The organism is Amycolatopsis roodepoortensis, from assembly GCF_014873915.1.
In the GTDB taxonomy this organism is placed as follows: domain Bacteria; phylum Actinomycetota; class Actinomycetes; order Mycobacteriales; family Pseudonocardiaceae; genus Amycolatopsis; species Amycolatopsis roodepoortensis.
In genome coordinates this window covers 670,173-726,076 of the sequence record NZ_JADBEJ010000004.1, presented here as the reverse complement: position 1 = coordinate 726,076, position 55,904 = coordinate 670,173, and the positions used below count along the sequence as shown (strand labels likewise).

Here is a 55,904-nt window from a genome sequence, read left to right as displayed (position 1 = left end):
CGCTCTACGACGCGGTGTACGACTGCCGTCTCGTATCCCGGTCGGCGGACGACGACGGGGACGGCCAGGCCGCCGCCGCGCTGTCCCGGGTCGTGGGAAAACACTGTGAGTCCGGCGACATCGTCGTCCGCGACTGCTGGCTCCCGGACACCCTTGCTCCCGGCGACCTGCTCGCCGTGGCGGCCACCGGGGCGTACTGCTACTCGATGGCCAGCGGGTACAACCGGCAGCCGCGGCCCGCGGTGGTGGCCGTGCGCAACGGCAGCGCCCGCGTGCTGCTGCGGCGGGAGACGACGGACGACATGCTGCGCCTGGAGGTCTAGCAAGTGTCTACTGTGGACGAACGCGTGATCAGGGTCGCCCTGCTGGGCTGCGGGACGGTCGGCGGCGAGGTCGTCCGGCTGCTCACCGAGCAGGCGGAGGAACTCGCGGCCAGGGCGGGCGCCAAGGTGGAGCTGGCCGGCATCGCGGTACGGCGCCCCGACAAGCACCCCGAGCTGCCGCCGGAACTGGTCACCTCCGACGTGACGAAGCTCGTCACCTCCCCGGACGTCGACGTCGTCGTCGAGCTGGTCGGCGGTATCGAGCCGGTGCGGGAGTGGCTGCTCGACGCGCTCAAGGCCGGGAAATCCGTTGTCACGGCGAACAAAGCGCTGCTCGCCGAGCATTCCGCGGAGCTGTTCGAGGCCGCCGACGCGGCGGGTGTCGACCTGTACTTCGAGGCGGCCGTGGCCGGGGCGATCCCGTTGCTGCGCCCGCTGCGCGAATCGCTGGCCGGCGACCGCATCACCCGCGTGATGGGCATCGTCAACGGCACCACCAACTACATCCTCTCGGCGATGGACTCCACCGGCGCCGGTTACGCGGAAACGCTGGAAGAGGCCAGCAGGCTCGGTTACGCGGAGGCGGACCCGACGGCCGACGTCGACGGCTACGACGCGGCGTCCAAGGCCGCGATCCTCGCCTCGCTCGCGTTCCACACCCGGGTGACCGCGTCCGACGTGCACCGCGAGGGCATCGCCGACGTCACCGCGTCGGACCTCGCCGCGGCGAACGTGCTGGGCCGCACGGTGAAACTGCTCGCCATCTGCGAACGCGTCACCGCCGACGACGGCACCGAATCCGTTTCGGCGCGCGTGCATCCGGTGATGATCCCGCGCGGCCACCAGCTCGCCGGGGTCGGCGGCGCGTACAACGCCGTCTACGTCGAGGCCGACGCCGCCGGTGAGCTCATGTTCTACGGTCAGGGCGCCGGTGGCGCGCCGACCGCGAGTGCCGTGCTCGGCGACCTCGTCGCGGTGGCTCGGAACCGGGTCGTCGGCGGACGTGGCCCGCGCGAATCCGCGCACGCCGCGCTCCCGGTCAGGCCGATGGGCCAGACGCCGACGCGGTACCACGTCAGTCTCGACGTGGCCGATCGAGCGGGTGTCCTCGCCCAGGTGGCCCAGGCGTTCGCCGGGCACGGCGTCAGCATCGCCGCGGTGCGGCAGCGTGACGCGAACGACACGGCCAGCCTGGTCGTGGTCACCCACCTGGCGCCGGACGCGGCATTGCGGTCCACTGTGGACGACATTGCCCAGCTCGATGTGGTGAACCAGGTCGTCAGTGTGATGCGGGTGGAAGGCGAAGACCAGTGATTTCCCAACCGTGGCCGGGGATCATCCAGGCTTATCCGGACCGGATCCCGGTCCCCTCCGGCGCGAAGGTGATCACGCTCGGCGAAGGCAACACGCCGCTGCTGCCCGCCCCGCACCTCTCGGAACTGACCGGCTGCGAGGTCCACCTCAAGGTCGAAGGCGCGAACCCGACCGGGTCGTTCAAGGACCGCGGGATGACCGTGGCCATCACGCACGCGCTCGCCAGCGGGCTGCAGGCCGTCATCTGCGCCTCCACCGGCAACACGTCGGCGTCGGCCGCGGCCTACGCCGCCCGCGCCGGGCTCACCTGCGCGGTGCTCGTCCCGCAGGGCAAGATCGCGATGGGCAAACTCGCCCAGGCCGTCCTGCACGGCGCGCGGATCCTGCAGGTGGATGGCAACTTCGACGACTGCCTCGAACTGGCGCAGAAGACCGCCATCGACTACCCGGTGACCCTGGTCAACTCGGTCAACCCGGTGCGCATCGCCGGCCAGAAGTCGGCCGCGTTCGAGATCTGCGACGTCCTCGGCCGGGCGCCGGACATCCACTGCCTGCCGGTCGGAAACGCGGGCAACATCACCGCCTACTGGGCCGGATATTCCGAGTACGCGGGCGACGGTGTGGTGAAGAACACCCCGCGGATGTTCGGCTTCCAGGCGGCCGGTGCCGCGCCGCTCGTGCACGGCGAGCCGGTGGCCGATCCGGACACCATCGCGACCGCGATCCGCATCGGCAGCCCCGCGTCCTGGGACGGTGCGATGAAGGCGAAGAACGCCTCCGCCGGGCTGTTCGACGCGATCACCGACGAGAAGATCCTCGAGGCGTACCGGCTGCTCGCCCGCAAGGAGGGCGTGTTCGTCGAGCCCGCTTCGGCGACCAGCGTCGCGGGCCTGCTCGCCACGGCCGCGGACGGGCGCCTGCCGAAAGGCTCGACCGTGGTGTGCACCGTCACAGGGCACGGTCTGAAGGACCCGGCCACGGCCTTGGAGGGCAACGTCGAGGTCGAGCCGCTCGCCGTCGACCCGACCGCCGTCGCCGCCGCGCTGGACCTGCGATGACGCTGATCGAGGTCAAGGTCCCGGCGTCGTCGGCCAACCTCGGCCCGGGATTCGACTCGCTCGGCCTGGCGCTCGCGCTGTACGACCGGGTCGAACTCCGGATCACCGACGCCGGGCTGAAGATCGAGGTGATCGACGCCGGCGCGGGCGGCGTCGACGACGTCCCGGTCGACGAGTCGCACCTGGTCGTGCGGGCTTTCCGGCGGGCATGCGAGCACCTCGGCGTCCGGCCGCCAGGCCTGCATCTGCGCTGTTTCAACGCCATCCCGCACGCCCGCGGCCTCGGATCGTCGGCGTCCGCCGTCGTGACCGGGGTCGCGGCGGCGTACGCGCTGGCTGAGAAGGCCCTGGACGACGACGCGCTGCAGCTGGCAGCCGAGTTCGAAGGGCACGCCGACAACGCCGCGGCGAGCCTGCTGGGCGGCTTCGTGGTCGCCTGGACCGAGGGCGAGCGGTTCCGTGCCGAACGGCTCCAGCCGCATCACGACATCCGGCCCGTGGTCGCCGTCCCGGCGCTGCGGTCCTCGACCGACGCCACGCGCGGGCTGCTCCCCGCCCAGGTCCCGCACGCCGACGCGGCGTTCACGGCGGGCCGCGCGGCGCTCGTGGTCCACGCGCTCACCTCGCGCCCGGACCTGTTGCTCTCCGCGACCGAAGATCGGCTCCATCAGCACTACCGGGCGCCCGCGTACCCCGCGAGCAGCGAACTGGTGCGCGCGCTGAGGGCCGAAGGAGTGGCCGCGGCCATCTCCGGAGCCGGTCCGACCGTGCTCGCGCTGACCACCGGCGGAATACTCCCGGCGGGCGTCGACGTTACGTCTTTCGACGTCACCGAGCTGCCGATCGATCCGGGCGGCGTTCAGGTTGCGGCTCAGTAAAGCCTCGGTCACATGCCGGAGCCCCATCCCGCCACGCGGGGGGGGTGGTTGTTGCACCGGGCCGTGGTGCGGTCTACCCTCGGGGGCGTTCGATCACCGTGCGTTTCCGCACCCGGTGCCGGTCCAGGTGACCAGTGTCATCCTTGGCCCGCATCCTTCGTTGATCCGCCAGTTCCGTGCACCGCCTGGCAAGCGGGGAGTAGCGGATGGACGCAGGCGGGTTCCCGGTTCCGGCGGTGCCGAATTCCGCTTCCTCCGTTTGGAGGACGCAAATCCCTGTGCTGGAGGCCTTCTAGCTGTGTTCGACACGGCCGAGGAGCTGATCGCCCGTATCGGGGGCCAATTACGCCGTTTCGCAATCGGACGCGAGCGGCGGTCCGCTGATCCACCTGGAGGCGTGGATCGGTCAGGAAGGACATTTGTGAGCAACACCGATCTTTTGAGCGACGTCGAAGGTGGCGCCGCCGAGTCGAACGGCGCCGTCGCTCCCAAGCGCACGGTCGGCGGATTGACCGGCAAGACCGTCGCCGAGCTGCGCTCGATCGCTGGGGACCTCGGCATCGGCGAGACCACGGGTATGCGCAAGGGCGATCTGATCGCGGCCATCCGCGAGCGCCAGGGCAAGACCAAGCGCAAGACCCCCGCCGCGGCGAGCGAAACGCTTCCGCTCGAGGGGATCGACGCTCCGCGTAAGGCCCCCAAGGCCGAAGCGCCCAAGCAGGAGGCCCCGAAGCAGGAGGCCCCGAAGGCCGAAACGGCTCCGGCCGAGGCTCCTCGCGCCGAGAAGGCCGAGAAGGCCGAGAAGACCGAAAAGGCTGAGAGGTCTTCGGAGAACGGCTCCGCGCCCGCCGCCGAGCGGCCCGCGCAGCAGGAGAACGGGGCCCAGCAGGACGGCCAGCCGCAGCAGGAAGAGGGCGGCCGCAACCGTCGTCGCCGCGGCTCCAACCGTGCCGCGGGCTCGCCCGAGCAGGGCGGTCAGCAGCGTGAGCGCGGTGAACAGCGCGAGCGCGGCGAGCGTGGTGACCAGCGTGACCGTGGTGACCGCGGCGAGGGCGGCAACCGTCAGGGCAACCGCGACGGCCGTGGCCAGGACAACCGCCAGCGCAACCAGCAGGGCGGCGGCCAGGACAACAGCCAGCGGCAGGGCCAGGGCCCGCAGGGTGACGACGACGAGGAAGGCGGCCGTCGCGGCCGTCGCTTCCGCGACCGTCGCCGCCGTGGTTCCGGCGGTGGCCGCGAACAGGGCGGTTCGCCCGACACCGAGATCCGCGAGGACGACGTCCTGCTGCCCGTCGCGGGCATCCTGGACGTGCTCGACAACTACGCGTTCGTGCGCACCTCGGGCTACCTCGCCGGGCCGAACGACGTGTACGTCTCGCTTTCGCTGGTCCGCAAGTACGGCCTGCGCCGCGGTGACGCCATCACCGGTGTCGTGCGCCAGCCGCGTGACGGCGAGCAGCAGCGGCAGAAGTTCAACCCGCTGGTGCGCGTCGACTCGATCAACGGCCTGGAGCCGGACGAGTCGAAGCGTCGTCCGGAGTTCACCAAGCTGACGCCGCTGTACCCGAACGAGCGACTGCGCCTCGAGACCGAGCCGCACAAGCTCACCACCCGCGTCATCGACCTGGTGATGCCGGTCGGCAAGGGGCAGCGTGCCCTGATCGTGTCGCCGCCGAAGGCCGGCAAGACGACGATCATGCAGGACATCGCGAACGCGATCTCGACGAACAACCCCGAGTGCCACCTGATGGTCGTGCTCGTGGACGAGCGTCCGGAAGAGGTCACCGACATGCAGCGGTCGGTGAAGGGTGAGGTCATCGCCTCCACCTTCGACCGCCCGCCGTCCGACCACACCTCGGTCGCGGAGCTGGCCATCGAGCGGGCGAAGCGCCTGGTCGAGATGGGCCACGACGTCGTCGTGCTGCTCGACTCGATCACCCGTCTGGGCCGCGCGTACAACCTCGCGGCCCCGGCGTCCGGCCGGATCCTCTCCGGTGGTGTCGACTCGACGGCGCTGTTCCCGCCGAAGCGGTTCCTCGGCGCGGCGCGCAACATCGAGAACGGCGGTTCGCTGACGATCTTCGCCACGACGATGGTCGAAACCGGGTCCACCGGTGACACGGTCATCTTCGAAGAGTTCAAGGGCACCGCGAACGCGGACCTCAAGCTCGACCGGAAGATCGCCGAGCGGCGCGTGTTCCCCGCGGTGGACATCAACCCGTCCGGTACCCGCAAGGAAGACCTGCTGCTTTCGCCGGACGAGCTCGCGGTCACCCACAAGCTGCACCGGGTGCTGCACGCGCTGGACTCGCAGCAGGCCATCGACCTGCTGATCTCGCGTCTGCGCAAGACGAAGACCAACATCGAGTTCCTCATGCAGGTCTCGAAGACGGCCCTCGGCTCGAACGACGACGACTGAGTCTCGCTCTGTACGTGAAGGCCCCCTTCACTGCGCTAGGCGCAGTGAAGGGGGCCTTCACGTACTTCGGGCGGGCCTCGTGAGTGCCCCGCCTGTGCCGGGCCGGGTCGTCGTGTACGGGGTCACCGGTTCGGGCAAGTCGACGCTGGCGCGAAAGTTGGCCGAGCGGACCGGGCTGCCGTGCCATTCGGTCGACGACGATCTCGCCTGGCAGCCGGGTTGGGTGCCGGTTCCCGACGACGAGCAACGACGCCGGATCGGCGCGCTGGTCGCGGGGGAGCGCTGGATCATCGACGGGATGTTCGCCAAATGGCGTGACATCGCGTTGCCTCGCGCCGAACTGATCGTGGCGCTGGACTATCCGCGCTGGGTTTCGCTGAGCCGGCTGGTGCGCCGGACCGTGGTGCGCTGCGTCACCCGTCGCCGGATCTGCAACGGCAACGTCGAGACGCTGCGGGGCATACTCTCCGGCGACTCGATCATCGTGTGGCACTTCCGCTCTTGCGCAGCTGGATAGCGCGTGAAGGCCCCCTTCCCTCGGCTCAGCGAAGGGAAGGGGGCCTTCACGCGACCCGAGGGCTCAGCGGTGCGGAACCGCCGCGGGAGTCCAGCCGCGGTAGTTGTTGAAGTAGTGCACGCTCGACGCGTGGCCGATCTTGCCGCCGATGCTGGTGGCGTAGATCCCGCCGGAGCCGTCGGCGATGCCGACGTGGCCCCACTGGCTGATGTTCCAGTACACGAAGGAGCCCTTCGGCGGCGTCCCGGTCGTGTGCTTCGGGCTCGCGCCGTTCCAGTGCGCGTTGGCCGAGGCCCAGACGCCGGTGGTCCCGTACGCGTTCTCGACCGCCTTCTCGCAGAGGCCCTGGTACGCGGTGGAACCCATGCGGTTCTTGAACCACTGGACCGCTCCGGCGGGCGTGCCGTCGCCGGCGCCCTGGATGGCCAGGTCGCCGTCGGACACGGTGGTGAACGTCCCCGCGGTCGGGTTGATGTCGGCGGCGGTGATGGTGGCGCCCGCTTCGGGGGCGGCCGGGGCGGCTCCCGCGACCGGAGCCATGGCGAAGGCCGCGATGGCCAGCGCGGCGACGGAGGCCGGCTTCGCCACCTTGGCGAGGATGGTGCGCATGATCAGTACCTCCTGTTGAGGAATCACCAACAGAAGGAGCATCGCGTGATCAAGTACAAATTTCGTACAACCAGGTGTCGATAGTTGATAACTCAACGTAATGGAATACGCCGGGGGAGGGGTGCGTTGACGCCACTGCCAGCACATCTGGCAAAATCATCCGCTGAAGTCCGGCACCGGTTCACCCCGCACGGGGACCCGGGGCCAACGAGAGAGGACACCATGAAGAGCGGTATTCACCCCGAGTACGTCGTCACGCACGTGAACTGTGACTGTGGCAACGAATTCACCACGCGCAGCACCAAGACCTCCGGCAACCTCCACGTCGAGATCTGCTCGAACTGCCACCCGTTCTACACCGGCAAGCAGAAGCTCATGGACACCGGCGGCCGCGTCGCGCGCTTCGAGGCTCGCTACGGCAAGCGCAAGAAGGCCGAAGACGCCAAGTAGCTTGAACGACGGCGCCTACCCGCATGTCCGGGTAGGCGCCGTTTTCTTTGGTGTTACAGCCTTGGTTTCGTCCGGTCGTTGAGAGGTGGAGTGGTGGATTCGAGTTCGCTGAAGGGTCTGCTCGAAGAGCACGCCCAGCTGGAAGAGCAGCTGGCCGACCCGTCCGTGCACGCCGACCAGGCGCGCGCTCGCAAGCTCGGCCGCCGGTACGCGGAGCTGAGCCCCGTCGTCAAGACGGTCCGCGAGCTCGACACCGCCCGTGACGACTTCGAAACGGCGAAGGAGCTGGCGGCGGAAGACTCGGCCTTCGCGGCCGAAGCCGAAGAGATCTCCGCCAAGATCCCGGTGCTCGAAGCCAAGCTCACCGAACTGCTCCTGCCGCGCGACCCGTACGACGGTTCCGACGTGGTCATGGAGATCAAGTCGGGTGAAGGCGGCGAGGAGTCGGCGCTGTTCGCCGGCGACCTGCTGCGCATGTACCTGCGCTACGCCGAGCGTCACGGCTGGAAGGCCGAGGTGCTCGACTCGGTCGACTCGGACCTCGGCGGCTTCAAGGACGTCACCGTGTCCATCAAGAGCCGGTCCGCCGAGGCCGACGGCGTCTGGGCGCGGCTGAAGTTCGAGGGCGGGGTGCACCGCGTGCAGCGCGTGCCCGCCACCGAATCTCAGGGCCGCATCCACACCTCCGCCTCCGGCGTGCTCATCTACCCCGAACCCGAGGACGTCGAGGTCGAGATCGACCCGAACGACCTGCGGATCGACGTCTACCGCTCGTCCGGCCCCGGCGGCCAGAGCGTCAACACGACCGACTCGGCGGTGCGGATCACGCATATCCCGACCGGCGTGGTCGTCTCGTGCCAGAACGAGAAGTCGCAGATCCAGAACCGTGCCCGCGCCCTGCAGGTGCTGCAGGCCCGCCTCCAGGCGATCGCCGAGGAGGAGGCCGCCGCGAAGGCGTCGGATGCTCGCCGCTCGCAGGTCCGCACCGTCGACCGCTCCGAGCGGGTCCGCACCTACAACTTCGCCGAGAACCGCATCGCCGACCACCGGGTGAACTACAAGGCGTACAACCTGGACCAGGTCCTCGACGGCGACCTCGACGGCGTGCTGGACGCGCTCATCACCGCGGACCGCGAAGAGCGGCTGGCCGCCCACGCGGGCTGATCCGCGCGACCGCGACGCTGTCCTCTGGGGAACGTCAGCCGGGCTCGGTGTGGAACGGATCGTCCTCCAGTCCGGTGTGGACGGCTCGGACGGACATGTTCACCTGGGACAGCTGGGCGTTCACCTCGTTCGTGACCCGGCTGAGTGCCTCGTCGCCGCTTTCCCCTGCCAGAGCGGGAAGAGCCGACAACAACACGGCTTCGCAAGGGCCCGCGTCCGTGCTGATCCGGACCAGCGACGCCGAAAGGTCGGCCGCGGGACGGCCGCACAGGTCCACGGCCAGCCGCAGGTCACCGGTGGGGACATAGAGATGTACCCGCGAAATGACATCGGTTTCCGCGCGCGGGGAGAAATCGTGCCGGGGGACATGCGCGGGTTCACGCGGGTCGGTGCCGCCGACGGACGCCATCAGCGAATAGAGCGTGAATCCGTCCGCCTGGGTGTCGTAAGCGTCGTAGCTTCCGTATTGGCCGGTCTCCGGCGTGCCGTGGATTTCGAATAATTGCGCATTCAGGCCGAAGTGGAAAAGCGCGGGTACCGCGGCCCGGTGCAGCGTTTCGGCGGGTTCCTCGCCATCGGCCGGAGGTGTGCGATAGCCGACCGAGACCAGGTATCCCTTCCAGCCGCCTTCGGGGTCGGCGCGGCAGATCTCCAGCTCGGTGGCGTCGAACTCGCCGATGAGACGTTCGCCCAGCGTGGCGGCCGCGGCGAAGTCCTCGGTTTCGATGTTCGCGGATATCCGCGTGACGACTGCCGTTTCCCGGAGATCCATGACTATTTCGTGAGCCCTTCGGCGCGTACAAGTGGCTTTCAGCCTACGCGGGACGGGTGCCGCATGGAACGACGCCCGTACGATAATGTTCCATGATCGGCTGAGTCCTGTTCTTGATCAATCTTGGGTCCGAGTAGACCGGAATGTGCCGGGCTCGATGTCGTACCACGTCACCGGCTCGAGACGGAGAGAACACGCCTTCAAGCAAGCCGAGTGCTGTGCCCATACTGTCTTCGCCAAAGCACAATGGCCAGGTGGTGGCGGCCGTAAGCCGGGCGGTCTTCTTGACCGCCGGGGCGACCAGCGCCTCCAGATCCCGTGCGGCGACGGCACTGAACACACGATCCCGGACTGAAGGACCTTGAGCACATGGTGCGCTAGATCCGCGACTGCTCAGGTCACCGCCCGAAGCCGGGTGCCGGCTGACGATTCACCGGATCGGTACTCGGTAGCCGGCCATCGAACCGTCACGCGTAGCATTCGTGGTGCCTCCTGCCGCTTGGCAGATGGTGTTTCGGATCCACCAGTCGGGCCGCCCCATCCTTTGAGTGAATCAGGACAGAATCGTCATGCCGATTTCCTCTGTGGACCACCAGTCTGAACGCGGTACTTCCGTCCCCGCCGACTCGACGGATGGCCCATCCGCGCCTGACGCCCCCGAGACCGGGGTCTCAGAGCGCGCCCGGCGCGTGTACATGGTGATCCTTGTCGTCCTGGTCGTCGGGATCGCCTTCGGTGTCCGGCTGTCGCTGTTCCGCTATCAGACTTCGGACTACATCGTCTACTACCGCAGGTGGTACGACTTCATCGTCGATCACGGTGGCTTCGCCGCTCTGCGTTACGAATTCGCCGACCTGAACGCGCCATATCGCTACTTCATGGTCGTGCTCACCTACCTGCCGATCTCGCCGCTCGCCGGAATCAAGGCGTTCTCGGTGGCCTTCGAGTTGGTGACCGCGTTCTTCGCCTACCGGATCGTCGCACTCCGGTTCGGCAGGACCTGGCCGTCGCTGTTCGCCGCGATCACGGTGTTCTTGCTGCCCACGGTCATCTTGAACGGCTCGATGTGGGCTCAGGGTGACGCGATCTACACGGCGTTCTCCATCGGAGCGCTCTACTACGTCCTGACCCGCCGGCCATGGTTGGCTTGCCTCTTCTTCGGCCTCGCGTTGTCCTTCAAGCTGCAGGCGATCTTCCTCTTCCCGCTTCTGCTGGTTCTCGTCTTGGTCGGAAGAATCCCGTGGCGCTGTTTGCTCGCGATCCCCGCCGTCTACGTGCTGCTGGACGTGCCGGCCTTCCTCGCCGGTGCGGCTCCGGAGAAGCTGCTCACCGTCTACCTCAGTGCCACCGACGTCTGGACGCAGCTCACCATGGGAGCACCGTCGATCTGGCAGTTCTTCCGGGGCGAACAAGGTCTCGACGCCATGCGCACTCCCGGTGTCCTCTTCGCCGGTGTCCTCGTCTTGATCGGCTGCCTTCTCGTCCTCATCAGCCGCGCCGAACTCACCGACACCAGGATCCTGTTGCTCGGTGCCGTGTCGACGATCCTCGTCCCGTTCGTGTTGCCGTCGATGCACGACCGGTACTTCTACCTCGCCGACATCCTCACCGTGCTGCTCGCGTTCCACCTTCCCCGGCGGCTTTGGTTCTTGCCGCTGGGGATCCAGTTCACCTCATTGTTCAGCTACGTTCCCTTCCTCTTCTGGGCCAAGGGAGGCGCTGAAGGCATCGACTTCCGCATTCTCGCCGCGCTCCAGTTGGTACTCCTCATCGCGCTCCTCCGCGAGACAACGCGGCAGCTGTGGAGTCGACCCAGGGCGCACCTGGGCACGCCGCTTCCGGAAAAGCCCTAGCCCGGCGGTGGTTCAGGCCGGCGGACCGGGCTGGACCACCGCGGCGGGCTCGGTCGCCCCGTGCCGGAAGACGACCTTCTTGTACAGGACGTAGTTCCACACCATGCCGACCGCGATCGCGCCCAGTTTCGGGATGAGCACGTTGATCCCGGGGAAGAGCTTGGTGACCGCGAAGATCACCGCGGCGTGGACGACCCACAGGCCGAAGGCCGTCACGGCGAAGAAGAGAACGGCCTGACGGCGGATGTCGCCGTCCTTCGCGCGGAAGGTGAAGTTCCGGTTGAGCGTGAAGCTCAGCAGCATGCCCGCCGTGGTCGAGATGAAGTTCGCGACGAACATCGGGACGCCGAGCGTCGCCAGCAGGGCATAGCCGAGCGCGTCGACCGCGGTGTTGAGCACCCCGACGACACCGAAACGCACCTGGGTGGCGCTGATCGGCTTCACCGGGCGACTTGCCCGGCGTCGACAGGGGAACCGGAGCGGACCGACGCGATGCCGTAGAGCGGGCGGTTCTGCACCTGTGAATAGGTCCGGCCGATGTAGCTGCCGAGCACCCCGAGCATGATGATCTGGATACCGCCGAGGAAGAACATCGCGGCGGTGATGAACGCCCAGCCCGGAACGGCGGTCGTCGGCGCGAAGAGCTTGACGCCGAGCACGTACAGGATGCCGAGGAAGCTGAGTAGCGAGATCAGGTAGCCGAGCCGGGTGATCATCCGCAGCGGCGCGACGGAGAAACCGAGGATGCCGTCCGCGGCGAAGCGGAGCATCTTGCGCAGGGGATAACCGGTCACCCCCGCGTGCCGTTTGTCGCGGTCGAACAGGACGGCCGTCTGCTTGAAGCCGATGTAGCTGATCAGCCCGCGCAGGAACCGGTCCTGTTCGCGGTACTTGCGCAGTTCGTCGACGACCTTGCGGTCGATCAGCCGGAAGTCGCCGGTGTTGCGGGGAATCTCGACGGAGGCCATCTTCCGGAGGAACCAGTAGAAGGCGCCGGCGGTGAGCTTCTTGAACATCGAATCCTGGCGCGAGCGACGCTGCGCATAGACGACGTCGAAGCCTTCGTCCCATTTCGCGATCAATTCCAGCGCCACCCGCGGCGGGTCCTGCATGTCGCTGTCCATGATGATCGCGGCGTCCGCGTCCACCAGGTCGAGCCCGGCGGTGACCGCCATCTGGTGGCCGAAGTTGCGGGACAGCTCGATCACGGTGACCCGGGCGTCGCGCCGGCTCAGCGCGGTGAGCAGGTCCATCGACCGATCGCGGCTGCCGTCGTCGACGTAGATGAAACTGAAGTCGTACTTGTCGGCGAGCGGCGCCATCGTCTCGTCCACCGTGCGGTGGAGGAGTTCGATGTTCTCTTCCTCGTTGTAAATGGGAAAGATGAACGCGATCCGGCGTCTGTCGTGGTCCGCGGGCATTGGAAACCCCCGTTGCGATTTCTGGAGAAGGCGGTGAATGGGTTCACGGCCAAGGTGGGTTGATTCTAGGAGGTGGGGCGGAGGTGACTCTTCCGGGTGGTCAGCCGGACCAATGACCGGCGACGAAACGGAGGAAGATCGCGCCGCAGATCAGCGAGTTGAGGTACATCGTCGCGTACACCACGCCGCGCAGGTTCGGGCGCCGTTCGGCCAGCAGCACCAGCGCGAGGTACATGACCAGGCACGGGAGCAGGTACCGGTGCACCGAGACGACGTTGCTGTTGAGCGTCAGCATCACGAAGGAGGCGAGCCCGAACAGCGCGAGCGGCAGGCCTTTCGACCGCAGCGCGACGAAGAAGTAGACCGAGGCCGCCAGGAGCAGGAGCAGGCCGAGCATGGGCAGCGCGTGACTCAGCAGCGTCCACGCGTCCATCGGCTTCACGCCGATCAGCGCGCGGAAGGTGATCTTGAGTTCCGTGAACGTCGTCTCGACGATGTTCGGGTTGAACTTGTGGTACGACCAGGTGCTCGCGCTCTTGAGCGCGGTGAAGCTCGACATCGCGCTGCCGGTCTCGATCTTCATGTAGAGCATGTGTGCGGCGAGGCCGACGTACGCGGCGGGGAACCAGAGGATGGGCCAGGACAGCAGGCCGCGCGGCTTCCAGTCCGCGGATCGCCAGAACTCCAGGAAACACAGGCCGACGAACACCGCGGCGGTGATCCGCGACGCGGTGAGCGGGATCAGGCAGAGGCCCATCCACAGCCATTGACGTCGTAACGCGAACAGATACGCCCAGAAGCCGAGCGCGCAGAACACCGCCTCGCTGTAGAACGAGTGCAGGAAGAAGGCGGCGGGCGCGGTCAGGAACGCGGCGACGACCAGCCAGTGCGAGCGAGGGGAGTTGAGGAAGAACCGGGCGATCTTGAGCAGGGCCACGCCCGCCAGCCAGGTCGCGATCAGGTTGACGATGAACCCGGCCGTGAGCAGGCCGAGGGTTCCGAAGCTGAGGGTCTTGACCAGCCACACGCAGATCGGGAAGACCGGATAGAACGCTCGTACCGGTACGTAACTGCCCGTGTAGGCGTGTTCGGCGATTTCGCCGTAGTTGCCGGCGTCCCAGCGGTAGGTGTGGGAGAGCAGGCTCCATGTCGAACCGATGCCGGTCTTGGGAATGCCCTCGCTCGACGGAGTGGACGGGCCGAACAGCCACGCCACCGCGGTCAGCGCGACGTTCCAGGCCAGGACGACCAGGAGGACCTTGCCGTAGTCGCCGGCGAGCCAGCCGAGGATCCGCTCGCGACCGGTTCTTCGCTCGCTCGATGCCGCGGGCACCCTGGTGGGGCCCGCCGTGATCATGTCGGTCATGACTGAATTACTACAGGGATGGCACGACCTGGCCTTACCGGGGTGCCGATGCCGGTGAGCGGGACACGATCGGTCACCCGCCCGCGATTGTCCGGATATCGCGGATTCAGGAGACCGCGGTCGCCGGTTCCTTGGTTTCGGGCTGCTTTTCGGGTTCCGATTCGCCGTTTCGGCGCGGAAGGAACGAAAGCGCGGCGAAAGCGCCGGCGAGGAGGGTCGGGAAGATCGTCAGCTGCTGGTGCTTGATGTTCTCGATCCCTTCCGCGAGGCCGGCGACCAGGAACTGGCCCATCGCGAACAACAGGAACGTGAGCACCACGAGACCCACGTCGCGCCGCCCGACGCGCTTGCGGAAGGCGCGGAGCCCCGCCCAGCCGATGAGCAGCCAGATCGGCAGCAAGGCGAACAAGCCCAGCGGCGCGATCCAGCCGGTGATCCCGGACAGGACGGGGACCCGGTACTCCTTGGCCAGCGGCGGCTGCCCGGCGTGCTCGCCGAAGCTGCCGAGGTTCGGCACGCGGGCCGTCAGCGTCTCCTGCGCGGAGCGGTGCAGCATCTGGACCACGCGGACCGGGTGTTCGAGGTAGTACTGGGCGATGTTGCGGCGGCTGATCTTGTCCCGGTACTTCGGGTAGTCGGGGGACGACCACGCCCCGTTGGCGCTCCACCAGCCCGTGCCGACGTACGCCGCGAACTCCGGCGGGAGACCCAGCGCGGCGAGGTCGCCGGCGGTGTCGTGTTTCCCGTCCACGATCCCGTTGAACACGACGTGGTACGTGTTGATCTCGCGGTATTCCGCGTTCGCCGGGTCGCCCGTGCTCTGCATCAGCGCGGTGCCCGTGCCGACGACGGCCAGCACGGCCAGCGGCAGGGCCCACCGGGCGAGGCCGCGGCTGCCCTCCGGCCGGACGAACAGCATCGCGAGCGCGAACAGCGGGATCAGCAGCAGCGTCTGCGACTTCGCGTTGATCCCGATCATCGCGCCGAGCACGGTGACGGCGGCGCCGGCGTAGCGCCACGGCCCGGTGCGGTGCATGAGCAGGAGCCCGCCGGCGAGCAGGAGCATCCCGAGGAAGGCGGCGCCCTCGCTCAGCACCGAGGCGAAGTAACCGAAGAAGGCCGAGTCCGCCACGACCAGCAGCAGCGCGACCGTGGCGATGACGCTGTTCCGGACCGAAAGGCGCAGGCCCGCCACGACCGCGGCGATCCCGCCCGCGACCAGCAGGCAGCCCAGTACGCCCAGCACCAGCAGGTTCAGGATCGCCGACGAGCCGAGCCACTGCCCGATCTCGCTGGCGATCTTGTCGATCCAGGTCTGGCTGGAGATGTACGCGCTGTCGCAGGCCGGGGCGGGGCCGTACGAGAAGCGGACGAAGTATTCGGAGGGCCGGTCGAGCTCGCGGGCGCCGAGCCGGCACAGGATGCGCCAGCCGTCGCCGTTGTCCGCCATGCCGATGGGGCGCGGGACGAGGAAACGGACGAGCAGCACGCCCAGCGCGGCTGAAAACACGCCGAAGGGCAGCCCGATCTCCCGATACCTCATCCGGGCCACCATAGAATATCGGTCGAAGTGATCGACTCGGCACCCTCTGTGTGCTAGGCGGCGCCTGGTGGACCTCTAGATCCTCACGGCGAGGAACTTCTGGATCACGCTGAGCCATTCGTCGCGGGCCTCGGCGCCGATACCGTGCCCGGCCTCGATCTCGACCAGTTCGGCGCCGGGGATCCCGGCCGCGAGTTCGCGGGAGTGGACGGGCGGGGCGAGGCCGTCCAGCGTCGTGGCGACGACGAGGGTGGGGACCGAGATCCCGGCCAGTTCGGCGCGGGTGTCGACGCTCGCGACCAGGCCCACGTGTTCGGGGCTGCCCTCGGGGATGAATCCGGCGAGCCCGTCGATGGCGGCTTCGAGCTCCGAGGGCGTCATCGCGTTCAGGTGCTTCTCGCCGGTGGCGGCGAAAGTGAGGAACTTCGCCAGCAGCTTCCGGTCTCCGCCCAGCAGTTCGCGCCAGATGTCGACGGCCAGCAGCAGCCGGTTGTCCGGTTTCGTGAACCCGGCGGTCAGGATGAGCCCGGTGACCCGGCCGGGGTGCCGCGTCGCGGCGCGGACGGCGACTCCGGTGCCGAGCGAGTAGCCGAGGATCGCGAAGCGTTCGAGGCCGGCGTCGACGGCGATGGAGACCAGTTCGTCCGCGACGGCGTCGAGGTCCAGCGGTTCGGTGCTGCGCGGCGTGGCCCCGGAGCCGGGGTAGTCGGGGCCGACGACGGTGTGGGTGCGGGCGAGGTCGTCGATGATGCTCCCGAAGTTGCCCTCGACGCTGCCGCCACCGCCGTGGGCGAGCAGCAGGCCGGGACCGGAACCGCGGACGACGTGCGCGAAATGATTCGTCATGCCGGCGACGTTAGGTACTGACATCGATGTGAAGGTCAAACTCGGATGACGGGGGTCACATGCTGATCGGCGAGCTGTCCCGGCGGACCGGCGTGAGCCAGCGGCTGCTGCGCTACTACGAGGAGCAGGGGCTGTTGGTCTCGCGGCGCGACTCCAACTGCTACCGCAGCTTCGGCGAGGACGCGGTCACCACGGTGCGGCAGATCCGCGCCCTCCTCGCGGCCGGGCTGAGCACGCAGGTCATCGCCAAAATGCTTCCGTGTGCCACGGGTGAACTGCCCGAGCTGGACATGTGCCCGACCGTGGTGGCGGAGATCCGGCGCGAACTGGCCGAAATGGACGACCGCATCGACACCCTCCGGCAGCGGCGCGGGACACTGGCCGGATATCTCACCGCCGACGCGTAGGAGAATTGTGGAAGCCCTGGCCAGATTCGGGTTCGAACTGGGTGTGCTCAAGCGGATCCGGCGTGCCGGGTGGTGGCAGGCGGGGGTCCGCGATCCCGAATCGGTCGCCGAGCACACCATGCGGGTGGCGCAGCTGGCCGGTCTGCTCGCGGCCGAGGGTGGCGCCGACCCGGCGAAGGCGGCGTATCTCGCGCTCTGGCACGACACGCAGGAGACGCGGACCGGCGACCTTCCGCACACGATCAAGGGTTTCGTCGAGAAGCCGGACCCGCGCGCGATCACCGCCGCGCAGACGTCGTCGCTTCCCGATGCGGCACGTGACTCGGTGCGCGACGCCGTCGACGAGTACGAGTCCGCCGAAAGCCCGGAGGCGCTCTACGCGCGCGACGCGGACAAGCTCGAGATGTTGCTTCAGGCCGTCGAGTACCGCGATGTCGGTGTACGGAACGTGGACGAGTGGATCGCTTCGGCGACGAAGAGCCTTCAGACCGACCTGGCGCGGCGTGTGGCCGAAGCGGCGCTGACGTTGTCGTCGCTCTCGTGGCGGGTGAGGTGAAAGGAATCGATACCCTGGGCCCGCGTGTATCGACCCCGGCACGCGTGCCTCGTGTGTCAGGCTTGACTCTGTGAAGGAACACCAGTGAACCGGCAGCCGTTGCGCCTCGCCATCATGGAAGCGACCCGCATCCTCACCGAGGCCGGTGTGGCGTCACCGCGTTCGGACGCGGAACTGATCGCCTCCCATGTCCTCGGCGTCGAACGCGGCCGCCTGCCGATGGTGCCGCTGGTGGACCCGCCCGTCATCGACGCGATCGGCCAGCTCGTGAACCAGCGGGCCAAGCGGATCCCGCTGCAGTACCTCACCGGCTGGGCCGCGCTCGGCGACATCACGGTCAACGTCGGCGCCGGGGTGTTCGTCCCGCGGCCGGAGACCGAACTGCTCCTGGAATGGGGCCTCAAATTGCTGCACGGGCGCGAGTACCCCGTCGTGGTCGACCTGTGCACGGGATCGGGCGCGCTCGCGCTGGCCGTGCAGCACGCGCGGCCGGACGCCGTCGTCTACGCGGTCGACATCGACGCGCAGGCGCTCGCGTGGGCCCGGCACAACGCGGACGTCCACGCCGACGCGGGGGACACGCCCATCCGCCTGTACTCCGGCGATGTCGCGGACAGCACGATGTTCGCCGAACTCGACGGGCTCGTCGACCTGGTCCTGTGCAACCCGCCCTACGTTCCCGAAGGCACGCCTGTGCCGACGGAGGTCGCCGAGCACGACCCGCCGCGCGCGGTGTTCGCGGAGGAGAGCGGGCTGGCGGTGATCCGGCACGCGATCGCCGCGGCCGCGCGCCTGCTGCGGCCCACCGGCGGTATGGCGATCGAGCACGACGACACGCACGGCTCCGCGGTCCCGGCGCTCGTGCGGGCGCGACGGGTGCTGACCGACGTCCAGGGACACCTCGACCTCGCCGGACGGCCACGTTTCGTCACCGCCCTGCGCGTCTCCTGACCCCTTCCTTCCGAAATGCGGGGATAGTTAGCGAGACTCACGACTTCCGGCGGTGCCCATGGCAAAGCCCACCTCCTAACGTCGATCACGGCCGCCTCCTCGGCGGTCCGACTGGGAGGTGTACCCCGATGCGATCGTCTCTCCGACGAACCCCGCTCAGAACACTCGCCGTCCTCGCCACCGTCGCGCTGCTGCCGGGTCTGGTCGCCCAGCCCGCGTCCGCCGCGGTGCCGGTGCACGGCTGGCCCGCCCCGATCGACGGGTCGACCTGGGAGAACCAGGACCACATGACGTGGGACGACTACCGCAAACCGCCCGGCACGAACTGGGCCGACCCCGCGCTGAAGCCGACGAAACGGACGTTCAAGGGCGCCGTGGTGCTCGCGGACTACCCCGATCAGGAGTTCGCGGTCACGCAACCGGCGCATTCGACGGTGTTCGGCAACCCCGGCCCCGCCGCCAGCAACATCCCGCGGGCTGACGTCGCGAAGTTCTACCAGGACTTCCTGAACAAACCGCAGGCGATCAACCGCGGCCACACCATCAACGAATACTGGATGGAGGACTCCGGCGGCCGGATGGGCGTCGACCTGACCGCGTTCGGGCCGTACCGCCTGCCCGGCAAGTCCTTCGAATACGGCATGGAGTTCCAGCCCGACGCCTGTCCGCCGGACGCGAACTGCAAACGCGACCTGCGCGCCGACGCGGGCGCGGCCTGGCGGGCGGACGTGGGTGACGTCGCCAAGCAGTTCGACTTCGTCTTCTATCTTTCCGCGGGCCAGGACGAGAGCGCGACCTGGCAGGAATTCGGCGTGATGAAATTCGGCGAACCGGGGAACGTGCCAGACGAATTCGGTCCCGGCGTCGCCGGAATGCCGAACGCCGCGTCCACCCGGTACGTTCCGTGGACGTCGTGGAAATCGGCGGCGAGTATCTGGCCGAACGCGGTCCCCGGTTCCTCGACCCAGGCCGAAAGCTCGGGCCAGGCGGTTTACGCGCACGAATTGAGCCATATCCTCGGCATCGGCGACAATTACAACAACCCGTTCGGCACTCCGCCGTCCAGGACCTACACCGGTCCGTGGGAGATGATGTCGCGCGGCAGCTTCAACGGGCCCGGCGGACCGCACACGCGCTGGCAGATCCCGGCGACGCAGGGCGGCTCGATGGGGTCGCACCACATGCTGCGCACCAAGATGAAGCTCGACATCATCGACCAGGAGGACGTTCTCAAACTCGACCGGAACTCCCTCGCCACGACCGGTCCGGTTTCGGCGAGGATCACGGCGCGTTCGGTCCTTCCCGGACGGGGCGCCTACAGCGGCATGAACATCGCGCTGACCGGCGGGGACCTTTCGCCGAAATGCGACCGGTCCAAGGATCCGTTCTGCGACGGCGGCGGATACCACAATTACACCGTCGAGGTCGTCGACCGGATGGGCAGCGATTCCTTCGCCCCCGATTCCGGTGTCATCATCGCGAAGACGAAGAACCAGGACAACGCGCCGTTCGAATGGATCGTCGACGCGAATCCGGCCGACATCGGCATGACCGACTACAAGAAGCCGGACGGCACTCCGGTGCCGATCACGATCGGCGACTACCGCCAGCTCAACGACGCGGCGTTCAAGGCGGGCACCGGTTCCGCGAGCAAGTACGAGTACACCGACGAGGCGAACAGGCTGAAGTTCCTCGTCTCGGACGTCGAGCGCGACCGCAAGGGCGTGCTGTCCTACGTCGTCACGGTGGCTTCGCTCGACGGAGTGGGCTCGCGGGCCAGGGGCGTTTCGCTGTGGCCGTCGGCCCCGGCGTTCGCCAAGCAGGGCCTGGCGAGCTGCTCGTTCCCGGTGCTCAACACCGGCGACGCGAAGGGCGCCGTGGCGCCCTTCGACACCGACACCTACCGCCTGAGCGCGTCCACCAACGCGAAGGGCTGGGAGGTGCGGCTGCCGAACGAGCTGTCCACCGTCCCGTTCGGCAAGCGGTCCTCGGCGACGGCGCACGCCAAACGCGCCGCGGGCGGTGACCACGTCGCGCATATCAAGCTGACCGCGACGTCGATCGCGGATCCGGCGAAGACGGCGACGGCGTTCTGTACCGCTTTCGCCTTCTGATCCAGCCCACCTCGTGAGTGGCAAGGACGGTTAGAACCGTCCTTGCCACTCACGAGGAAAGGGACAGGGCTACCCTCAGGGGCCATGAGCGCGGTTTACGACTGCAGCAAGCATGAATCCCGGGCCGACGGGCTCGCCGCGGCGGCGAGCGCCGTGCGCTCGAGCCGTCTCGTCGTCCTCCCGACCGACACGGTCTACGGCATCGGCGCGGACGCCTTCGACAGCGGCGCCGTCCAGTCCCTGCTCCGCGCGAAGAACCGCGGCCCGGACATGCCGGTCGGCGTCCTGGTCGGTTCCTGGTCCACTGTGGACGGACTCGTGCTCGGCACGCCGCCGCAGGCCCGCGCGCTCATGGAGGCGTTCTGGCCCGGCGACCTCTCCATCGTCCTGCCACACGCGCCGAGCCTGCAGTGGGATCTGGGCCAGTCACGCGGAACGGTGATGCTGCGGATGCCGCTGCACCCGGTCGCGCTGGAACTGCTGCGTGACGTCGGCCCGATGGCGGTCTCCAGCGCCAACGTCTCCGGGCAGCCGCCCGCCTCCACCGCGCAGGAGGCCGTCGACCAGCTCGGCGACAGCGTCGCGGTGTACCTCGACGGCGGATCCACCGGCGAACCCGTCCCGTCCACGATGGTCGACCTCACCGGCGACGACCCGGTCATCCTGCGGGAGGGCGCGGTCAGCCGGGCCGCCGTCGCGGAGGTGCTGGGCGTGCCCGCGGAGTCGCTCGCCTAGCCGTCACGCGTGATCGGACGGACGACACGCGTGATCAGGCGGACGACACACGTGATTGGACGGACGACACACGAAGCGGGTCCTGGTGACAGCAGGACCGTTGGCCGCCGTATCCCCCTGACGCGGTAGCGTGTTCGAGTGACTTGGACCTCGGTGGCGTAACGCATCATGCCTCCTACGCAAGGCCTCCCGATCCGGGAATACCTCCTCGTCGCCCTCACCGCGGCGGCCGTGACCTTCCTGCTCACCGGCGTCGTGCGCCGGGTCGCGATCCGGATCGGCGCGATCGCCAACCCGCGGGCCCGCGACGTCCACGTCACCCCGATCCCGCGGATGGGCGGGATCGGCATCTTCCTCGGTGTCGCCGCCGCGATGGGGCTCGCGCACCAGCTGCCCGCGCTGAGCCGCGGTTTCGACTTCTCCTTCGACTCGCTGGGCGTCCTGCTCGCCGCGGGCGTGATCTCCCTGATCGGCGCCCTCGACGACCGGTTCGAGCTGGACGCCTGGACGAAACTGGCCGGCCAGGTCATGTGCGCCGGGATCCTGGTGATCTTCGGTGTGCAGTGGGTGTCGTTCTGGGTGCCGTGGGGCGGCGGTGGCGAGTCCTTCGGCCAGGTGCTGGTGCTGGACAAGAACCAGGGCGCGCTGCTGACCGTCGTGCTGGTGGTCGTCATGGTCAACGCGATGAACTTCGTCGACGGCCTCGACGGGCTCGCCGGCGGTCTCGGTTTCATCGCCGCCGCGGCGACGTGCTCCTTCTCCCTCGGCCTGCTCGATTCCTCCGGTGGCGACGTCGGCGCGTACCCGCCCGCCCTCATCGCCGCCACGCTCGCCGGGGCCTGTCTCGGCTTCCTGCCGTACAACTTCCAGCCCGCGAAGATCTTCATGGGCGACTCGGGTTCGATGATGATCGGCCTCATGCTGGCGGGCGCGACGACGTCCGCGTCGGGCCGCGTGCCGTACCCGCAGTTCAGCGGCAAGGACGCGCTCGCGCTGCTTTCGCCGCTCGTCGTGGTCGCCGCGGTGCTGTTCGTGCCGTTGCTCGACCTGATCATGGCGGTCGTCCGCCGCACCCGCCGCGGTGAGAGCCCGTTCGCCGCGGACAAGATGCACCTGCACCACCGCCTGCTGGAGATCGGCCATTCCCAGCGTCGCGCGGTACTGCTCATCTACTTGTGGGCGGGCCTGCTCGCGTTCGGCGCCGTTTCGGTCACGCTGTTCGACAGCGCCGCGGTCTTCTGGATCGTCGGATTCGGTTTCCTGCTGGCGACCCTGGTGTCGATCGTGCCGCGGCTGCGGTCGCGGAACCGGACCGCCTGAACCGCCCGCGACGGCACGGGCCTACACTGGCGGGCTGAGACGACCAGGGAGTTTTCTGTGAGCGAGACCGAGAAGACCGTCGAGGTGGAGGAGAACCCTCACGCCAAGGTGGTCCTGCAGGCGGCCAACGCGATGACGAAGGCTTCCTTGATCGCGACACCGCCGGTCGTGCTGGCCTGCATCGTGCTCTTCACCATCCTCAATGGACTCCCGGGCCTGTACGGCTCGGTGATCGGCGGCGTCCTCGCCATCCTCTCGTCCCTCGCGACCCTGGGCATGATGCGCTTCAGCGCGGGCATGGACCCGATGTTCGTGATGGTGATCGCTCTCGGTGGTTACGTCCTCAAGATCCTCGTGCTTTTCGGGGCGCTGACCCTGCTGCGCGGATGGTCCGACCTGCACCCGATGTCGCTGGGGATCACGATGATCGCGGCCATTCTCGTGTCCGCCGCGGCCGAGTTCGCCGCCTTCCGCAAGACCAAGATCCCGACGATCATCCCCGCTTCCCGCTGACCCCGGGACCGAGGTCCTGACCTGGGGCGGGACCTAGGTCCTCGGCCGATCGGGGGCAATGTAGTACGCCTGTACGGCCTGTCGGAACCTGCTGATATGGTCCGCGTATGGGCGGCGGCCTCGGCTGCCGGCTCCTGATGACGAACCCCGAACAGCAGTGTGGCGGCGGCGTTGAATCGTCCCTCATTACCCGCTGGTAGGCGTCTGTCTCCCGGGAGCACTGCATCGAGAATCCTCGTGTGCGGAACGTGAAACCGTGTTCAGCACATCGTGGGGTGGCCGCCTCCGACGGCCCGATACGTGTCGGGTACGTTAAGTCCAGATCGTGACGATTCCCCCGGCGGAGTGAACGCCGGCCGGGAGAACCGGAAGGAGCCCAGTGGGCGCGCTGGTACTAGCCGAGGGTGCGGAGTTCACGCCGCCTGGCGTCAAAGACTTCAACCTACCGCCGTTGTTCGGCTCCGGCTATTGGTTGAGCTTCACCAAGCCGATGTTGCTGGTGGTCATCTCCCTGATCATCATCGTCACCTACTTCATGGTGACGTCGCGCCGGTTGAAGGTCGTCCCGAGTAAGGGACAGTTCATGGCCGAGTCGATTTACAACTTCGGCCGCAACAACATCGCGCGTGAGCAGATCGGCTCGGCCGACTTCAAGCCGTTCATCCCGCTGGTACTGGGACTGTTCAGCTTCGTGCTGGTGAACAACCTCTTCGGGATCATCCCGTTCTTCCAGTTCCCGACCATGGCGCGAATCGGCTTCCCGGTCGCCCTGGCGTTCCTCGTCGTTTACCCGGTGTACCACTACGTCGGGTTCAAACGCCACGGCTTCAAGGGTTACCTGAAGAAGGAACTGGCGCCGGCGGGTATTCCCGGATTCGTTCTGCCGCTGTACTCCACCATCGAGTTCGCGCAGAAGTTCTTCATCGCGCCGGCCACGCTGGCCATCCGAGTCTTCGCGGCGATGTTCGCCGGGCACCTCATCATCATGGTCTTCACGCTCGGCGGGAGTTTCCTGCTGACCGAGGGCGAAGGCATCGTGAAGGTCGCGTCGCCGGTGGCGTTCCTCTTCGCCATCGCGATGACGTTCCTGGAGGCCTTCATCCAGATCCTGCAGGCGTACATCTTCGCGCTGCTGTCCGCAGGGTACATCGGCGCCGCGCTGGCGTCGGAGCACTGAGAAACACCAAAAGCCCCCGATCCGCGTGAGTCGCGCGGACCGAGTTTGAAGGGAAACGCACGTGAGCAACATCGTTCTTGCGCAGGCTGCCGAGGCCGCTTCCAACATCAACCCGGGTCTCGCCGCCATCGGCTACGGCCTCGGCGCGATCGGCCCCGGTATCGGTGTGGGTCTGATCTTCGCCGCGGTCATCAACGGCACCGCCCGTCAGCCGGAGGCCCAGGGCAAGCTGCAGGGCATCGCCTTCTCGACCTTCGTGCTGACCGAGGTGCTCGCGCTGATCGGTATCGTCATCTACTTCCTCGCCTCCGGCGCCTGAGTTCTTTCAACTCATCTCGCTTTAAGGAGACGTTGTGCTGAAGACCGAATTGGTGTTGGCGGCCGAAACGCCCAACCCGATCATGCCGCACATTCCCGAGCTCATCCTCGGGTTCGTCGCCTTCCTTCTGCTGCTGTTCGTTCTGAAGAAGTACGTCGTTCCGCGTTTCGAGGCGACCTACGAGGAGCGGACCAAGCTGATCGAGGGTGGCATCGAGCGGGCCGAAAAGGCACAGGCCGAAGCCGAAGAAAACCTTGCGCAGTACAAGGCGCAGCTGGCGGAAGCCCGTTCCGAGGCCGCGAAGATCCGCGACGACGCCCGGCTCGAAGCCGAGCAGATCAAGGCGGAGCTTCGGGCCGAGGCGGAGTCCGAGTCCCAGCGCATCGTCGCCCAGGGCCAGGCGCAGCTGCAGGCCCAGAAGGCGCAGATCATCGCCGAACTGCGCGCCGAACTCGGCCGTAACTCCGTCGAGCTGGCCAGCCGCATCGTCGGCGAGTCGCTCGCGGACGACGCGCGCCGCCACGGCACCGTGGACCGGTTCCTGGCCGAATTGGAGACCGCCGGTACCAACGGTGCCGGTCTCGGAGCGGGGAAGTAGACCAGAATGACGCTGCATGCTGCGAGCCGTGAAGCGCTCGACCTCGCCGAGAACCGTCTCGGCGAGGTTCTGGCCGAAGCGGGTACCGACCCGGCGACGGTCGGCGACGAGCTGCTTTCGGTCGTCGCCCTGCTGGACCGGGAGATCGGCCTGCGCCGGGCCGTCGCCGACGGTTCGGCCTCGTCCGAAGCCCGGATCGGCCTCGCCCGCGGGATCCTCGCGGGCAAGGTTTCCGAACCGGCCCTGCAGGTGCTCGACTCCGTGGCCGGCAGCCGCTGGTCGAGCCCGCGCGAACTGACCGACGGGCTCGAGGCCCTCGGCCGCTCGGCGCTGCTCACCAGTGCGGAGAAGTCCGGGAACATCGACACTGTCGAAGACCAGCTGTTCCGGGTCAGTCGTATCGTCGCGGGTGAGCCGGAGCTCGAACGGGCACTGTCCGACCTGACCGCGCCCGCGGAGGCGAAGCGGACCCTGGTCCGCACCCTGTTCGCCGACAAGGTGGACGTGGTCACCAAGACCCTCGTCGAGCAGGTCGTCCTGCGCGCCAAGGGCCGTGGGGTCGGCAACGCGCTCGAAGAGCTGGTCCAGCTGGCCGCGGAACGCCGCGAGCGCTCGGTCGCCCGGGTGACCAGCGCGAGCACGCTTTCCGACGAACAGCAGGCTCGGCTGAGCGAGAAGCTCAACGCCCTTTACGGGCGGCAGCTCGCGCTGCACGTCGAGGTCGACCCGTCACTCGGCGGCGGACTCGTGGTCCGCGTCGGCGACGAGGTCATCGACGGCAGCACCGCGGGGCGGATCGACGCCCTGCGTCGCCGGTTGGCCGGCTGACCCACAACAACGACTTTGCACACTGGCACGAACGAAGCGAGAGCGGGAACGAAATGGCGGAGCTGACGATCTCCTCGGATGAGATCCGTAGCGCGATCGAGAACTACGTCTCGAGTTACGCCCCGGACGTGAGCCGGGAAGAGGTTGGCGTCGTCGTCGACGCCGGTGACGGTATCGCCCACATCGAGGGCCTTCCCTCGGCGATGGCCAACGAGCTGCTCGAGTTCCCCGGCGGGGTCCTCGGCGTGGCGCTGAACCTGGACGCGCGCTCCATCGGTGCCGCGATCCTCGGTGACTTCGAGACCGTCGTCGAAGGCCAGGAAGTCAAGCGGACCGGTCAGGTCCTCTCGGTTCCGGTCGGCGAGGGCTACCTCGGCCGGGTCGTGAACCCGCTGGGCGCCCCGATCGACGGCCTCGGCGAGATCGAGACCACCGACCGCCGCCCGCTGGAGGTCAAGGCCGCTTCGGTGGTCGAGCGCCAGCCGGTGTCGGAGCCGCTGCAGACCGGTATCACCGCCATCGACGCGATGACCCCGATCGGCCGTGGCCAGCGTCAGCTGATCATCGGTGACCGCAAGACCGGTAAGACGGCCGTCGCGGTGGACACGATCATCAACCAGAAGGCCAACTGGGAGACCGGCGACCCGAAGAAGCAGGTTCGCTGCATCTACGTCGCGGTCGGCCAGAAGGGCTCCACGATCGCCGCGGTCAAGAAGTCCCTCGAGGACGCCGGCGCGATGGAGTACACCACCATCGTCGCGGCCCCCGCGTCGGACTCCGCCGGCTTCAAGTGGATCGCGCCGTACACCGGTTCGGCCATCGGCCAGCACTGGATGTACGAGGGCAAGCACGTCCTCATCGTGTTCGACGACCTGACCAAGCAGGCCGACGCCTACCGCGCGATCTCGCTGCTGCTGCGTCGCCCGCCGGGCCGTGAAGCCTTCCCCGGCGACGTCTTCTACTTGCACTCCCGTCTCCTCGAGCGTTGCGCGAAGCTCTCGGACGAGCTGGGCGCGGGCTCGCTGACCGGTCTCCCGATCATCGAGACCAAGGCGAACGACGTGTCGGCGTACATCCCGACCAACGTCATCTCGATCACCGACGGTCAGTGCTTCTTCCAGTCGGACCTGTTCAACGCCGGTCAGCGCCCGGCCATCGACGTGGGTATCTCGGTCTCCCGCGTGGGTGGTGCCGCGCAGGTCAAGGCGATGAAGGACGTTTCGGGTTCGCTCCGTATCGACCTGTCGCAGTACCGCGAGCTGGAGGCCTTCGCGGCCTTCGCCTCGGACCTCGACGACGCGTCGAAGGCGCAGCTCGAGCGTGGTGCCCGCCTGTACGAGGTGCTCAAGCAGCCGCAGTACTCGCCGATCCCGGTCGAGGAGCAGGTCGTCACGGTGTACCTCGGCACGAACGGTCACTTCGACACCGTTCCGACCGAGGACGTGCGCCGCTTCCGCGACGAGTTCGTCGACTCCGCGCGCCGCAAGCACGGAGAGCTCCTCAAGGACATCCGCGAGTCGGGCAAGTTCTCCAAGGAGACCGCTTCCGGGCTGGTCGACGCGGTGAACGAGTTCAAGAAGGAGTTCACCACCTCCGAGGGCAAGAGCCTGGTCGAGGTCTCCGACGCGATGGACGCCGAGAAGGTCGGGCAGGAGACCGTCAAGGTCAACAAGCCCGCCCCGAAGAAGTGAGCTGATAGCTCATGGCCGCACAACTCCGAGAACTCCGGTCGCGTATCAAGGCGACCAAGTCCATCGGCAAGATCACCAAGGCGATGGAGCTCATCGCCACCGCACGCATCACCAAGGCGCGGGCGAAGGTCGCGGCTTCCCGGCCGTACTCGGACGAGATCACGAACGTGCTCTCGGCCCTGGCCGGAGCCTCGGCGAACCTCGACCACCCGTTGCTGGTCGAGCGTCCGAACCCGAAGCGCGCGGCGGTCCTCGTGATCACCAGCGACAAGGGTCAGTGCGGTGGGTACAACTCCAACGTGCTGAAGGCGACCGAGGAGCTCCTCACGCTGCTGCGTGAGCAGGGCAAGGAGCCGGTGCTGTACGTGACCGGCAACAAGGGCCTGAGCTTCTACCGGTTCCGCGGGCGCGAGGTGGCCGAAAGCTGGACGGGCTTCTCCGACCAGCCCGGTTACGTCAACGCCGCGGAGGCCGGTGAGCTCATCGTCGAGTCGTTCCTGAACGGCGCCGACGACGAGTCGGGCAACGCCGACGGCATCCTGGGTGTCGACGAGATCCACGTCGTCTACACCGAGTTCGTCTCGATGCTCACCCAGCGTCCGGTCGCCAAGCGCGTCGCGCCGCTCGAGGTCGAGTACACCGAGGGCGAAGAGGAGAAGCCCGAAAGCCTGCTCCCGAGCTACGAGTTCGAGCCCAGCGCCGACAAGCTGCTCGCCGCGTTGCTGCCGAAGTACATCAACACGCGGCTCTTCGCGGCGATGCTCGAGTCGGCGGCGTCCGAACTCGCGGCCCGCCGCACCGCGATGAAGGCGGCGTCGGACAACGCGAACGAACTGGTGAACACGCTGACGCGGGAGGCGAACCAGGCCCGCCAGGCGCAGATCACCCAGGAGATCTCCGAAATCGTCGGTGGGGCGAACGCTCTCACCGCAGCAGGAAGTGATGACTGATGACCAGTACTGAAGCCCGTGCCAAGGGGCGCATCGTCTCGGTGACCGGCCCGGTCGTCGACGTCGAATTCCCGCGCGGTTCCGTTCCCGACCAGTTCAACGCGCTCAAGGTCGAAATCGAGTTCGAGCAGCTCCGCAAGACGGTGACGCTCGAGGTCGCCAGCCACCTCGGTGACAACCTCGTCCGCACCATTTCGCTCCAGCCGCAGGACGGCCTCGTCCGTGGCGCCGAGGTCACCGACACCGGCGGCCCCATCACGGTGCCGGTCGGCGACAAGGTCAAGGGCCACGTCTACAACGCGCTCGGCGAGTGCCTCGACGAGCCCGGCTACGGCGAGGACCTCGAGCGCTGGGGCATCCACCGCAACCCGCCCTCCTTCGACCAGCTCGAAGGCAAGACGGAGATGCTGGAGACCGGCCTCAAGGTCGTCGACCTGCTGACCCCGTACGTGCAGGGTGGCAAGATCGGCCTGTTCGGCGGTGCCGGCGTCGGCAAGACGGTGCTCATCAAGGAGATGATCACCCGTGTCGCCCGGAACTTCGGTGGTACCTCGGTGTTCGCCGGTGTCGGCGAGCGCACCCGTGAGGGCAACGACCTCTTCCTGGAGATGTCCGAGGACGGCGTCATCAACGACACCGCCCTCGTCTTCGGCCAGATGGACGAGCCGCCGGGCACCCGTATGCGGGTCGCGCTGTCCGCGCTGACCATGGCGGAGTACTTCCGCGATGTGCAGAACCAGGACGTGCTGCTCTTCATCGACAACATCTTCCGGTTCACCCAGGCCGGTTCCGAGGTGTCGACCCTGCTGGGCCGCATGCCTTCGGCCGTGGGTTACCAGCCGACGCTGGCGGACGAGATGGGTCAGCTCCAGGAGCGGATCACCTCGACCCGTGGTCGTTCGATCACCTCGATGCAGGCGATCTACGTCCCCGCGGACGACTACACCGACCCGGCCCCGGCGACGACGTTCGCCCACCTGGACGCCACCACGGAGCTTTCCCGTGGCGTGTTCCAGAAGGGCATCTTCCCGGCGGTGGACCCGCTGGCGTCGACGTCGACCATTCTCGACCCGGCCATCGTCGGTGAGGACCACTACCGCGTGGCCTCCGAGGTCATCCGGATCCTGCAGAAGTACAAGGAGCTGCAGGACATCATCGCGATCCTCGGTATGGACGAGCTGTCGGAAGAGGACAAGCTGACCGTTCAGCGCGCGCGCCGCATCGAGCGGTTCCTGTCGCAGAACATGCTGGTCGCCGAGGCCTTCACCGGTCAGCCGGGCTCGACCGTGCCGCTGTCGGAGACCATCGAGTCCTTCGACCGCATCACCAAGGGCGACTTCGACCACTACCCGGAGCAGGCGTTCCTGGGTATCGGTGGCCTCGAAGACCTCGAGAAGAAGTACAAGGAAATCACCAAGAAGTGATGTTCCGATGAGCGGCGGGATCAGTGTCTACTGTGGACGCTGGTCCCGTCGTTCGCATACAAGGAACCTTGACTATTACACTCGGTGGCAGCACCTGAGGTGAAGGGAAGCTACGTGGCTGAGATTTCTGTCGAGCTGGTAGCCGTCGAGCGCCGTCTCTGGTCGGGTACCGCCACGTTCGTGGTGGCGCAGACCACCGAGGGCGAGATCGGCATCATGGCCGGTCACGAGCCGGTTCTCGGCCAGCTCGTCGAGGGTGGCGTCGTGAAGGTGACGACCACGGACGGCGAGACCGTGACCGCCGCGGTGCACGGCGGGTTCCTGTCGGTCACCGCGACCGGCGTGAGCATCCTCGCCGAGAGCGCGGAGCTTTCGGACGAGATCGACGTCGACGCGGCCAAGAAGGCGCTGAGCGGCGAAGACGAGCAAGAGCGGGCTAGGGCGACCGCCCAGCTCCGCGCGGCCGGTCAGTCAGTCTGACCGGGCGAAGGACAGGGGCCGGGCCGTGGAAATCGCCGTGGGTGTTCTCGGGGCCCTGACCGTCCTGGCCGTCGTCGTGGCCTGGTATTCGTTGCGGTGGGTCCGGATGCGCCGCGGTGGTGGCGTGAGTGTCGCCCTGCGGTGGCGTCCGGACGAGGCGCGGTCCAGCTGGCATCTGGGGCTGGGCCGCTACGAGGGCGAGCAGTTCGTCTGGTTCCGCGTGTGGAGCCTGCGGACGGGCCCGGATCGCGTCTTCGAGCGCGAAAGCATGGAAATCGCGGACCGGCGCGATCCCTCCGGCACGGAGGCGTACGCCGTCCCCGAAGGTTCGATCGTCCTGCGGTGTGAGTCCGCCACGCAGGAGGCGATCGAGATCGCGATGGGCCCCGGCGCCCTCACCGGCTTCCTCTCCTGGCTCGAATCGGCCCCGCCGGGCCGACGCCTCCCGCGCGCTTCCTGAGTTACGCCTTCAATCACGCGAGTTGCGCCTCTGATCACGCGAGTTCCGCGTTCGAGCACGCCGTATGCTCACGCCGTGACCATCGTCGACATCCCCGGTTCGAAGTCGATCACCGCCCGAGGCCTGTTCCTCGCGGCCGCCGCCCACGGGACGACCGTACTGGGCAGGCCGCTGCGTTCGGACGACTCCGAGGGCTTCGCCGAAGGCCTCGTCAAGCTCGGCTATCAGGTTTCCCGCTCCGAGCCGGAATGGACGATCGAGGGCAGGCCCGAGGGCCCGGCCGTCGACAGCGCCGACGTCTTCTGCCGCGACGGCGCCACCACCGCCCGCTTCCTGCCCGCGCTGGCCGCCGCCGGGCACGGCACCTTCCGCTTCGACGCCTCCGAGCAGATGCGCGCCCGGCCGCTCGGGCCGCTGACCGACGCGTTGCAGGAGCTGGGTGTCGACCTGACCTTCGAAGGCTCGCCGGGCCACCATCCGCTGGTGGTGCGGGCCGACGGGATCAAGGGCGGGGAGCTGACGCTGGACGCGGGGCTGTCCTCGCAGTTCCTGACCGCGTTGCTGCTGGTCGGGCCGCTGACGGCCGAGGGACTGCGGATCACCGTGACCGATCTCGTTTCGGTGCCCTACGTCGAGATCACCATCGCGATGATGCGGCGCTTCGGCGTCGAGGTCGTACGGGAGGGTGACACGTTCGTCGTGCCGCCGACGCCGTACCGGGCCTGCCGCTACGAGATCGAGCCCGACGCCTCCACGTCCAGCTACTTCTTCGCGGCCGCCGCGCTGACCGGCAACTCGGTGACCGTGCCGGGGCTCGGCGAGGGCGCTCTGCAAGGGGATCTGGCCTTCGTCGAGGTCCTGGGGCAGATGGGCGCGGACGTCCAGGTGGGCCCGGACGCCGTGACCGTGACCGGGACGGGCGGGCTGCGCGGCGTCACGGTGAACATGCGCGACATCTCCGACACCGTGCCGACGCTCGCGGCCATCGCGCCGTTCGCGGACGGGCCGGTGCGGATCGAGGACGTCTACAACACGCGGATCAAGGAGTGCGACCGGCTCGCGGCGTGCGAGGAGAACCTGCGCGCGATGGGCGTCTCGGTCGAGACCGGGCGGGATTGGATCGAGATCCAGCCGGGCGTGCCGGCGGGGGCCTTGGTGAAGTGCCGTCGGGATCACCGGATCGCGATGGCGTTCAGTGTCACGGGACTGCGGACACCGGGGATCACGCTGGACGACCCGGGTTGCGTGAAGAAGACGTTCCCCGGCTTCCACGACGCGCTCGCTTCGCTCCGGGCTTCCTGGCGCGTTTAGTCCTCTGAATGCGCCGGCGGAAACATGGGATCATCACGAAGCGGCATTTCTACCGGCCTTCCGACGTGATGCACGTCTATTCTCGGTCTATGACTCAGAGCGAGGACACGAACCGCTGGAGCCACCTTCCCGAACCCGTGTCCCTGGAGGACACGATCACGATGAAGGCGATCGACCCGGGCAAGGACGGCACGCCCGAAGTCGACCTCGAGCGCTATTGGGCGGCACAGGAGCAGGGCCGATTGTGAGCTGAGGGCGCTTTCGCCGCATCCGATGCGGGGAAAGCGCCCTTCAGTCCGCCCCGCCGGGCTGCCACAGGATGTCGCCGTCCGGATTCGCCAGCCGCGACAGGATGAACAGCAGATCCGAGAGCCGGTTCAGGTACTTGATCGCCAGCTGGTTCGTCGTGGCCTGCTCGGCCTCGAAAAGCGCCCAGCCGGACCGCTCCGCCCGCCGCGCGACCGTGCGGGCCTGGTGCAGGAAAGCCGCACCCGGGGTGTCACCCGGGAGGATGAACGACGTCAGCTTCGGCACGCGCTCGTTGAACTCGTCGCACCAGCCTTCCAGCCGTTCGATGTACCGCTCGGTGATCCGTAGCGGTTCGTACGGCGGGTTCTCCACGATCGGCGCGCACAGATCCGCGCCGACGTCGAAGAGATCGTTCTGCACCGCACGCAGCACCCGCGTGATCTCCTCGGGCAGACCGCCCATCGCGAGCGCGAGCCCGATGACGGAATTGGCTTCGTCGACGTCGGCGTACGCGCCCAGCCGCGGCGAGGTCTTCGGCACGCGGGAGCCGTCGCCGAGCGCCGTGGTGCCGTTGTCGCCGACCTTCGTGTACACGCGGTTGATGCGAACGACCATGAAGCCGACTCTACCGGCCCGGCGTAAGGCAAATCCGGGCGAGAGGGCATGATTGGCGCCCATGAGCGAGCACTTCGACGTGCACGGCGGAGCACGGCTGGTCGGCGAGGTCGACGTGGTCGGGGCCAAGAACAGCGTCCTGAAACTGATGGCCGCGGCCCTGCTGGCCGAGGGTACGACGACCATCACGAACTGCCCCCAGATCCTCGACGTCCCCCTGATGGGCGACGTCCTGCGCAGTGTCGGCTGCGACGTCGTCATCGACGGCGACACCGCCAAGATCACCACTCCGGCCGAGCTGTCGCACCGGGCCGATTCGGCCGCGATGGGCAAGCTGCGCGCGTCGGTGTGCGTGCTGGGACCGCTGGTCGGACGGCTCAAGCAGGCCGTCGTGGCCCTGCCGGGCGGGGACGCGATCGGGTCCCGTCCGCTGGACATGCACCAGAACGGCCTGCGCAAGCTGGGCGCCACCAGCACCATCGAGCACGGCTGCGTCGTGGCGAAGGCCGACGGGCTGCGCGGCGCGCAGATCTGGCTGGACTTCCCCAGCGTCGGCGCCACCGAGAACATCCTGATGGCCGCCGTGCTCGCCGAGGGCACCACGGTCATCGACAACGCCGCGCGCGAGCCCGAGATCGTCGACATCTGCACGATGCTGACCGAGATGGGCGCGAAGGTCGAAGGCGCGGGCACCTCGACCCTCACCGTCGAGGGCGTCGAGAAGCTCCACCCGACCGAGCACCGCGTGATCGGAGACCGGATCGTCGGCGCGACCTGGGCGTTCGCCGCCGCGATGACCCGGGGCGACCTGACCGTCCGCGGCGTCAACCCGCATTACCTCGACCTGGTCCTCGACAAGCTCCGCCTGGCGGGCGCCGAGGTCGAGACGTTCGACGGCGAGGGTTTCCGCATCGTCCAGAACGAGCGCCCGAAGGCCGTCGACTGGGTGACGCTGCCGTACCCCGGTTTCGCCACCGACCTGCAACCGTTCGCGGTCGCGCTGTCGGCGGTCTCCGAAGGCACGTCGATGATCACGGAGAACATCTACGAGGCCCGGTTCCGCTTCATCGAGGAGATGATGCGGCTTTCCGGCGACGCGCGCACCGACGGCCACCACGCCGTCGTGCGGGGCGTGGAGAAGCTTTCGAGCGCTCCGGTGTGGGCCGCGGACATCCGCGCCGGTGCCGGGCTGGTCCTGGCCGGGCTCTGCGCGGACGGCGTCACCGAGGTCTGGGACGTCTTCCACATCGACCGCGGCTACCCGCACTTCGTCGAGAACCTGAACCGGCTCGGTGCCCGCATCGAGCGTGTCGCGGGCGAACCCGACCGGGCTTGATCGAACGCGCGTGAAGGCCCCCTTCCCTCGGCTCAGCCGAGGGAAGGGGGCCTTCACGCGCGATCAGGGCAGGGCGACGAACGGCGCGAGGAAGTCACGCGACGTCGGCGAGTCCAGCCGGTAGGTGACGTTGGTGGCGTAGCAGGGCCCGTCGCCGGTGATGGTCGTCGACACCAGGACGCGCTTGCCGCTGATGGTGGCGAAGTTCGGCCCGCCGGAGTCGCCGTAGCAGGCGCCGCCGTTGCCCTGAGGCGCCGTCATCCCGAGACGCACCCACGTGTTGTTCAGCGCGTTGAAGGTGACCGGCGCCTTCATCCGGACTCCACCGCCCGGATGGGTGTGCCCGCCTGGCCCGTTCACGGCTTCCTGCGTGCCGTAACCGGCGACAACGAACGGCGTCGAGTTCAGCCCCTGCGGCCCGAGCGCGTCGAGCTGGCCGGCGCTCGGCAACGTGGCCGGGGTGAAGCTCCAGCGCGCGGCGATCTGCTTCGCGGGCACCTGGACGACGGCGATGTCGTGCGAGTCGGCCGAGTTGCCGGGGTAGCCGGGCTCGTTGTGCGCGACCCCTTCCACGGCGACAGCCTTGGCGACCGCCACCGGGTCGCCGGGGTACTTCTTCGCCGCGGCGTCGAGACCCGCTTGCACGTCCTGGTCGAGCGAGACGAAGAACCGCACGTTCGCGGGCCAATCGCTGGTGCAGTGCGCGGCGGTGAGGAAGGTGTCGGTATCCACCATCGTGCCGGAGCACACCCAGTCGACCCGGTCGGGTGTGGCGGGGTCGCCGTCGTTGTCCCAGGTCGCGACCAGGGCGCCGACCTCGGTGCGCTCCGGTGCCGGGGTGGCGTTGTAGGAGTTGATCGCCGGCGCGGCGGTGGCGCCGCCCAGCAGCAGGGCGGCGGCCAGCGCCGCGACGGCGGCGGCGGGGGTGAACCTCACGAACGGCCTCCTCGTCTTGTGCTTCTGGGGACGGAATTCAACGTGGTGGGCGCCCGAAAGTCATCCGCCGAAAGTAGTCACGCGTCCCTGCGCCGCCGGGTCCCGGCGTACAGCATGGCGCCCGCGGCCAGCGAACCCAGGCCGGTCAGCAGCACGGGTTCGAGCTCGAAACCGGTCTTGGCCAGCGAAGCCGGGCTCGCGGCGGCGTTGTCCGCGCTGTCGGCGCGAGGCGCGACGGCCGCGGCCTGGACCGCCGCCGGCACGACCACGGGACGGACGACCTCGCCGTGCGATCCCCCGGGCGGGGGAGTCTCGGCCGGCGGGTTCGCGGCCGGTGGGGTCGTGGCGGGCGGTGTCCGGTCCGGCACGCAGGCGGTGTGCGCGGGGTTGCCGCGTCCGACGCCGTGGTTGCGGTCGCATTCGTAACCCGCGTTGGCGTCCGAGCCTCCGGGCAGCTGTCCGGGCGGGTTCTTGTTGTCGGCCTTGCCGACGCAACCGGCGCAGGGTTTACCGGCGGCCTCACCGCCGCCGTTGCCGTTTGCCGACGGCGAACCGTCGCGGGTGGAGTCGTAGGGCCCGTGCTTGTTGGCACCGTGCCCGGAGAAGTCCGCTTTGGACGGCGGCTGCGGTTTGGTGGTGTCCTTGGCGTGGCCGGGAGGAGCGCCGCCGTTGCCGCGCTCGCCGGCGTCGGCCGGGCCCGCGCCGAGGAGAAGGAGGGAGAAGGCGGCTCCGGCGATAACGCCGTAGGTCTTCTTGTTCATCGAAGCCTCCCTAGGTCGCGCCATTGCGACATCTGGAGTATCGCGTGAACGACCGAAGGGGTTACTCGAATACGAGAGCGGCGCCGAAGCCGACCAGTGCGGTCCCGGTGACGCCGTCGAGCGCACGGCGCACTTTGCGGCGTTCCAGCCAGGCCCGCACGCGATGCACGAAGAACAGCAGCAGAAGCTGGGCGACGGTGCCCGCCGCCGCGATCGTGTAGGCCAGCAGCAGCGCGTCGCCGGTGCCGGTGACGCCCGGGGTCAGGAACTGCGGCAGCACCGACAGGTACAGCACGAGGACCTTCGGATTGGTGAAGTTGGAGAGGAAACCCTCCCGCCAGCGGCGGAATCCGCTCCGCGTGGCGGCGGTTTCGGCGAGACGGCCGTAGTCGCCGCGGAAGGCGCCGATCAGGGCCCGCACGCCGAGATAGCAGAGGTAGGCCGCGCCCGCCCATTTCACGGCCTCGAACACCGGCCGCGAATTCATGATGACCGCGCCGAGGCCGAGCGCCGCCGCGGTCGCCTGCGCGAGGTTCGCGACGCCGATGCCGAAACAGGCCCAACCGCCGCCGCGGACACCGCCGGACAGCGCGTTCTTCAGCACCACCATGTTGTCCGGCCCCGGGACGAGCGCCAGTGCCAGCATCATCAGCGCGAAACCGCCGTACACACCCCAGGTCATGATTCGAGCACCAATGCCGCGCCGAAACCGACCAGCGCCGTACCGGTGACGCCGTCGAGCGCACGCCGGACCTTGCGTCGTTCCAGCCAGGCCCGCACGCGGTGCACGAAGAACAGCAGCGTCAGCAGCCAGACCGCGCCCAGCACCGCGACGGTGTACGCGAGCAGCAGCGCGTGCCATGCCGACGTCGTCGCCGGGTCGAGGAATTGCGGCAGCACCGACAGGTACAGCACGAGCACCTTCGGGTTGGTGATGTTGGAGAGGAAGCCCTCACGGAAGCGGCGGAACCCGCTCGACCGTTGCTGCTTCGCCGTGGTGACACCGGAGTAGTCGCCTCGCCACGCACCGCGCAGCGCCTGGAAACCGAGGAAGACCAGGTACGCGGCGCCGACCCATTTGAGCGTCACGAACACCGGCTGCGACTGCGCGATGACGACGCCGAGGCCGAGCGCTGCGGCGGTGCCCTGGACGGCGTTGGCCACGAAGATCCCGGCCGTGGTGAGGAAGCCGCCGCGGGTGCCGCCGGACAGCGAGTTCTTGAGCATCACCATCGTGTCCGGCCCCGGCGCGAGGACGATCAGGACGACGATGACCAGATAGCTGCTGTACGAACTCCACGTCACGGTCACCCACGCTAGACGCCGGGCAGGGGTGAGTCTCGCGGATTTCGGTCACAGTCGCGGCCCACCCGCGCAATGCCCGCGCCTGAGGTACATGAAGGCCCCCTTCCTTGCGCTAGACGCAAGGAAGGGGGCCTTCATGTACTTCGGGAAGGTGTGAAGGTCGAGTTTCTTCGGCTGAGCCGGGGAAAGGGGTCCTTCACGCGCGGCCGCTGTGCCTGTTGTGGTCGCTGGTGAACCTGTGACGAGAGCGGTGGGCAAGGAGGTTTCACGGACCCCGAATCGCCACCCACGGCCAGCCGGATAGGTCCGTTCGGCCCGGAATTTCACCGACGAACGGACACTCCTCGCCCATCCCCCGGACGGGTAGTGTGCCGTGGCATGCATGAGGGGCAGATCGACCTCCGTCCAGGCGAACGGGTCATCTGGGCCGGGCAGCCGGTGCGCAGGCCCCTCTTCAATCCCGGCGACCGGTTCAACGTCCCCGTCGGCCTGCTCTGGCTCGGTGGCGTCACGCTGTTCTTCGCCGCCAACCACGACACGGCGTTCCATATGGCCGCGTGGGTCGTGCTCACCGCCGCGGGCGTCTTCCATCTCGCCGGCAGGCCGCTGATCCGCTATCTCAGGCTCGCCTCGACCACGTACGCCGTGACCGACGGCCGGGTCATCGCGACCAGTTCGCTCGTCCGGCGCAAGGAGGAGTCCGCGGCGCTGGCCGGGCTTGCCGACCCCGTCGTCACCCCCGGGCCGGGCAAGACCGGGACGATCACCTTCGGCAGGCTCGGCGTGCTGGCGTGGGCGTCGGCGAACTTCGGCGCGGGTACCGGGAAGGACCGCGAGCCGCCGATCATCCTGGTGGGGGTCAGCGATGTGGCCAAAGTGCGCGAGAAGCTCGCGAAGGCCGTCGACGAGGCACGACAGCGCCAGGGATCGATGGCCGGAGAATGACCCGGCTGTGTCCGATTCAACTCGGCGGCCGATGTTACCGGCCGGTACACTCAGGCGGTCGTCCAGCTGTGCCCGACTCGGAGGTGCACCGTGCCCTATCCCACGGACCGTGAACGGGACCGCCCCTGGGTGATGCGGACCTACGCGGGCCACTCGTCCGCGGCCGCGTCCAACGAGCTGTACCGCCGCAACCTCGCGAAGGGGCAGACCGGCCTCTCAGTCGCCTTCGACCTGCCGACGCAGACCGGCTACGACCCGGACCACCAGCTGTCCAAGGGCGAGGTCGGCAAGGTCGGCGTCCCGGTTTCGCATATCGGCGACATGCGGCGCCTCTTCGACGGCATCCCGCTCGCCGAGGCCAACACGTCGATGACGATCAACGCGCCTGCCATGTGGCTGCTGGCGCTCTACGTCTCCGTGGCGCGTGAACAGGCCGAAGCCGAGGGCCGGGACGTGGACGAGGTGCTGGCGAAGCTCACCGGCACCACGCAGAACGACATCATCAAGGAATACCTCTCCCGCGGCACCTACATCTTCCCGCCGGGCCCGAGTCTCCGCCTGATCACCGACATGATCGCGTGGACCGTGCACCACGTGCCGAAGTGGAACCCGATCAACATTTGCAGTTATCACCTGCAGGAAGCCGGCGCGACGCCGACGCAAGAGGTCGCGTACGCGTTGTGCACCGCCATCGCCGTCCTCGACGCGGTCCGCGATTCCGGCCAGGTCGAGCAGGCCGACATGGCCAAGGTCGTCGCGCGGATCTCGTTCTTCGTCAACGCCGGGGTGCGGTTCGTCGAAGAGATGTCGAAGATGCGCGCGTTCACCGCGCTCTGGGACGAGATCACCCGGGATCGTTACGGCGTAACGGATCCCAAGGCGCGGCGGCTGCGTTACGGCGTCCAGGTCAACTCGCTGGGCCTGACCGAGGCACAGCCCGAGAACAACGTCCAGCGCATCGTGCTGGAGATGCTCGCGGTCTCGCTTTCCCGCGGCGCCAGGGCCCGCGCGATCCAGCTGCCCGCGTGGAACGAGGCGCTCGGCCTGCCCCGGCCGTGGGATCAGCAGTGGGCGCTGCGGATGCAGCAGGTGCTCGCGTTCGAGACCGACCTGCTGGAGTACGAGGACATCTTCGACGGCTCGCACGTCATCCAGGCCAAGGTCGACGAGATCATGGCCGGCGCGCGCGAGGAGATCGCGCGCGTGCAGGATCTCGGCGGCGCCGTGGCGGCCGTCGAGAGCGGCTACATGAAGTCGCAGCTCGTCGCCTCGCTCGCCGAATACCGGCGTGGCATGGAGAACGGCGAGCGGATCCTGGTCGGGGTCAACAAGTTCGAGACCACCGAGCCTTCTCCGTTGCAAGCCGAGGGTGCCAAGGCGATCGAGACGATCGACCCCGCCGTCGAGAAGCAGGCCGTCACCGCGATCGAGGAATGGCGGACGCACCGCGACAACGCGGCCGCCGAGTCGGCGCTGGAAAGCCTCAAGGCCATCGCGAAGACGTCGGAGAACCTGTTCGAGGCCACGATCGAGTGCGCCCGCGCCGGGGTCACCACCGGTGAATGGTCGGGCGCGCTGCGCGAGGTGTTCGGGGAATACCGCGCTCCCACCGGGGTTTCCGCGTCGGCGGCCGCGGGCGAGGGCAACGAGGAGATCCGCCGGGTCCGTGACCGGGTCAAGGCGACGAACACCGAGATCGGCGAGCGGCTGCGGATCCTGGTCGGCAAACCCGGCCTCGACGGGCACTCGAACGGCGCCGAGCAGGTGGCCGTGCGGGCGCGCGACGTCGGTTTCGAGGTGGTGTACCAGGGCATCCGGCTCACGCCGGAGCAGATCGTCGCGGCCGCCGTTCAGGAGGGCGTGCACGTCGTCGGGCTTTCGGTGCTCTCGGGTTCACATCTCGAGGTCGTGCCGCAGGTCGTGGACGGACTGCGGGCCGCGGGCGCGGGCGACATTCCGGTCATCGTCGGCGGCATCATCCCGCCCGACGACGAGAAGCTCCTGCTGGAGCGGGGGATCGCGAAGGTGTTCACGCCGAAGGACTACGAACTCACCGACATCATGGACGGAATTGTCGGATTGGTGCGCGAGCGCCACGGCCTGAGCACATAAAGTCACGGTAAATCTCGGTACCGTAACAGCGGATGGTTCGTCACCCGCTCACACTGCCCGCGCCAAGGTACCCACCTACGTTTCGATTAAAACCGATTAATCGAAAAGAGGTGCCGCGATGGTGCACGGCGAGTGGTCGAGGCGGGAGTTCTTCCGGCGGTCCGCGGTTCTCGGTGCGGTGACGATCGGCGGTCCGGTGCTGCTGTCCGCGTGCACGACGACGAGTTCCGGGAACGCGCTGGAGGCGGCGAAAAGCTCCAAGAAGATCAAGATCGGGATCGCGAACGAGGCGCCGTACGGCTTCACGGACCAGAGCGGCAAGGTCACCGGTGAGGCGCCCGAGGTCGCCCGCGCCGTCTTCAAGGCCATGGGCATCGACAACGTGGACGCCGAAGCGGTCTCCTTCGACCAGCTGATCCCCGCGCTCAACGCCAGGAAGTACGACGTCGTCGCGGCCGGGATGAACATCAAGAAGGAACGGTGCGACGCGGCGGCCTTCTCGATCCCCGACTACTCGGCACTGACGGCTTTGCTGGTCCCCAAGGGAAATCCGCAGCAGGTGCTGAAGTTCGAGGACATCGCGGCCAAGAAGGTCAAGGTCGCCGTGCTCTCGGCGGCCGTGGAGAAGGGGTACGCCACCGACTCCGGCGTCGCCGAGGATCAGATCGTCACCCTCGATTCGCAGGACAACATGCTCCGCGCGGTCACCGACGGCCGGGTCTACTGCGCCGCGCTCACCGACATCTCCCTCAAGGACGTGCTGAGCAAGAGTCCTGGCGCGGCCGCCGAGGTCACGCCCGGCTTCGACCCGGTCAAGGACGGTAAACCGGTCGTGTCCGCCGGCGCCTTCGTCTTCCGCAAGGACGACAACCCGTTGCGTGAGGCGTTCAACGTCGAACTCAAGAAGCTGCAGGACAGCGGTGAATGGACCAGGATCGTGACACCGTTCGGGTTCTCGGCGGACAACCTGCCGAAGCCCGGCGTCACCACCGAGACACTCTGCGCGGTGTGACGAGGCGAAACCCATGTCGTCGTCGGTATCGCACATCATCACGTCCGTCCTCAGTGGACTGACCGCGACCGTCACCGCGGCGCTCGGCGGGATCGCGCTCACCGTGGTGCTTTCGCTGGCCGCCGGGCTGGCGCTGAGGTCCCGGTCCCGGGCGGTGCGCGGGATTTCCCGGGTCTACGTCGAGATCTTCCGCGGCACCTCGGAAGTCGTCCAGTTGTTCTGGCTCTATTTCGTGCTTCCGGTGCTGGTCGGCCTCCAACTGGTGCCGATGTTCGCCGGGATCCTGGTGCTGGGGCTCAACCACGGGGCCTACGGCGCGGAGATCGTCCGCGGCGCGGTGAACTCGGTCCCGCGCGCGCAGTTCGAGGGCGCCGTCGCGCTCAACCTGAGCCCGGCCCAGCGGATGCGGCGGGTGATCCTGCCGCAGGCGTTCGCGGAAATGCTGCCACCGTTCAACAATCTCTTCATCCAGTTGCTGAAGAGCACCGCGCTGCTGGCGTTCATCGGGGTTCCGGAGATGGCTCGCCAAGGTGAACTGCTGCGGCCGGTGTTCAGTGCCGAGATCGGCTGGATCTACGGCACCGAACTCGTGCTCTACCTCGTGCTCGCACTGCTGATCACGAGCGGGATGCGGCTGCTGGAACGGCTCGCCGCGCGGCGCCTCGGCCGGGCCCCGGCCAAGATGACGGCCACCGCGGGAGGTGTGTGATGGACTGGAGCTGGGAATCCGCCGCGAATTCGGTTCCCCTTCTGCTGGAAGGGCTTCTCGTCACCGTCGAGATCACCCTGCTCGCCTCGGCGGTCGGATACGTGCTCGGCCTGGTGTTCGCGTTGATCCACCGCACCGGGATACCCGTGCTGTCACAGGCGGTTCGGCTGTTCATCGAGTTCGTGCGCAGCACGCCGCTGCTGATCCAGGTGTTCGTTCTCTACTACGTGATCCAGCCGGTGGGCGGCCTGACGTTGTCCCCGTTCGTCACCGGCGTCATCGCGCTCGGCGTGCATTACGCGACTTACGCGGCCGAGGTCTACCGTGCCGGGATCGAAGCCGTCCCGAAAGGACAGTGGGAGGCCGCGACCGCGCTGAACCTCCCGAGGTCGCGGGTGTGGACCGCGGTCGTACTGCCGCAGGCGGTGCCGCGGGTGCTGCCCGCGCTCGGCAACTACACGATCTCGATGTTCAAGGAAACGCCGCTGCTGCTGGCGATCGGCGTCGTCGACGTCCTGGCGAGGGCGAAGGAGGTCGGCGCCGACACGTTCCGCGTCGTCGAGCCGTACACCCTGGCCGGGGTGCTGTTCCTGCTGGTGAGCCTGCCGGCTTCGATTCTGGTGAGAAGGTTGGAGCGACGTGCCGCCCACAGTTGATTCCCCGATGATCCGGTTCTCGCAGGTGGTCAAGGCCTACGGGGACCACGTCGTGCTGCGGGACCTCGATTTCACCGTCGCGCCGGGGGAGTTCGTCTCGCTGATCGGGCCGAGCGGGTCCGGGAAGACGACGATCCTGCGGCTGCTGATGACACTGGAGAAGGTCGACGGCGGGACCATCGAGGTCTGCGGCGACTACCTGAGTCACATGAAGCGCGGTGAAAAGCTGGTGCCCGCGGACGAGAAGTACCTGCGTGAGGCGCGCAAGCGGATCGGCATGGTGTTCCAGCAGTTCAACCTGTTCCCCAACATGAACGTGCTGCGCAACATCACCGAGGCGCCGATCCATTCGCTCGGCGTCCCCAGGGACGAGGCCGAGGCGCGGGCCGAGGAACTGCTGGAAATGGTGGGGCTCACGGAAAAGAAGGACGAGCACCCCACCAGGCTTTCCGGCGGCCAGCAACAGCGCGTCGCGATCGCCCGCGCGCTCGCGATGCGGCCGGACGTGCTGCTGCTGGACGAGGTGACTTCGGCGCTCGACCCGGAACTGGTCGCCGACGTCCTGCGCGTGCTGCGCGAGATCGCGACGTCCACCGACATCACGATCCTCTGTGTCACGCACGAAATGCAGTTCGCGCGCGATGTCTCGGACCGGGTGATGATGTTCGACCAGGGGCAGGTGCTGGAGGACGCCACGCCGGACAAGCTGTTCAACGATCCGGAGCACGACCGGACGCGGCGGTTCCTCAAGGCGGTCATCGACCGGGCTTGAGGCTCGCGCCGCGACTCGGCCGTGCATGTCGCGAAAGCCACTTTCGGGACGTCAGGCGTCGCGAAAGTGGCTTTCGCGACATCGGCGGGCGAGCCCATCCGCGCCTCAAAGGCCCGCCAGGATCTCCTTCGTCGAGGTGACCGTGGCGAACCCGCCGCCGTGCAGGTTCGTCGCGGTCGCCCGGTACAGCTCGTCCGCGGTCAGGACGCCGCCGTCCGGCCCGGCGAGGTCGAAGGTGAAGGTGGCGTCGAGCGCGAAAGTCACGTCGTAGCCGAGGTTCCCGCCGACGCGCGCGGTGGTCTCGCAGCAGAAGTTCGTCTGGATTCCGGCGAGCACGAACGACGTGATGCCGCGGGTCTTCAGCCAGCCGTCGAGATCGACGTCGCCGTGGAAGGCCGAGTTGACCTTCTTGCCGAACACCAGGTCCGCGCGCACGCCGTCGAGTTCGGGCTTGAAGTGGTTGCCTTCCTGCCCCGGCCGCAGCGACGAGCCGGGTTTCACGGAGTCGTGGTGCACCAGCACGATCGGCAGCCCGCGCTCCTGGAAGGCGTCGACGAGCGCCTTGATGTTGGCTTCCGCGCCGGGGTTGTTGCGCGGGCCCCAGACGGGCTTGTCGAAGCCGCGCTGGGCGTCGATCACGAGCAGGGCCTTGTTCTCAGTGGTCATGGCTTCGAGTTTCACGCGTTCCGCCGACGCAGGGGAGTGGCAGAAGAAGCGCGATACGGTACTTTCCTGCCATGCGAACCGTGGGTGTGCTCCTCCTGCCGGGCAGCCGGTCGTTCGACCTCGGCGTGATCGGTGAGGTCTGGGGCGTGAATCGGACCGACAGCGGCATCGGCCCGTTCGAGGTCCGGCTCTGCGCGGCCGGCCGCGGCTCGATCGCCGTCCATCCGTTCGGCCGGGTCGAGGCCACGCACGGGCTGAGCGGGCTGGCGGGCTGCGATCTCGTCCTCGTGCCCGGCCGGGTGGATCCGCACGCCGAGGTGCCCGCGGCGGCGGTCGCCGCGCTGCGCAAGGCGCACCGGGCGGGGGTCACCGTGGCGTCGCTGTGCTCCGGGGCCTTCACGCTCGCCGCGGCCGGGTTGCTCGACGGCCGGTCCGTCACCACGCACTGGAGGCTGCTGGACGACCTCGAAGCCGCTGCTCGTGACGCCATCGTCCAACGGGACGTCCTGTTCACCGACGAGGGTGACGTCCTGACCTCCGCCGGGGTGGTCGGCGGGCTGGACCTCTGCCTGCATCTGGTCCGCCGCGATCACGGTGCCGAGGTAGCGGCCGCGCTCGCCCGGCGGCTGGTGATGCCGCCCGCGAGGGAGGGCGGCCAGCGGCAGTACGTCGACAATCCGTTGCCGCCCAAGCCGTCCCGGCCGAGCGTATCGTCCACAATGGACTGGGCGTTGGAGCGGATCGCCGACGACATCGGCGTCGACGACCTCGTCGGGCACGCCGGGCTGAGCGAGCGGACCTTCCACCGCGAGTTCGCGGCGGCCACCGGCGTGACACCGGGGCGGTGGCTGCGCGCGCAGCGGGTGCGGCTCGCGCGGCGGCTGCTGGAGACCACCGAGCTCCCGGTCGAGCGGGTCGCGCAGCGTTCCGGCCTCGGCACCGCCGCCAACCTGCGGCGACGGCTCCGTGCCGACGTCGGTGTCGGGCCCGATTCGTATCGCCGGACGTTCCGGTCGGTTACCGTCGAAGCATGGCCGAGTACGAGCACATCCTCGTGAAGCGGGACGGGGACACCGTCACGATCACCATGAACCGCGCCGCGCGGCGGAATTCGCTGTCGGCGGACCATCTCGCCGAGCTCCTCGCTGCGTTCCGCGACGCCGGGGAAACCGACGCCACCGGGATCGTCCTGGCGGGCGCCGGTCCGGTGTTCTCGGCGGGGCACGACTTCGGCGACGTCGCCGCGCGCGACCTGATGGGCGTGCGCGAGCTGCTGCGGCTGTGCACGGACCTGATGGGCACGATGCAGTCCGTCCCGCAGGTCGTCGTCGCGCGGGTGCACGGGCTCGCGACCGCGGCGGGCTGCCAGCTGGTGGCCTCGTGCGACCTCGCGGTCGCCGCGGAGTCCGCCGGCTTCGCCCTTCCCGGTGGCAAGGGCGGCTGGTTCTGTCACACGCCCGCGGTACCGGTGGCGCGCGCGATCGGGCGGAAACGCCTGATGGAACTGGCGCTCACCGGCGACGTCGTCGACGCCGCCACCGCGCTCGACTGGGGCCTGGTGAACCGCGTCGTGCCGGACGACTCGCTGGACGAAGCCGTCGCTTCGCTGCTCGGACGTGCGACGCGCGGGAGCCGGGCCAGCAAGGCGATGGGCAAGCAGACCCTCTACGCGCAGCTGGACCGGCCGGAGGCCGATGCCTACGCGCTGGCGCTGGAGGTGATGGCTTCGGCTTCGCAGCTGCCAGGGGCGCGCGAGGGGATGGCCGCCTTCCTGGAGAAGCGTTCGCCGGTCTGGCCCGACTGAGTTCAGAGAACGCGCTCGCGCATGAGCAGAAGTGTGTAGGCGGCCAGCGTCTGGGAGTCGGTGATGTCTCCCGAAGAGATCATCTTCTCGAACTCGCCGCGCTCGAACCACGCCGTGCGCATGTCCTGCTCCTCGACCTCGCGCTGGGCTTCGGCCTGTGTGAGATCGGTGGCGAGGAACACGCGCCCGAGCTGACTGGAGAATCCGGGCGCGACGTCGGTCCTGCCGAGGTCGGTCATCGAGGCCGCGATGAGCCCGGTCTCCTCCCGCAGTTCGCGGGCGGCGAGTTCGAGCGGCGGGACGTCGGCCCGCTCGGGCGCGGTGCCCATCGGGAACTCCCAGCGCCGCATCCCGACCGGATAGCGGAACTGCTCGACCAGGTGAAACCGGGCGCCGTCGAACGGGATCACCACGGCGCAGGTCGGTTTGTCGACGACGGCGTAGATCCCCTCGGAACCATCGAGCCGCCGGACGGCGTCCTCGCGCAAGGTCATCCAGTTGTTCCGGTACACCTCGCGGGAGCTGACACGCTGAACGGGGTCCATGCGCACAGTATCGCCGCGCTTGTCCTACCCTCGCGGGGTGCGCCTAGTGATCGCTCGCTGCCAGGTCGACTACGCCGGCCGTCTGACCGCCCATCTGCCGATGGCCACCCGGCTGCTGCTCGTGAAGGCCGACGGCTCGGTGTCCGTGCACTCGGACGACCGTGCCTACAAGCCGCTGAACTGGATGAGCCCGCCGTGCTGGCTGATCGAGGACGGCAAGCTGTGGATCGTCGAGAACAAGCAGGGTGAGAAGCTCGTCATCACGATCGACGAGATCTTCCACGACCACGCCCAGGAACTCGGCGCGGAACCGGGACTGCAGAAGGACGGCGTCGAGGCGCACCTGCAGGAACTGCTCGCCGAGCACATCAAGACCCTCGGCGACGGCTACACCCTGGTGCGGCGTGAGTTCCCGACCGCGATCGGGCCGGTCGACATCATGGCCCGCGACGCCGACGGTGCCAGTGTCGCCGTCGAGATCAAACGGCGCGGCGAGATCGACGGCGTCGAGCAGCTGACGCGGTACCTCGAACTGCTCAACCGCGACCCGCTGCTGGCGCCGGTGCAGGGCGTCTTCGCGGCGCAGGTCATCAAGCCGCAGGCGCGGGTGCTGGCCGAGGACCGGGGGATCCGGTGCCTCACGCTGGACTACGACGCGTTGCGCGGCATCGAATCGGACGAGTTCCGCCTCTTCTGAGGGGCGCCCAAGTACATGAAGGCCCCCTTCCTTGCGCTAGGCGCAAGGAAGGGGGCCTTCATGTACTTGGGAGAATCGTCGATCACCAGCAGGTGTTCCCGCCAGGATGGGTTTCGGAGTAGCGCATCACCATCTTGTCGCCGTCGACGTACTGGGTGTACCGCTTGTCGACCTTGGACTTCGGCACGAACTTCGGATACTCGCCCGTCGGGGTCGATGCCGTCGGGCTTGGCGAACTCTTGCTCGGGCTGGTCGGAGGGGTCGACGCTGTGGAGGTCGTCGACGATGAAGATCGTTGCGACGCGCTTCATGATGCGAAGCCGGCGTTACGCGGGTGTGCTGCTCCTTCGGGCGCTGAACAGCCGATATCGAATCGAGTCCTCGGATTCGTATCTGCATTCTTTCTCGCGCCACAGAATGCCCTAAAGGGCGAGAGAAATTAACGAACTCGCGTTCTCCTGTAAAAGAACCAGCTGTTTTCGTGCCATTCGGGTGAACGCCGGATTGGCCGGTCTCGCGCTGTGTCACACTCGATTTCCGCGAGGGGTACCGCCGACATACGGCGGTCGCGGGCGCAGGGGTGATGGGCCATGGCTGATTCTCGGAAGAACGTCGATCTCGTGCTGGAAGGCGGCGGCGTCAAAGGTATCGGGCTGCTCGGCGCGGTACTGGAGTTGCACGACGCCGGTTATTCGTTTCCCCGGATCGCCGGGACGAGTGCGGGCGCGATCGTCGCGGCACTGGTCGCCGCCTATCAGAAGGCGGGGAAGGATCTCGGCGGCCTGGAAGCGGTGATGAACGACCTGGACTGCCGCCGGTTCCAGGACCAGTCCCTGCTCGACAAGGTCACCGGCCCGATCGGGGACGGCGTCGATCTGCTCCTGCACGACGGGATGCACTCCGGTGACTATCTCGTCGAATGGCTCACGCCGTTGCTGGAAGAGGTCGGCGTGCGCACCTTCGCCGATCTCGCCATCGAGGATCCCGAAGGTACTTTGCTTCCGTACCAACGGTATTCGCTCGTCGTCCACGTCAGCGACCTGACCCGTCGCGTACTCGTCCGGTTGCCTTGGGATTATTCCCAGTACGGCCGCGACCCCGGTGCGGAGACGATCGTCGACGCCGTCCGCGCGTCGATGTCGATCCCGCTCTATTTCCGGCCGGTGCAGTTCGACGTCCGCCCCGAGGGCACCGTCACGTGGGTCGACGGCGGCCTGCTGTCGAATTTCCCGATCACCGTCTTCGACCGGACCGACGCGAAGAAGCCGCGGTGGCCGACCTGGGGGGTGAAGCTGTCCGGCGAACCCGCGGGCGGCAAGGACAAACCGGTGAAGAGCGCGTTGCGGATCGCCATCGGTTCGCTCGAAACCCTGCTGTCGGACTGGAATCGTTACCGGTTGCACGAGGAAGGTGTGAACCGGAGGACGGTGTACGTCGACACGACCGGGGTTTCCGCCGTCGACTTCGGGCTCGGCGAAGAGGAGAAGAAGCGCCTCTTCGAAAGCGGGCGTGAAGCCGCGCGGCGGTTTTTGGAAAAGATCGTGCCGCAGTGAACTCGCCGGCGGTGTTTCCGGTGGGATGAGGGATAGGAGGATCCCATGCGTTATCGCCCGATCGGCAGTGACCCGGCGGACGGCCGCCTCGGCCGGTTCGTCCCGGACGACTGGCGCCACATCGAGCGCTATCCGTTGACCGCGCTGGCCGCCGAGGACCGGCCCACCCGGTCGCCGGTCGTCATCGGTGTCAACTGGTACAAGGAATTCGACGTACCGGAGAAGGACGAGAAGTCCGGCGAGTTCTTCGTCGCGAAAGGCGGCGCGAAATCGCTCACCAGGATCCGCGGCGGGCACTGCGTCTGCCTCGAACCCGGTGAATCGACCGACGGTGAGACCCAGTACGCCTTCTACGACCAGGGCAAGGAAGGCGCCTGCGTCGGCTTCGGCTGGTCGCGCTGCATGACGATGTTCAACGGCGACCTGTACGCCGCGCGCTGGCTGTGGGACCAGTCGAAGCTGCGTGACGAATGGGGCGAGACCAACCCCGGCGACAACAACGGCACGTCCGTCCGCGCGGCGGCCGAGGTCCTGCTCGAACTGGGCCACGTCCCGTGGTCGGAGACCTACGCGGACGACGACCACGTCGCGCGGGCCGCCTACACGCCCGACGCCAAGAACGGCCTCCAGGCCTATCGCTGGGCGAAGACGGTCGACGAGGTGCACGAGGTCCTCGGCAACCCGCGTGCCGACGAACTCGGCGCCGTGCCGTTCCTCAACTCGTGGGGTTCGGGTTACCCGCACCGCACGTACATGCCGGACGACGTCCTCGCCCGGTTGATCGAGGAGGACGGCGAAGTGGGCCTGCCCACGGACCGGTAAACCCCCGCCGGTCACGGGAAAGGGCCGCTCCGTCGCCGGAGCGGCCCTTTTCCGCGATCATGACGGAGTGCCAAGAGAACCGCTGTCGAGAACATGGCCACTCGCGCCGTCCGGCACCACCGACTGGTTGCTCGAGATGTGCGGCGACGGCTTGACCGGGTTCATGCCGCCGCCGATGCCGGACGCCGTCTGGGTGCTCAACGCGATGTACGAGCACGAGCAGGGGCCGTCCGAAACGTCGTACCACGAGCATCGCCAGGCCCTGGTGGCCGAGGGGAGCATCGAGCCGCAGATCATCGGCGGCCTCGATCTCGATGCCGTGAGTGTGACCACCGGAGGGGGAATCGGCCGCGCCGGGCATCCCGGTCCCGGATGGCGGCGGCTGCGCTGGGCGGAGCTCGCCCGCCGCACCGGCGATCCGGTCGTCCCGTCGGGGACGATGCCGTGCTTCCGATGCTTCCCTTCGGTCAGGAAGGACGGCAGCTGGCCGCTCGGGATCATCCCGCCGACCGAAGGGAGCCTGGACCGCGAGACCTGGACGCGGCTGATCGGCGTCCTCGTCGAATTCAGTCCAGCGGGCCCGGATACTCCCTGCTTCGCCTACTACAACCCGCTGACCCTGGGCGCCGAAGACTTCGACAACCTTCACGTGCGGGCCGGGCGCCTCGGTGACGCCGAGATCCTGTACGACCATTCCGAGGCGGATTTCAGCCCGTCCAATCTCTGGGCCGAAGATCGATCCTGGTGCCTGTGCACCGATTACGACCTGTGGGGAACCAAGGTCGCCGGTCCGCCCGCCCTGATCGAAGCGCTGCTGGACGACGCCGAAATCGAAGCGATCCGCCTGCCGCCGTCGTCTTGACGACCCGGTGACCGGACAAGAATTGTCAGGAACTGTCCCGAAACAGACACAACAGGGCGGTCACCGACCACCCGCACTGCCGTTCCTGAATCCATGCAGTATGGTCCGCGATTGACGTGATCCAGGCGTTTCTCGTGGACATTTTCACTGTGGAGGTGAGTCGGTTGCACGTGCTGGCCGATGCGAACCTGCGGCTCGACGCAAGTCCGATCGACTACGTCCTGCTCGCCTTCTATTTCGCGCTGGTGCTCGGCATCGGGTACATGGCGCGAAGGTCGGTCTCGAGCAGCCTCGACTTCTTCCTCTCCGGCCGTTCGCTGCCGGCCTGGGTCACCGGTCTCGCCTTCATCTCGGCGAACCTCGGCGCGGTCGAGATCATGGGCATGTCGGCCAACGGCGTGCTCTACGGCCTGCCGACCGTCCACTACTTCTGGATCGGCGCGATCCCGGCGATGCTATTCCTCGGCATCGTGATGATGCCGTTCTACTACGGCTCGAAGGTCCGCAGTGTCCCGGAGTTCATGCTCCGCCGGTTCGGCAAACCCGCGCACCTGGTCAACGGCATCAGCTTCGCGAGCGCGCAGATCCTCATCGCGGGCGCGAACCTGTTCCTGCTCGCCAGCGTGGTGAACCTCCTGCTCGGCTGGCCGCTGTGGGTGTCGATCATCGTCGCGGCCGCGGTCGTGCTCTCCTACACCGCGCTCGGCGGCCTCTCCGCCGCGATCTACAACGAGGTCCTGCAGTTCTTCGTGATCGTCGCGGCGCTGCTGCCGCTGACCATCGTCGGCCTGGTGAAGGTCGGCGGCTGGCAGGGCCTGGTCGACAAGGTCACCGCGAGCCCCGGCGGCGAGGCGCAGCTGCACTCGTGGCCGGGTGACAACCTCACCGGCTTCGGCAACAGCTTCCTGTCGGTCCTCGGTCTCGTCTTCGGTCTCGGTTTCGTGCTGTCCTTCGGTTACTGGACCACGAACTTCGTCGAGGTCCAGCGCGCGATGGCGTCGAAGAGCATGTCGGCCGCGCGGCGGACGCCGATCATCGGCGCCTTCCCGAAGATGCTGGTCCCGTTCATCGTGATCATCCCCGGCATGATCGCCGCGGTCACCGTCTCCGAGTACGTCCAGGACAAGCAGATCCTGCTCGATGGGGGCGAAGCGCCCAGCGGCGTGACCGCGAACAACGCGATCCTCCTGCTGATGCGCGACCTGCTGCCCAACGGCATGCTCGGCGTCGCGCTCGCCGGTCTGCTCGCCTCGTTCATGGCGGGCATGGCCGCGAACCTGAGCTCGTTCAACACCGTGTTCACCTACGACATCTGGCAGTCGTACGTGAAGAAGAACGAGTCGGACGGCTACTACCTGCGGCTCGGCCGCCTGGTCACGGCGATCGGCACCGTGCTCGCGATCGGCACCGCGTTCATCGCGTCGAACTCCGGGAACATCCTGACCTACCTGCAGGACCTGTTCTCCTTCTTCAACGCGCCGCTGTTCGCCACCTTCATCCTCGGCATGTTCTGGAAGCGGATGACGCCGACGGCGGGCTGGGTCGGCCTGGTGTCCGGTACGGCCTCCGCGATCACCGTGTGGCTGCTGTCGCAGGCCGGGGTCCTCGGGCTCACCGGGCAGGGCATCAGCTTCGTGGCCGCCGGTACCGCGTTCGTCGTCGACATCGCGGTCAGCGTCGGGGTCTCGCTCGCCACCGCGCCGAAGCCGGAGGCCCAGCTGGTCGGCCTCGTGTACTCCCTCACCCCGAAGGAGTCGCTGAAGCACGACGAGACCGGCGACGACGCGGGCTGGTACCGCAAGCCGGGGCTGCTCGCGGGCATCGTGCTGATCCTGACCATCGTGCTCAACATCATCTTCTAGGAGGCCGGAGATGGCTGCGTCGCAAGCTCCCAAGAAGGCCGGCGTCTTCGACATCCGGCTGATCATCGCGCTGCTCATCGGCGGCTACGGGCTGGTGCTCACGATCATGGGCCTGTGGTTCACCACCGACGAGGAGCTGACCAAGGCCGCCGACGTCAACATCAACCTGTGGGCGGGCGTCGGCATGCTGGTGTTCGCGGCGCTGTTCGTGCTGTGGGCGAAGCTGCGTCCCATCGTGGTGCCGCCGAGCACCGAGGGTGAGGCGGGCGAATAGCCGGGTTGTCCGGACACCGGCGAGGAGCTCCGGCTACCGTGCACTTCGTGCTGTTCAACGCTCGACGTCGCCGGATCGCGTCCGTGCTGGCCCTGGTGGCCGCGCTCGGCGCGGTGTCGGCCTGCGGTCAGAATCTCGGCAAGTCCAACTTCGCCCGGACCACCGTCGCCGCCGAAGGTGGCTCCGGCGGGGCGCCCGACGGGGACATCAACGATCCCGCGGTCACCCCGGCGGTGCTGCGCACGATCGACCCGTGCGGGCTGGTGAGCAGGGAGGTCATGAGCGGCCTCGGCACTCCGGAGGAGCCGACGGCGAACCTCAGTTCGTTCGGCACCTGCCGGGCGAAGGCCGTGGACGCCGGTGGCAAGGAGCTCACGGTCAGGGTCGAAATCGGCGCGTCGACCTACTCATCGAGCAACGGCGTCACCGTTTCGGCTGTCGAGGGATTGCCGCAGATCGAGCGTAAGGACAAGGACGGGAAGAGCTGCGACGTCGGCATCATGACGTTGCGCAAGCCCGAGCGCGGGATCAGCTTCTCGGTCACCTACGACGGTGGCGACGCGTGCGCGACAGGCCGTGCGGTGGCCGCGAAGGCCGTGAAGAGCCTGCACGCGTCACCGGCGAAATACCCGGCCGTCGCGGGCACGCTCACCGCGGTCGACCCGTGCACCGCCGCCGACACCGCCGTCCTCAACGAGGTGGTGCCGCATGGCGCGAGCTCGCTGACCACCTTCCACTCCTGCGACTGGACGCCGGGCTCCAACCCGAGGATCTCGATCAACTTCCGCCGCGGCCTTCCGCCGGCGGAACGCGACGGGAACAAGAAGGTCGACATCGACGGCGTCTCCGTGTACCAGAAGATCGGCAGCGGCAGCGACGCCGAGTGCAAGCTCGAGTGGCAGCACAAGCCTTGGGCCGACGACGAGGTCGAAATCGTCAGCGTGACCTACAAGAATTACGACGAGAAGAAGGACGAAGCGGCGTCGTGCGGTAAGGCGTCGAAGATCGCCAAATCGGTGATCTCCAAGCTCCCGAAGCCCTGACGCTGGCGGCATCCGGCCGCGCGAGGTAGGAAGGGGACACCCCACCCGCCGACGTGCCGGAGGCCACCCTTGAAGAAGATCATCAACGACCCGAAGACGGTGGTCGCGGAATCCCTGCGCGGGCTCGCCGCGGCGCACGCGGACGTCCTGCGCGTGGAGGACGACCCGGCGCTCGTGGTGCGCGTGGACGCGCCCGTGGCGGGCAAGGTCGCGGTGATCTCCGGCGGCGGCTCCGGGCACGAACCGCTGCACGGTGGCTTCGTCGGGCAGGGCATGCTCGCGGCCGCCGTCCCGGGCGCGGTGTTCACCTCACCGACGCCGGACGCCGTGGAGGCCGCGGTCAAGGCCACCACCGGCGACGCGGGCGCGTTGCTGATCGTGAAGAACTACACCGGCGACGTCCTCAACTTCGAGACCGCCGCGGAACTCGCCGCCGCCGAAGGGCTGGACGTGCGCAGCGTCGTGATCGACGACGACGTCGCGGTCAAGGACTCCACCTACACCGCCGGCCGTCGCGGGGTCGGCGGCACGGTGCTCCTGGAGAAGGTCACCGGTGCCGCGGCCGAACGGGGCGACACGCTCGACGCGGTGGAGGCCTTGGCGCGCAAGGTGATCGGCCAGGTCCGGTCGATCGGCGTCGCGCTCACCGCGCCGACCGTGCCGCACGCGGGCGAGCCGAGTTTCGACCTCGCCGACGACGAGATCGAGTTCGGCATCGGCATCCACGGCGAGCCCGGTATCGAGCGGACCGCGGTGGTGACGGCCGACGAGCTCGTCGCGCGCATGGTGGACGCGGTGGTCACGGACCTGCCCTTCGCCGAGGGCGACAAGGTCCTGCTGTTCACGAACTCGATGGGCGGGACCCCGCTGGTCGAGCTGTACCTGGCACACGGGATCGCCGAGCGGCTGCTGGCCGAGCGTGGCATCGTGGTCGAACGGCGGCTGGTGGGGCCGTACATCACCAGCCTCGAGATGCAGGGGATGAGCCTGACGTTGCTGAAACTGGACGACGAGCTGACCGAGTTGTGGGACGCGCCGGTGAACACCCCGGCCCTGAGGTGGGGAGTCTGATGGCCTGCACCGCCGAGACGTTCGCCGCCGCCTTGCGGGCGGCGGCCGCCGTGATCGCCGAGCACCGAGCCGAACTGGTCGACCTCGACCGCGCGATCGGCGACGCCGACCACGGCGAGAACATGGACCGGGGGTTCGGCGCCATCGTGTCCGCTTTGGACACCGCTACGCCGGAAACCCCCGCCGCGGTCGCGAAGCTCGCCGCCACGACGCTGATCTCGAAGGTCGGCGGCGCGGCGGGTCCGTTGTACGGCACGGCGTTCCTGCGCGCGTCGGTCAAGCTGGGCGACGCGGCCGAAGTGGACGGTCCGCTGCTCGTCGAGGCCCTGCGCGCGGCACTCGAAGGAGTGCAGGCGCGCGGCAAGGCCGTCGGGGGAGACGCGACCATGGTCGACGCCCTGATCCCCGCCGTCTCCGCCGCCGAGGAAGCCTCCGGCTCCGGCATCGCGGAGATCCTGACCGCGGCGGCGGACGCCGCGGACAAGGGCGCCGAGTCCACTGTGGAGCTCGTGCCGCGCAAGGGCCGGGCTTCGTATCTCGGCGAGCGGGCGGTCGGGCATATGGATCCCGGTGCCCGTTCGACGGCATTGCTGCTTCGCGCCTTCGCGGAGGCCGCCAAGTGAGCGTCGGAATCGTGCTCGTCTCCCACAGCGCCAAACTCGCCGAAGGGCTCGCGGAACTCGCCGCGCAGATGGCGCCGGACGTCACCATCGCGGCGGCGGGCGGCCTGGCCGACGGCGGGATCGGGACGGACTACGACGAGGTCGTCGCCGCGACCCAGCGGGCCGATTCGGGCGCGGGCGTCGTGCTGCTCTACGACCTCGGCAGCGCGCAGATGACCGCGGAACTGGCCGTCGAATCGCTCGCCGACCCGTCGGCCGCGGTCGTCGTGGACGCGCCGCTGGTCGAAGGCGCGATCGCCGCCGCCGT

60 protein-coding genes (2 of these 60 cut by a window edge) are annotated in these 55,904 nt (G+C 68.2%); 46 read left to right on the top strand and 14 right to left on the bottom strand.

Annotation, left to right across the window (positions count from 1 at the left end):
- From lysA to H4W30_RS14075, 6 genes are all read left to right on the top strand, one after another.
- Nucleotides 1–323, top strand: partial view of a diaminopimelate decarboxylase gene (lysA, locus tag H4W30_RS14100; protein WP_192743244.1) — the 3' portion only. 1,111 nt of this gene lie to the left of the window's left edge; the window shows 323 of its 1,434 coding nt (coding positions 1,112–1,434); its start codon lies beyond the left edge, outside the window; its stop codon occupies nt 321–323.
- 3 nt (nt 324–326) lie between these two features.
- Nucleotides 327–1,637, top strand: a complete 1,311-nt coding sequence (locus tag H4W30_RS14095; RefSeq protein WP_192743243.1) for a homoserine dehydrogenase — start codon at nt 327–329, stop codon at nt 1,635–1,637.
- A complete protein-coding gene (gene thrC, locus H4W30_RS14090; protein ID WP_192743242.1) occupies nt 1,634–2,695 on the top strand; it encodes a threonine synthase in 1,062 nt (353 codons plus the stop codon). The genes H4W30_RS14095 and thrC overlap by 4 nt, the downstream gene beginning before the upstream one ends.
- The gene (thrB, locus tag H4W30_RS14085) at nt 2,692–3,573 is read left to right on the top strand and encodes a homoserine kinase (protein ID WP_192743241.1); all 882 of its coding nucleotides are present in this window, start codon (nt 2,692–2,694) and stop codon (nt 3,571–3,573) included. The genes thrC and thrB overlap by 4 nt, the downstream gene beginning before the upstream one ends.
- 421 nt (nt 3,574–3,994) lie before the next feature.
- On the top strand, nt 3,995–5,992 hold the full coding sequence (rho, locus tag H4W30_RS14080) for a transcription termination factor Rho (RefSeq protein ID WP_192743240.1): 1,998 nt from the start codon (nt 3,995–3,997) through the stop codon (nt 5,990–5,992).
- Nucleotides 5,993–6,071: 79 nt separating this feature from the next.
- Complete coding sequence (locus tag H4W30_RS14075; RefSeq protein ID WP_318780600.1) at nt 6,072–6,509, top strand: AAA family ATPase; 438 nt, start codon at nt 6,072–6,074, stop codon at nt 6,507–6,509.
- Between the two features lie 63 nt (nt 6,510–6,572).
- Here the strand turns inward: H4W30_RS14075 and H4W30_RS14070 are convergent, their stop codons facing one another.
- Nucleotides 6,573–7,118, bottom strand: a complete 546-nt coding sequence (locus tag H4W30_RS14070) for a CHAP domain-containing protein (protein ID WP_192743239.1) — start codon at nt 7,116–7,118, stop codon at nt 6,573–6,575.
- A gap of 222 nt (nt 7,119–7,340) precedes the next feature.
- Here H4W30_RS14070 and rpmE point away from each other — a divergent pair, with 222 nt between their 5' ends.
- Nucleotides 7,341–7,568 carry a 50S ribosomal protein L31 gene (gene rpmE / locus H4W30_RS14065; RefSeq protein ID WP_007028345.1) on the top strand — a complete coding sequence of 76 codons (228 nt, stop codon included), beginning with the start codon at nt 7,341–7,343 and terminating at the stop codon, nt 7,566–7,568.
- Between the two features lie 93 nt (nt 7,569–7,661).
- Nucleotides 7,662–8,732, top strand: coding sequence for a peptide chain release factor 1 (prfA, locus tag H4W30_RS14060; protein WP_192743238.1), 1,071 nt, complete (start codon nt 7,662–7,664; stop codon nt 8,730–8,732).
- Between the two features lie 34 nt (nt 8,733–8,766).
- On the opposite strand, the gene H4W30_RS14055 is transcribed toward prfA, so the two are convergent.
- Nucleotides 8,767–9,504 carry a hypothetical protein gene (locus H4W30_RS14055; RefSeq protein ID WP_192743237.1) on the bottom strand — a complete coding sequence of 246 codons (738 nt, stop codon included), beginning with the start codon at nt 9,502–9,504 and terminating at the stop codon, nt 8,767–8,769.
- Between the two features lie 695 nt (nt 9,505–10,199).
- On the opposite strand from H4W30_RS14055, the gene H4W30_RS14050 reads away from it, so the two are divergent.
- Entirely contained in the window at nt 10,200–11,357 is a 1,158-nt protein-coding gene (locus H4W30_RS14050; protein WP_192743236.1) for a hypothetical protein, read from the top strand.
- Between the two features lie 12 nt (nt 11,358–11,369).
- Here the strand turns inward: H4W30_RS14050 and H4W30_RS14045 are convergent, their stop codons facing one another.
- The 5 genes from H4W30_RS14045 to H4W30_RS14025 form a co-directional block, all read right to left on the bottom strand.
- Entirely contained in the window at nt 11,370–11,801 is a 432-nt protein-coding gene (locus H4W30_RS14045) for a GtrA family protein (protein WP_192743235.1), read from the bottom strand.
- On the bottom strand, nt 11,798–12,778 hold the full coding sequence (locus tag H4W30_RS14040) for a glycosyltransferase family 2 protein (RefSeq protein WP_192743234.1): 981 nt from the start codon (nt 12,776–12,778) through the stop codon (nt 11,798–11,800). Before H4W30_RS14040 ends, H4W30_RS14045 begins: the two co-directional genes overlap by 4 nt.
- Nucleotides 12,779–12,878: 100 nt before the next feature.
- Entirely contained in the window at nt 12,879–14,144 is a 1,266-nt protein-coding gene (locus H4W30_RS14035) for a mannosyltransferase family protein (protein ID WP_192743233.1), read from the bottom strand.
- A gap of 106 nt (nt 14,145–14,250) precedes the next feature.
- A complete protein-coding gene (gene wsfD, locus H4W30_RS14030) occupies nt 14,251–15,687 on the bottom strand; it encodes a glycan biosynthesis hexose transferase WsfD (RefSeq protein ID WP_192743232.1) in 1,437 nt (478 codons plus the stop codon).
- Between the two features lie 75 nt (nt 15,688–15,762).
- Nucleotides 15,763–16,533, bottom strand: coding sequence for an alpha/beta fold hydrolase (locus H4W30_RS14025; RefSeq protein ID WP_192743231.1), 771 nt, complete (start codon nt 16,531–16,533; stop codon nt 15,763–15,765).
- Between the two features lie 59 nt (nt 16,534–16,592).
- On the opposite strand from H4W30_RS14025, the gene H4W30_RS14020 reads away from it, so the two are divergent.
- From H4W30_RS14020 to H4W30_RS13935, 18 genes are all read left to right on the top strand, one after another.
- A complete protein-coding gene (locus tag H4W30_RS14020) occupies nt 16,593–16,940 on the top strand; it encodes a MerR family transcriptional regulator (protein WP_126732644.1) in 348 nt (115 codons plus the stop codon).
- 7 nt (nt 16,941–16,947) lie between these two features.
- Complete coding sequence (locus H4W30_RS14015; RefSeq protein WP_126732645.1) at nt 16,948–17,496, top strand: HD domain-containing protein; 549 nt, start codon at nt 16,948–16,950, stop codon at nt 17,494–17,496.
- A gap of 84 nt (nt 17,497–17,580) precedes the next feature.
- On the top strand, nt 17,581–18,447 hold the full coding sequence (gene prmC / locus H4W30_RS14010) for a peptide chain release factor N(5)-glutamine methyltransferase (RefSeq protein WP_034308966.1): 867 nt from the start codon (nt 17,581–17,583) through the stop codon (nt 18,445–18,447).
- 128 nt (nt 18,448–18,575) lie between these two features.
- Nucleotides 18,576–20,561 (top strand): M6 family metalloprotease domain-containing protein, encoded by a 1,986-nt coding sequence (locus H4W30_RS14005; protein WP_192743230.1) that lies wholly within the window; start codon nt 18,576–18,578, stop codon nt 20,559–20,561.
- 84 nt (nt 20,562–20,645) lie between these two features.
- Complete coding sequence (locus tag H4W30_RS14000) at nt 20,646–21,296, top strand: L-threonylcarbamoyladenylate synthase (RefSeq protein ID WP_192743229.1); 651 nt, start codon at nt 20,646–20,648, stop codon at nt 21,294–21,296.
- A gap of 168 nt (nt 21,297–21,464) precedes the next feature.
- Complete coding sequence (locus H4W30_RS13995) at nt 21,465–22,616, top strand: glycosyltransferase family 4 protein (protein WP_192743228.1); 1,152 nt, start codon at nt 21,465–21,467, stop codon at nt 22,614–22,616.
- A 57-nt stretch (nt 22,617–22,673) separates the two neighbouring features.
- The gene (locus tag H4W30_RS13990; RefSeq protein ID WP_126732649.1) at nt 22,674–23,129 is read left to right on the top strand and encodes a hypothetical protein; all 456 of its coding nucleotides are present in this window, start codon (nt 22,674–22,676) and stop codon (nt 23,127–23,129) included.
- Between the two features lie 379 nt (nt 23,130–23,508).
- Nucleotides 23,509–24,306: a F0F1 ATP synthase subunit A gene (gene atpB, locus H4W30_RS13985; protein WP_192743227.1), complete on the top strand. Its 798-nt coding sequence runs from the start codon at nt 23,509–23,511 to the stop codon at nt 24,304–24,306.
- Between the two features lie 61 nt (nt 24,307–24,367).
- Complete coding sequence (locus H4W30_RS13980; RefSeq protein WP_125785136.1) at nt 24,368–24,625, top strand: ATP synthase subunit c family protein; 258 nt, start codon at nt 24,368–24,370, stop codon at nt 24,623–24,625.
- A gap of 34 nt (nt 24,626–24,659) precedes the next feature.
- Nucleotides 24,660–25,223 carry a F0F1 ATP synthase subunit B gene (locus H4W30_RS13975; RefSeq protein ID WP_192743226.1) on the top strand — a complete coding sequence of 188 codons (564 nt, stop codon included), beginning with the start codon at nt 24,660–24,662 and terminating at the stop codon, nt 25,221–25,223.
- A 6-nt stretch (nt 25,224–25,229) separates the two neighbouring features.
- On the top strand, nt 25,230–26,051 hold the full coding sequence (locus H4W30_RS13970) for a F0F1 ATP synthase subunit delta (RefSeq protein WP_192743225.1): 822 nt from the start codon (nt 25,230–25,232) through the stop codon (nt 26,049–26,051).
- 53 nt (nt 26,052–26,104) lie between these two features.
- Complete coding sequence (gene atpA / locus H4W30_RS13965; protein WP_125673802.1) at nt 26,105–27,742, top strand: F0F1 ATP synthase subunit alpha; 1,638 nt, start codon at nt 26,105–26,107, stop codon at nt 27,740–27,742.
- Between the two features lie 11 nt (nt 27,743–27,753).
- Complete coding sequence (locus H4W30_RS13960) at nt 27,754–28,692, top strand: F0F1 ATP synthase subunit gamma (RefSeq protein ID WP_034308942.1); 939 nt, start codon at nt 27,754–27,756, stop codon at nt 28,690–28,692.
- On the top strand, nt 28,692–30,116 hold the full coding sequence (gene atpD / locus H4W30_RS13955) for a F0F1 ATP synthase subunit beta (protein ID WP_038508936.1): 1,425 nt from the start codon (nt 28,692–28,694) through the stop codon (nt 30,114–30,116). Before H4W30_RS13960 ends, atpD begins: the two co-directional genes overlap by 1 nt.
- A gap of 114 nt (nt 30,117–30,230) precedes the next feature.
- Nucleotides 30,231–30,596 (top strand): F0F1 ATP synthase subunit epsilon, encoded by a 366-nt coding sequence (locus H4W30_RS13950; RefSeq protein ID WP_044852809.1) that lies wholly within the window; start codon nt 30,231–30,233, stop codon nt 30,594–30,596.
- A gap of 25 nt (nt 30,597–30,621) precedes the next feature.
- Complete coding sequence (locus tag H4W30_RS13945) at nt 30,622–31,056, top strand: DUF2550 domain-containing protein (protein ID WP_192743224.1); 435 nt, start codon at nt 30,622–30,624, stop codon at nt 31,054–31,056.
- Nucleotides 31,057–31,131: 75 nt separating this feature from the next.
- Nucleotides 31,132–32,367: a 3-phosphoshikimate 1-carboxyvinyltransferase gene (gene aroA, locus H4W30_RS13940; RefSeq protein WP_192743223.1), complete on the top strand. Its 1,236-nt coding sequence runs from the start codon at nt 31,132–31,134 to the stop codon at nt 32,365–32,367.
- Nucleotides 32,368–32,456: 89 nt separating this feature from the next.
- Nucleotides 32,457–32,615, top strand: a complete 159-nt coding sequence (locus H4W30_RS13935) for a hypothetical protein (RefSeq protein WP_225949323.1) — start codon at nt 32,457–32,459, stop codon at nt 32,613–32,615.
- 43 nt (nt 32,616–32,658) lie between these two features.
- Here the strand turns inward: H4W30_RS13935 and H4W30_RS13930 are convergent, their stop codons facing one another.
- On the bottom strand, nt 32,659–33,231 hold the full coding sequence (locus H4W30_RS13930) for a cob(I)yrinic acid a,c-diamide adenosyltransferase (RefSeq protein ID WP_192743221.1): 573 nt from the start codon (nt 33,229–33,231) through the stop codon (nt 32,659–32,661).
- Nucleotides 33,232–33,292: 61 nt separating this feature from the next.
- Between H4W30_RS13930 and murA the strand changes: the two genes are divergently transcribed.
- Entirely contained in the window at nt 33,293–34,567 is a 1,275-nt protein-coding gene (gene murA, locus H4W30_RS13925; protein ID WP_192743220.1) for a UDP-N-acetylglucosamine 1-carboxyvinyltransferase, read from the top strand.
- Between the two features lie 63 nt (nt 34,568–34,630).
- Here the strand turns inward: murA and H4W30_RS13920 are convergent, their stop codons facing one another.
- The 4 genes from H4W30_RS13920 to H4W30_RS13905 all read right to left on the bottom strand — a co-directional run bounded on the left by H4W30_RS13920 (nt 34,631) and on the right by H4W30_RS13905 (nt 37,569).
- The gene (locus H4W30_RS13920; RefSeq protein ID WP_192743219.1) at nt 34,631–35,503 is read right to left on the bottom strand and encodes a trypsin-like serine protease; all 873 of its coding nucleotides are present in this window, start codon (nt 35,501–35,503) and stop codon (nt 34,631–34,633) included.
- A 77-nt stretch (nt 35,504–35,580) separates the two neighbouring features.
- Nucleotides 35,581–36,264 carry a hypothetical protein gene (locus H4W30_RS13915; RefSeq protein WP_225949322.1) on the bottom strand — a complete coding sequence of 228 codons (684 nt, stop codon included), beginning with the start codon at nt 36,262–36,264 and terminating at the stop codon, nt 35,581–35,583.
- 61 nt (nt 36,265–36,325) lie between these two features.
- Nucleotides 36,326–36,946 (bottom strand): LysE family translocator, encoded by a 621-nt coding sequence (locus H4W30_RS13910; RefSeq protein ID WP_192743218.1) that lies wholly within the window; start codon nt 36,944–36,946, stop codon nt 36,326–36,328.
- Complete coding sequence (locus H4W30_RS13905; RefSeq protein WP_378232848.1) at nt 36,943–37,569, bottom strand: LysE family translocator; 627 nt, start codon at nt 37,567–37,569, stop codon at nt 36,943–36,945. The genes H4W30_RS13910 and H4W30_RS13905 overlap by 4 nt, the downstream gene beginning before the upstream one ends.
- 378 nt (nt 37,570–37,947) lie before the next feature.
- Between H4W30_RS13905 and H4W30_RS13900 the strand changes: the two genes are divergently transcribed.
- The 6 genes from H4W30_RS13900 to ehuA all read left to right on the top strand — a co-directional run bounded on the left by H4W30_RS13900 (nt 37,948) and on the right by ehuA (nt 43,775).
- Nucleotides 37,948–38,514, top strand: a complete 567-nt coding sequence (locus tag H4W30_RS13900; protein ID WP_192743216.1) for a YdbT family protein — start codon at nt 37,948–37,950, stop codon at nt 38,512–38,514.
- Nucleotides 38,515–38,604: 90 nt separating this feature from the next.
- A complete protein-coding gene (locus H4W30_RS13895) occupies nt 38,605–40,626 on the top strand; it encodes a protein meaA (RefSeq protein WP_192743215.1) in 2,022 nt (673 codons plus the stop codon).
- A 118-nt stretch (nt 40,627–40,744) separates the two neighbouring features.
- Nucleotides 40,745–41,638 (top strand): ectoine/hydroxyectoine ABC transporter substrate-binding protein EhuB, encoded by an 894-nt coding sequence (gene ehuB, locus H4W30_RS13890; RefSeq protein WP_192743214.1) that lies wholly within the window; start codon nt 40,745–40,747, stop codon nt 41,636–41,638.
- Nucleotides 41,639–41,651: 13 nt separating this feature from the next.
- A complete protein-coding gene (gene ehuC / locus H4W30_RS13885) occupies nt 41,652–42,347 on the top strand; it encodes an ectoine/hydroxyectoine ABC transporter permease subunit EhuC (RefSeq protein ID WP_192743213.1) in 696 nt (231 codons plus the stop codon).
- On the top strand, nt 42,347–43,003 hold the full coding sequence (gene ehuD, locus H4W30_RS13880) for an ectoine/hydroxyectoine ABC transporter permease subunit EhuD (RefSeq protein WP_192743212.1): 657 nt from the start codon (nt 42,347–42,349) through the stop codon (nt 43,001–43,003). Before ehuC ends, ehuD begins: the two co-directional genes overlap by 1 nt.
- A gap of 7 nt (nt 43,004–43,010) precedes the next feature.
- Entirely contained in the window at nt 43,011–43,775 is a 765-nt protein-coding gene (gene ehuA, locus H4W30_RS13875) for an ectoine/hydroxyectoine ABC transporter ATP-binding protein EhuA (RefSeq protein WP_192744095.1), read from the top strand.
- A gap of 105 nt (nt 43,776–43,880) precedes the next feature.
- Here ehuA and H4W30_RS13870 read toward each other — a convergent pair whose 3' ends face one another.
- Nucleotides 43,881–44,441 carry a cysteine hydrolase family protein gene (locus H4W30_RS13870; protein WP_126732668.1) on the bottom strand — a complete coding sequence of 187 codons (561 nt, stop codon included), beginning with the start codon at nt 44,439–44,441 and terminating at the stop codon, nt 43,881–43,883.
- A 71-nt stretch (nt 44,442–44,512) separates the two neighbouring features.
- Between H4W30_RS13870 and H4W30_RS13865 the strand changes: the two genes are divergently transcribed.
- Entirely contained in the window at nt 44,513–45,499 is a 987-nt protein-coding gene (locus tag H4W30_RS13865; RefSeq protein ID WP_192743211.1) for a GlxA family transcriptional regulator, read from the top strand.
- Complete coding sequence (locus H4W30_RS13860; RefSeq protein WP_192743210.1) at nt 45,472–46,245, top strand: enoyl-CoA hydratase-related protein; 774 nt, start codon at nt 45,472–45,474, stop codon at nt 46,243–46,245. Before H4W30_RS13865 ends, H4W30_RS13860 begins: the two co-directional genes overlap by 28 nt.
- A 2-nt stretch (nt 46,246–46,247) precedes the next feature.
- Here H4W30_RS13860 and H4W30_RS13855 read toward each other — a convergent pair whose 3' ends face one another.
- Nucleotides 46,248–46,790 (bottom strand): NUDIX domain-containing protein, encoded by a 543-nt coding sequence (locus H4W30_RS13855; protein WP_192743209.1) that lies wholly within the window; start codon nt 46,788–46,790, stop codon nt 46,248–46,250.
- A 37-nt stretch (nt 46,791–46,827) separates the two neighbouring features.
- On the opposite strand from H4W30_RS13855, the gene nucS reads away from it, so the two are divergent.
- The 10 genes from nucS to dhaM form a co-directional block, all read left to right on the top strand.
- Nucleotides 46,828–47,487 carry an endonuclease NucS gene (gene nucS, locus H4W30_RS13850; RefSeq protein WP_037341446.1) on the top strand — a complete coding sequence of 220 codons (660 nt, stop codon included), beginning with the start codon at nt 46,828–46,830 and terminating at the stop codon, nt 47,485–47,487.
- Between the two features lie 590 nt (nt 47,488–48,077).
- Nucleotides 48,078–49,040, top strand: a complete 963-nt coding sequence (locus H4W30_RS13845) for a patatin-like phospholipase family protein (RefSeq protein WP_192743208.1) — start codon at nt 48,078–48,080, stop codon at nt 49,038–49,040.
- 45 nt (nt 49,041–49,085) lie between these two features.
- Nucleotides 49,086–49,862 (top strand): hypothetical protein, encoded by a 777-nt coding sequence (locus H4W30_RS13840; RefSeq protein WP_192743207.1) that lies wholly within the window; start codon nt 49,086–49,088, stop codon nt 49,860–49,862.
- A 67-nt stretch (nt 49,863–49,929) separates the two neighbouring features.
- Complete coding sequence (locus H4W30_RS13835) at nt 49,930–50,724, top strand: hypothetical protein (protein WP_192743206.1); 795 nt, start codon at nt 49,930–49,932, stop codon at nt 50,722–50,724.
- A gap of 164 nt (nt 50,725–50,888) precedes the next feature.
- Nucleotides 50,889–52,586 carry a sodium:solute symporter family protein gene (locus H4W30_RS13830; protein WP_192744094.1) on the top strand — a complete coding sequence of 566 codons (1,698 nt, stop codon included), beginning with the start codon at nt 50,889–50,891 and terminating at the stop codon, nt 52,584–52,586.
- A 10-nt stretch (nt 52,587–52,596) separates the two neighbouring features.
- Complete coding sequence (locus tag H4W30_RS13825) at nt 52,597–52,860, top strand: hypothetical protein (RefSeq protein ID WP_126732675.1); 264 nt, start codon at nt 52,597–52,599, stop codon at nt 52,858–52,860.
- 47 nt (nt 52,861–52,907) lie between these two features.
- Nucleotides 52,908–53,903, top strand: coding sequence for a DUF3558 domain-containing protein (locus tag H4W30_RS13820; RefSeq protein WP_318780599.1), 996 nt, complete (start codon nt 52,908–52,910; stop codon nt 53,901–53,903).
- A gap of 69 nt (nt 53,904–53,972) precedes the next feature.
- Nucleotides 53,973–54,974 carry a dihydroxyacetone kinase subunit DhaK gene (dhaK, locus tag H4W30_RS13815; protein WP_192743204.1) on the top strand — a complete coding sequence of 334 codons (1,002 nt, stop codon included), beginning with the start codon at nt 53,973–53,975 and terminating at the stop codon, nt 54,972–54,974.
- Nucleotides 54,974–55,597, top strand: a complete 624-nt coding sequence (gene dhaL / locus H4W30_RS13810; RefSeq protein ID WP_192743203.1) for a dihydroxyacetone kinase subunit DhaL — start codon at nt 54,974–54,976, stop codon at nt 55,595–55,597. Before dhaK ends, dhaL begins: the two co-directional genes overlap by 1 nt.
- On the top strand, nt 55,594–55,904 hold the start of the coding sequence (dhaM, locus tag H4W30_RS13805; protein ID WP_192743202.1) for a dihydroxyacetone kinase phosphoryl donor subunit DhaM. 364 nt of this gene lie beyond the right edge of the window; the window shows 311 of its 675 coding nt (coding positions 1–311); it begins with the start codon at nt 55,594–55,596; its stop codon lies off the right edge, out of view. The genes dhaL and dhaM overlap by 4 nt, the downstream gene beginning before the upstream one ends.

What these genes read in the sequence shown, in the direction of transcription:
- thrB (WP_192743241.1), top strand. Translation starts at nt 2,692, where the DNA reads ATGACGCTGATCGAGGTCAAGGTCCCGGCGTCGTCGGCCAACCTCGGC.
- H4W30_RS14070 (WP_192743239.1), bottom strand. Translation starts at nt 7,118, where the DNA reads ATGCGCACCATCCTCGCCAAGGTGGCGAAGCCGGCCTCCGTCGCCGCG.
- rpmE (WP_007028345.1), top strand. Translation starts at nt 7,341, where the DNA reads ATGAAGAGCGGTATTCACCCCGAGTACGTCGTCACGCACGTGAACTGT.
- H4W30_RS14055 (WP_192743237.1), bottom strand. Translation starts at nt 9,504, where the DNA reads ATGGATCTCCGGGAAACGGCAGTCGTCACGCGGATATCCGCGAACATC.
- H4W30_RS14050 (WP_192743236.1), top strand. Translation starts at nt 10,200, where the DNA reads ATGGTGATCCTTGTCGTCCTGGTCGTCGGGATCGCCTTCGGTGTCCGG.
- H4W30_RS14040 (WP_192743234.1), bottom strand. Translation starts at nt 12,778, where the DNA reads ATGCCCGCGGACCACGACAGACGCCGGATCGCGTTCATCTTTCCCATT.
- H4W30_RS14035 (WP_192743233.1), bottom strand. Translation starts at nt 14,144, where the DNA reads ATGACCGACATGATCACGGCGGGCCCCACCAGGGTGCCCGCGGCATCG.
- wsfD (WP_192743232.1), bottom strand. Translation starts at nt 15,687, where the DNA reads ATGAGGTATCGGGAGATCGGGCTGCCCTTCGGCGTGTTTTCAGCCGCG.
- H4W30_RS14025 (WP_192743231.1), bottom strand. Translation starts at nt 16,533, where the DNA reads ATGACGAATCATTTCGCGCACGTCGTCCGCGGTTCCGGTCCCGGCCTG.
- H4W30_RS14020 (WP_126732644.1), top strand. Translation starts at nt 16,593, where the DNA reads ATGCTGATCGGCGAGCTGTCCCGGCGGACCGGCGTGAGCCAGCGGCTG.
- H4W30_RS14005 (WP_192743230.1), top strand. Translation starts at nt 18,576, where the DNA reads ATGCGATCGTCTCTCCGACGAACCCCGCTCAGAACACTCGCCGTCCTC.
- H4W30_RS14000 (WP_192743229.1), top strand. Translation starts at nt 20,646, where the DNA reads ATGAGCGCGGTTTACGACTGCAGCAAGCATGAATCCCGGGCCGACGGG.
- H4W30_RS13995 (WP_192743228.1), top strand. Translation starts at nt 21,465, where the DNA reads ATGCCTCCTACGCAAGGCCTCCCGATCCGGGAATACCTCCTCGTCGCC.
- H4W30_RS13970 (WP_192743225.1), top strand. Translation starts at nt 25,230, where the DNA reads ATGACGCTGCATGCTGCGAGCCGTGAAGCGCTCGACCTCGCCGAGAAC.
- atpA (WP_125673802.1), top strand. Translation starts at nt 26,105, where the DNA reads ATGGCGGAGCTGACGATCTCCTCGGATGAGATCCGTAGCGCGATCGAG.
- H4W30_RS13960 (WP_034308942.1), top strand. Translation starts at nt 27,754, where the DNA reads ATGGCCGCACAACTCCGAGAACTCCGGTCGCGTATCAAGGCGACCAAG.
- atpD (WP_038508936.1), top strand. Translation starts at nt 28,692, where the DNA reads ATGACCAGTACTGAAGCCCGTGCCAAGGGGCGCATCGTCTCGGTGACC.
- H4W30_RS13935 (WP_225949323.1), top strand. Translation starts at nt 32,457, where the DNA reads ATGACTCAGAGCGAGGACACGAACCGCTGGAGCCACCTTCCCGAACCC.
- H4W30_RS13930 (WP_192743221.1), bottom strand. Translation starts at nt 33,231, where the DNA reads ATGGTCGTTCGCATCAACCGCGTGTACACGAAGGTCGGCGACAACGGC.
- murA (WP_192743220.1), top strand. Translation starts at nt 33,293, where the DNA reads ATGAGCGAGCACTTCGACGTGCACGGCGGAGCACGGCTGGTCGGCGAG.
- H4W30_RS13915 (WP_225949322.1), bottom strand. Translation starts at nt 36,264, where the DNA reads ATGAACAAGAAGACCTACGGCGTTATCGCCGGAGCCGCCTTCTCCCTC.
- H4W30_RS13910 (WP_192743218.1), bottom strand. Translation starts at nt 36,946, where the DNA reads ATGACCTGGGGTGTGTACGGCGGTTTCGCGCTGATGATGCTGGCACTG.
- H4W30_RS13900 (WP_192743216.1), top strand. Translation starts at nt 37,948, where the DNA reads ATGCATGAGGGGCAGATCGACCTCCGTCCAGGCGAACGGGTCATCTGG.
- ehuB (WP_192743214.1), top strand. Translation starts at nt 40,745, where the DNA reads ATGGTGCACGGCGAGTGGTCGAGGCGGGAGTTCTTCCGGCGGTCCGCG.
- ehuC (WP_192743213.1), top strand. Translation starts at nt 41,652, where the DNA reads ATGTCGTCGTCGGTATCGCACATCATCACGTCCGTCCTCAGTGGACTG.
- ehuD (WP_192743212.1), top strand. Translation starts at nt 42,347, where the DNA reads ATGGACTGGAGCTGGGAATCCGCCGCGAATTCGGTTCCCCTTCTGCTG.
- ehuA (WP_192744095.1), top strand. Translation starts at nt 43,011, where the DNA reads ATGATCCGGTTCTCGCAGGTGGTCAAGGCCTACGGGGACCACGTCGTG.
- H4W30_RS13870 (WP_126732668.1), bottom strand. Translation starts at nt 44,441, where the DNA reads ATGACCACTGAGAACAAGGCCCTGCTCGTGATCGACGCCCAGCGCGGC.
- H4W30_RS13865 (WP_192743211.1), top strand. Translation starts at nt 44,513, where the DNA reads ATGCGAACCGTGGGTGTGCTCCTCCTGCCGGGCAGCCGGTCGTTCGAC.
- H4W30_RS13860 (WP_192743210.1), top strand. Translation starts at nt 45,472, where the DNA reads ATGGCCGAGTACGAGCACATCCTCGTGAAGCGGGACGGGGACACCGTC.
- H4W30_RS13855 (WP_192743209.1), bottom strand. Translation starts at nt 46,790, where the DNA reads ATGGACCCCGTTCAGCGTGTCAGCTCCCGCGAGGTGTACCGGAACAAC.
- H4W30_RS13845 (WP_192743208.1), top strand. Translation starts at nt 48,078, where the DNA reads ATGGCTGATTCTCGGAAGAACGTCGATCTCGTGCTGGAAGGCGGCGGC.
- H4W30_RS13840 (WP_192743207.1), top strand. Translation starts at nt 49,086, where the DNA reads ATGCGTTATCGCCCGATCGGCAGTGACCCGGCGGACGGCCGCCTCGGC.
- H4W30_RS13825 (WP_126732675.1), top strand. Translation starts at nt 52,597, where the DNA reads ATGGCTGCGTCGCAAGCTCCCAAGAAGGCCGGCGTCTTCGACATCCGG.
- dhaL (WP_192743203.1), top strand. Translation starts at nt 54,974, where the DNA reads ATGGCCTGCACCGCCGAGACGTTCGCCGCCGCCTTGCGGGCGGCGGCC.